At 49.0% G+C, this 57671-nt stretch carries 52 protein-coding genes, 1 tRNA gene, 1 pseudogene and 2 riboswitches (2 of these 56 cut by a window edge); of the genes and pseudogenes, 21 read left to right on the top strand and 33 right to left on the bottom strand.

What is annotated here, in order from left to right:
- The 4 genes in view from rsxD to nth are tightly spaced (at most 8 nt apart) and all read left to right on the top strand, a layout consistent with a single transcriptional unit that may run on beyond the window.
- Positions 1-846 carry the 3' portion of an electron transport complex subunit RsxD gene (rsxD, locus tag ACXAG2_RS09040; protein WP_474866124.1) on the top strand. Its footprint begins 228 nt before the window's first position, so the window shows 846 of its 1074 coding nt (coding positions 229-1074); its start codon lies beyond the left edge, outside the window; it ends in the stop codon at positions 844-846.
- On the top strand, positions 843-1493 hold the full coding sequence (gene rsxG / locus ACXAG2_RS09035) for an electron transport complex subunit RsxG (RefSeq protein ID WP_474866122.1): 651 nt from the start codon (positions 843-845) through the stop codon (positions 1491-1493). Before rsxD ends, rsxG begins: the two co-directional genes overlap by 4 nt.
- Positions 1490-2182, top strand: coding sequence for an electron transport complex subunit E (locus ACXAG2_RS09030; protein ID WP_474866118.1), 693 nt, complete (start codon positions 1490-1492; stop codon positions 2180-2182). The genes rsxG and ACXAG2_RS09030 overlap by 4 nt, the downstream gene beginning before the upstream one ends.
- Positions 2183-2190: 8 nt before the next feature.
- Positions 2191-2823 (top strand): endonuclease III, encoded by a 633-nt coding sequence (gene nth / locus ACXAG2_RS09025; protein WP_474844744.1) that lies wholly within the window; start codon positions 2191-2193, stop codon positions 2821-2823.
- Positions 2824-2825: 2 nt separating this feature from the next.
- On the opposite strand, the gene ACXAG2_RS09020 is transcribed toward nth, so the two are convergent.
- Both ACXAG2_RS09020 and ACXAG2_RS09015 read right to left on the bottom strand, forming a co-directional pair.
- Positions 2826-3629: an SDR family NAD(P)-dependent oxidoreductase gene (locus ACXAG2_RS09020; protein ID WP_474866116.1), complete on the bottom strand. Its 804-nt coding sequence runs from the start codon at positions 3627-3629 to the stop codon at positions 2826-2828.
- Between the two features lie 11 nt (positions 3630-3640).
- On the bottom strand, positions 3641-4627 hold the full coding sequence (locus ACXAG2_RS09015; protein ID WP_474866113.1) for a zinc-dependent alcohol dehydrogenase family protein: 987 nt from the start codon (positions 4625-4627) through the stop codon (positions 3641-3643).
- A 112-nt stretch (positions 4628-4739) separates the two neighbouring features.
- On the opposite strand from ACXAG2_RS09015, the gene ACXAG2_RS09010 reads away from it, so the two are divergent.
- Both ACXAG2_RS09010 and ACXAG2_RS09005 read left to right on the top strand, forming a co-directional pair.
- Positions 4740-5666: a LysR family transcriptional regulator gene (locus ACXAG2_RS09010; protein ID WP_474866110.1), complete on the top strand. Its 927-nt coding sequence runs from the start codon at positions 4740-4742 to the stop codon at positions 5664-5666.
- 19 nt (positions 5667-5685) lie between these two features.
- Positions 5686-5937 (top strand): annotated as a pseudogene (locus tag ACXAG2_RS09005) (endonuclease III); the annotation flags it as partial.
- A 4-nt stretch (positions 5938-5941) separates the two neighbouring features.
- Here the strand turns inward: ACXAG2_RS09005 and ACXAG2_RS09000 are convergent.
- Positions 5942-6382 (bottom strand): aspartyl protease family protein, encoded by a 441-nt coding sequence (locus ACXAG2_RS09000; protein WP_474866107.1) that lies wholly within the window; start codon positions 6380-6382, stop codon positions 5942-5944.
- 316 nt (positions 6383-6698) lie between these two features.
- Here ACXAG2_RS09000 and ACXAG2_RS08995 point away from each other — a divergent pair, with 316 nt between their 5' ends.
- Complete coding sequence (locus ACXAG2_RS08995; protein ID WP_474866105.1) at positions 6699-7058, top strand: hypothetical protein; 360 nt, start codon at positions 6699-6701, stop codon at positions 7056-7058.
- A 205-nt stretch (positions 7059-7263) separates the two neighbouring features.
- The gene (gene glpQ / locus ACXAG2_RS08990) at positions 7264-8277 is read left to right on the top strand and encodes a glycerophosphodiester phosphodiesterase (protein ID WP_474866234.1); all 1014 of its coding nucleotides are present in this window, start codon (positions 7264-7266) and stop codon (positions 8275-8277) included.
- Positions 8278-8285: 8 nt separating this feature from the next.
- On the opposite strand, the gene ACXAG2_RS08985 is transcribed toward glpQ, so the two are convergent.
- Positions 8286-9149 carry a flagellar protein MotY gene (locus ACXAG2_RS08985; protein ID WP_303575670.1) on the bottom strand — a complete coding sequence of 288 codons (864 nt, stop codon included), beginning with the start codon at positions 9147-9149 and terminating at the stop codon, positions 8286-8288.
- Positions 9150-9339: 190 nt separating this feature from the next.
- Here ACXAG2_RS08985 and rnt point away from each other — a divergent pair, with 190 nt between their 5' ends.
- On the top strand, positions 9340-9975 hold the full coding sequence (gene rnt / locus ACXAG2_RS08980; protein ID WP_474866102.1) for a ribonuclease T: 636 nt from the start codon (positions 9340-9342) through the stop codon (positions 9973-9975).
- 106 nt (positions 9976-10081) lie between these two features.
- Positions 10082-11404, top strand: coding sequence for a sugar porter family MFS transporter (locus tag ACXAG2_RS08975; protein ID WP_474866099.1), 1323 nt, complete (start codon positions 10082-10084; stop codon positions 11402-11404).
- Between the two features lie 80 nt (positions 11405-11484).
- Here the strand turns inward: ACXAG2_RS08975 and ACXAG2_RS08970 are convergent, their stop codons facing one another.
- Positions 11485-12090 (bottom strand): peroxiredoxin, encoded by a 606-nt coding sequence (locus ACXAG2_RS08970; protein WP_119500677.1) that lies wholly within the window; start codon positions 12088-12090, stop codon positions 11485-11487.
- 224 nt (positions 12091-12314) lie between these two features.
- On the opposite strand from ACXAG2_RS08970, the gene ACXAG2_RS08965 reads away from it, so the two are divergent.
- A complete protein-coding gene (locus tag ACXAG2_RS08965; protein ID WP_119500676.1) occupies positions 12315-12509 on the top strand; it encodes a (2Fe-2S)-binding protein in 195 nt (64 codons plus the stop codon).
- A 45-nt stretch (positions 12510-12554) separates the two neighbouring features.
- Here ACXAG2_RS08965 and ACXAG2_RS08960 read toward each other — a convergent pair whose 3' ends face one another.
- The 5 genes from ACXAG2_RS08960 to ACXAG2_RS08940 form a co-directional block, all read right to left on the bottom strand.
- Entirely contained in the window at positions 12555-15449 is a 2895-nt protein-coding gene (locus tag ACXAG2_RS08960; RefSeq protein ID WP_474866096.1) for a TonB-dependent receptor plug domain-containing protein, read from the bottom strand.
- 424 nt (positions 15450-15873) lie between these two features.
- Positions 15874-16941 carry a FecR family protein gene (locus ACXAG2_RS08955; protein WP_119500675.1) on the bottom strand — a complete coding sequence of 356 codons (1068 nt, stop codon included), beginning with the start codon at positions 16939-16941 and terminating at the stop codon, positions 15874-15876.
- A gap of 3 nt (positions 16942-16944) precedes the next feature.
- Entirely contained in the window at positions 16945-17502 is a 558-nt protein-coding gene (locus tag ACXAG2_RS08950; RefSeq protein WP_474844733.1) for an RNA polymerase sigma factor, read from the bottom strand.
- Positions 17503-17647: 145 nt separating this feature from the next.
- Positions 17648-20254, bottom strand: coding sequence for a TonB-dependent receptor plug domain-containing protein (locus ACXAG2_RS08945; protein ID WP_474866094.1), 2607 nt, complete (start codon positions 20252-20254; stop codon positions 17648-17650).
- A gap of 386 nt (positions 20255-20640) precedes the next feature.
- The gene (locus tag ACXAG2_RS08940; RefSeq protein WP_119500672.1) at positions 20641-20991 is read right to left on the bottom strand and encodes a Grx4 family monothiol glutaredoxin; all 351 of its coding nucleotides are present in this window, start codon (positions 20989-20991) and stop codon (positions 20641-20643) included.
- A gap of 341 nt (positions 20992-21332) precedes the next feature.
- Here ACXAG2_RS08940 and sodB point away from each other — a divergent pair, with 341 nt between their 5' ends.
- The 4 genes from sodB (at position 21333) to ACXAG2_RS08920 (ending at position 26945) form a co-directional block, all read left to right on the top strand.
- Positions 21333-21917, top strand: a complete 585-nt coding sequence (gene sodB / locus ACXAG2_RS08935) for a superoxide dismutase [Fe] (protein ID WP_119500671.1) — start codon at positions 21333-21335, stop codon at positions 21915-21917.
- 233 nt (positions 21918-22150) lie between these two features.
- The gene (locus ACXAG2_RS08930; protein WP_119500670.1) at positions 22151-24073 is read left to right on the top strand and encodes a PrkA family serine protein kinase; all 1923 of its coding nucleotides are present in this window, start codon (positions 22151-22153) and stop codon (positions 24071-24073) included.
- Positions 24074-24133: 60 nt separating this feature from the next.
- Positions 24134-25423 carry a YeaH/YhbH family protein gene (locus ACXAG2_RS08925; protein WP_474866091.1) on the top strand — a complete coding sequence of 430 codons (1290 nt, stop codon included), beginning with the start codon at positions 24134-24136 and terminating at the stop codon, positions 25421-25423.
- 1 nt (position 25424) lies between these two features.
- Entirely contained in the window at positions 25425-26945 is a 1521-nt protein-coding gene (locus ACXAG2_RS08920; protein ID WP_474866088.1) for a SpoVR family protein, read from the top strand.
- A gap of 66 nt (positions 26946-27011) precedes the next feature.
- Here ACXAG2_RS08920 and ACXAG2_RS08915 read toward each other — a convergent pair whose 3' ends face one another.
- The 4 genes from ACXAG2_RS08915 to prmB form a co-directional block, all read right to left on the bottom strand.
- Positions 27012-28346, bottom strand: a complete 1335-nt coding sequence (locus ACXAG2_RS08915; protein WP_474866085.1) for a serine hydrolase domain-containing protein — start codon at positions 28344-28346, stop codon at positions 27012-27014.
- A 171-nt stretch (positions 28347-28517) separates the two neighbouring features.
- Positions 28518-29693, bottom strand: coding sequence for an MFS transporter (locus ACXAG2_RS08910; protein ID WP_119500666.1), 1176 nt, complete (start codon positions 29691-29693; stop codon positions 28518-28520).
- A gap of 39 nt (positions 29694-29732) precedes the next feature.
- Positions 29733-30836 (bottom strand): chorismate synthase, encoded by a 1104-nt coding sequence (aroC, locus tag ACXAG2_RS08905; protein ID WP_474851090.1) that lies wholly within the window; start codon positions 30834-30836, stop codon positions 29733-29735.
- Positions 30837-30841: 5 nt separating this feature from the next.
- A complete protein-coding gene (gene prmB, locus ACXAG2_RS08900) occupies positions 30842-31780 on the bottom strand; it encodes a 50S ribosomal protein L3 N(5)-glutamine methyltransferase (protein WP_119500664.1) in 939 nt (312 codons plus the stop codon).
- Between the two features lie 124 nt (positions 31781-31904).
- Here prmB and smrB point away from each other — a divergent pair, with 124 nt between their 5' ends.
- Positions 31905-32471 (top strand): endonuclease SmrB, encoded by a 567-nt coding sequence (gene smrB, locus ACXAG2_RS08895; protein ID WP_232373506.1) that lies wholly within the window; start codon positions 31905-31907, stop codon positions 32469-32471.
- A 4-nt stretch (positions 32472-32475) separates the two neighbouring features.
- Here the strand turns inward: smrB and ACXAG2_RS08890 are convergent, their stop codons facing one another.
- The 4 genes from ACXAG2_RS08890 to ACXAG2_RS08875 form a co-directional block, all read right to left on the bottom strand.
- A complete protein-coding gene (locus tag ACXAG2_RS08890; RefSeq protein ID WP_442858453.1) occupies positions 32476-32589 on the bottom strand; it encodes a DUF3149 domain-containing protein in 114 nt (37 codons plus the stop codon).
- 395 nt (positions 32590-32984) lie between these two features.
- On the bottom strand, positions 32985-33578 hold the full coding sequence (locus ACXAG2_RS08885; RefSeq protein WP_474866232.1) for a transglycosylase SLT domain-containing protein: 594 nt from the start codon (positions 33576-33578) through the stop codon (positions 32985-32987).
- Positions 33579-33738: 160 nt separating this feature from the next.
- A complete protein-coding gene (gshA, locus tag ACXAG2_RS08880) occupies positions 33739-35337 on the bottom strand; it encodes a glutamate--cysteine ligase (protein ID WP_474844847.1) in 1599 nt (532 codons plus the stop codon).
- Between the two features lie 66 nt (positions 35338-35403).
- Complete coding sequence (locus ACXAG2_RS08875) at positions 35404-38235, bottom strand: M16 family metallopeptidase (protein ID WP_474866229.1); 2832 nt, start codon at positions 38233-38235, stop codon at positions 35404-35406.
- A gap of 200 nt (positions 38236-38435) precedes the next feature.
- Here ACXAG2_RS08875 and ACXAG2_RS08870 point away from each other — a divergent pair, with 200 nt between their 5' ends.
- From ACXAG2_RS08870 to ACXAG2_RS08860, 3 genes are read left to right on the top strand one after another with little or no spacing between them, the layout of a single operon-like run.
- Entirely contained in the window at positions 38436-39080 is a 645-nt protein-coding gene (locus ACXAG2_RS08870) for an Hpt domain-containing protein (protein WP_474866082.1), read from the top strand.
- Positions 39073-39783: a TIGR01621 family pseudouridine synthase gene (locus tag ACXAG2_RS08865; RefSeq protein WP_474866079.1), complete on the top strand. Its 711-nt coding sequence runs from the start codon at positions 39073-39075 to the stop codon at positions 39781-39783. Before ACXAG2_RS08870 ends, ACXAG2_RS08865 begins: the two co-directional genes overlap by 8 nt.
- Positions 39783-40703, top strand: coding sequence for a ketopantoate reductase family protein (locus ACXAG2_RS08860; RefSeq protein WP_474866076.1), 921 nt, complete (start codon positions 39783-39785; stop codon positions 40701-40703). The genes ACXAG2_RS08865 and ACXAG2_RS08860 overlap by 1 nt, the downstream gene beginning before the upstream one ends.
- Here the strand turns inward: ACXAG2_RS08860 and ACXAG2_RS08855 are convergent.
- The 4 genes from ACXAG2_RS08855 to ACXAG2_RS08840 all read right to left on the bottom strand — a co-directional run bounded on the left by ACXAG2_RS08855 (position 40700) and on the right by ACXAG2_RS08840 (position 45302).
- Complete coding sequence (locus ACXAG2_RS08855) at positions 40700-41542, bottom strand: formate/nitrite transporter family protein (RefSeq protein ID WP_303575305.1); 843 nt, start codon at positions 41540-41542, stop codon at positions 40700-40702. The genes ACXAG2_RS08860 and ACXAG2_RS08855 overlap by 4 nt on opposite strands.
- A gap of 140 nt (positions 41543-41682) precedes the next feature.
- Entirely contained in the window at positions 41683-43224 is a 1542-nt protein-coding gene (gene lysS / locus ACXAG2_RS08850; protein ID WP_474866074.1) for a lysine--tRNA ligase, read from the bottom strand.
- Positions 43225-43248: 24 nt separating this feature from the next.
- Positions 43249-44347, bottom strand: a protein-coding gene (gene prfB, locus ACXAG2_RS08845; RefSeq protein WP_303575307.1) for a peptide chain release factor 2 whose coding sequence is annotated in 2 segments (ribosomal slippage) — positions 43249-44271 and positions 44273-44347 — 1098 coding nt in all. Because the reading frame shifts where the segments join, the coding sequence is not laid out codon by codon here.
- 199 nt (positions 44348-44546) lie between these two features.
- Positions 44547-45302: an SDR family NAD(P)-dependent oxidoreductase gene (locus ACXAG2_RS08840; RefSeq protein WP_474866072.1), complete on the bottom strand. Its 756-nt coding sequence runs from the start codon at positions 45300-45302 to the stop codon at positions 44547-44549.
- A 134-nt stretch (positions 45303-45436) separates the two neighbouring features.
- Here ACXAG2_RS08840 and ACXAG2_RS08835 point away from each other — a divergent pair, with 134 nt between their 5' ends.
- Positions 45437-46324 carry a LysR family transcriptional regulator gene (locus ACXAG2_RS08835; RefSeq protein WP_474866070.1) on the top strand — a complete coding sequence of 296 codons (888 nt, stop codon included), beginning with the start codon at positions 45437-45439 and terminating at the stop codon, positions 46322-46324.
- A gap of 89 nt (positions 46325-46413) precedes the next feature.
- Here ACXAG2_RS08835 and argS read toward each other — a convergent pair whose 3' ends face one another.
- From argS to ACXAG2_RS08780, 11 genes are all read right to left on the bottom strand, one after another.
- Entirely contained in the window at positions 46414-48144 is a 1731-nt protein-coding gene (argS, locus tag ACXAG2_RS08830; RefSeq protein WP_474866068.1) for an arginine--tRNA ligase, read from the bottom strand.
- A gap of 24 nt (positions 48145-48168) precedes the next feature.
- Positions 48169-49752: a peptide chain release factor 3 gene (gene prfC / locus ACXAG2_RS08825; RefSeq protein WP_474844718.1), complete on the bottom strand. Its 1584-nt coding sequence runs from the start codon at positions 49750-49752 to the stop codon at positions 48169-48171.
- A 186-nt stretch (positions 49753-49938) separates the two neighbouring features.
- The gene (locus tag ACXAG2_RS08820; protein WP_474866066.1) at positions 49939-50115 is read right to left on the bottom strand and encodes a hypothetical protein; all 177 of its coding nucleotides are present in this window, start codon (positions 50113-50115) and stop codon (positions 49939-49941) included.
- A 140-nt stretch (positions 50116-50255) separates the two neighbouring features.
- On the bottom strand, positions 50256-50708 hold the full coding sequence (gene rimI, locus ACXAG2_RS08815) for a ribosomal protein S18-alanine N-acetyltransferase (protein WP_474866227.1): 453 nt from the start codon (positions 50706-50708) through the stop codon (positions 50256-50258).
- A 3-nt stretch (positions 50709-50711) separates the two neighbouring features.
- Complete coding sequence (locus ACXAG2_RS08810; protein ID WP_474851079.1) at positions 50712-51215, bottom strand: hypothetical protein; 504 nt, start codon at positions 51213-51215, stop codon at positions 50712-50714.
- 62 nt (positions 51216-51277) lie between these two features.
- Positions 51278-51354: transfer RNA gene (locus tag ACXAG2_RS08805), tRNA-Trp, on the bottom strand.
- Between the two features lie 124 nt (positions 51355-51478).
- Complete coding sequence (locus ACXAG2_RS08800) at positions 51479-52306, bottom strand: phosphotransferase (RefSeq protein WP_474866063.1); 828 nt, start codon at positions 52304-52306, stop codon at positions 51479-51481.
- Positions 52284-52904: a nicotinamide riboside transporter PnuC gene (gene pnuC / locus ACXAG2_RS08795; protein WP_303575320.1), complete on the bottom strand. Its 621-nt coding sequence runs from the start codon at positions 52902-52904 to the stop codon at positions 52284-52286. The genes ACXAG2_RS08800 and pnuC overlap by 23 nt, the downstream gene beginning before the upstream one ends.
- A complete protein-coding gene (locus ACXAG2_RS08790; RefSeq protein WP_119500648.1) occupies positions 52897-53166 on the bottom strand; it encodes a hypothetical protein in 270 nt (89 codons plus the stop codon). The genes pnuC and ACXAG2_RS08790 overlap by 8 nt, the downstream gene beginning before the upstream one ends.
- A gap of 9 nt (positions 53167-53175) precedes the next feature.
- Positions 53176-55230, bottom strand: coding sequence for a TonB-dependent receptor (locus ACXAG2_RS08785; protein ID WP_474866061.1), 2055 nt, complete (start codon positions 55228-55230; stop codon positions 53176-53178).
- A 57-nt stretch (positions 55231-55287) separates the two neighbouring features.
- Positions 55288-55390: riboswitch (TPP riboswitch) on the bottom strand.
- 123 nt (positions 55391-55513) lie between these two features.
- Positions 55514-56194, bottom strand: a complete 681-nt coding sequence (locus tag ACXAG2_RS08780; RefSeq protein WP_474844712.1) for a hypothetical protein — start codon at positions 56192-56194, stop codon at positions 55514-55516.
- 45 nt (positions 56195-56239) lie between these two features.
- Positions 56240-56321: riboswitch (cyclic di-GMP riboswitch) on the bottom strand.
- A 187-nt stretch (positions 56322-56508) separates the two neighbouring features.
- Between ACXAG2_RS08780 and ACXAG2_RS08775 the strand changes: the two genes are divergently transcribed.
- Positions 56509-57671, top strand: the 5' portion of a protein-coding gene (locus ACXAG2_RS08775; protein WP_474866058.1) for a helix-turn-helix domain-containing protein. The gene runs 622 nt beyond the window's last position; only the first 1163 of its 1785 coding nucleotides appear in the window; it begins with the start codon at positions 56509-56511; its stop codon lies off the right edge, out of view.

Below are 57671 nucleotides of genomic sequence, written 5' to 3'. Positions count from 1 at the left end.
AGTGCGGTACTCACAGCCTGCCTGCTGGCAGTCAGTATCCCCCCTACTCTGCCCTGGTGGATGACCGTTACCGGCACTTTTTTCGCCATAGCAATCGTGAAACAGCTTTACGGCGGATTGGGCTACAACCTGTTCAATCCGGCGATGGTGGCTTATGTCGTGCTGCTGGTATCTTTCCCGGCAGCAATGACTCAGTGGTTGCCGCCGGAAGGTGTAAGAGCGGCTGCGTTAACCTTTACAGATACATTGAGCCTGATTTTTACCGGTTATACGCACACCGGTCTGGATGTTACTCAAATCAGGGATGTGGCTGACGGCATGACATCCGCGACGCCCTTGGATCAGGTGAAAACAGGCCTGACCCGATCTTCAACTTACTCTGAATTACTGGCATCGCCAATTTATGATGGCGGCCTTTTTGCCAGTGGTGCCGCTGGCTGGTCCTGGTTAAGCGCAGCCTGGGCCCTTGGCGGGCTGGCGCTGTGGCGTCTGAAGGTTATCAGCTGGCACATTCCGGGCAGCATGATCGCCAGCGTTGCCCTGTGCGCTTTATTTCTTCATCTGCTCAATCAGGATATCTACGCGTCACCGGTGTTTCACCTTATTAACGGCAGCGTGTTATTCGGTGCGTTTTTCATTGCCACTGATCCGGTTTCTGCCTCCACCACAGCAAGAGGTCGGATAATATTTGGCGCGCTCATCGGATTCTGGATTGTGATTATCCGTACGTTTGGCGGGTATCCTGATGCGGTCGCCTTTGCGGTCATTATCATGAACATGGCTGTGCCGCTAATCGATTATTACACCCGTCCGCGCACCTACGGCCATCCGCGGGGTAAAGCATGATGAACAGTATTGTGAAAAATGGCGTCATGCTGGGCGCTTTTGCCATTGTGACCACCGGTTTAATTGCCACTACCTTTTTCGGCACTGAGTCACGCATTGCAGAGCAGGAACAGCAAAAATTGATGTCTTTGCTGAACGAAGTGGTACCCCAAACGCTTTACGATAATGAATTGTATGCAGATTGCACCGCCGTCGCTGATCCGCTGCTTGGTAAGCCGGGCACTTTACGCCACGTTTACCGTGCACGGTTAAACGGAGAGCCCGCCGCCCTTGCTATTGAAGCTGTGGCACCGGACGGTTACAGTGGTGATATTGCCATTGTTATCGGTGTCACTGATGACATGACGGTAACCGGCGTGCGAACTGTGAGACACCAGGAAACTCCCGGGCTGGGTGACAAAATCGAATTGTCAGTCAGTGACTGGATAACATCTTTCAGCGGTGAGTCCTTTGATGATTCGGCGCTGAACAAATGGCAGGTAAAAAAAGACGGTGGCAAATTTGACCAGTTTACCGGCGCAACGATTACTCCCCGTGCCGTTACAGGTGCAGTAAAACGGGCACTGTTGTATGTCGAAGCAAACCGTGAGTTTTTATTTGCCCTGCCAGATAATTGCATGACTAAGCAACCCGGAGGTTCAGAATGAGTGAGTGGAAAAATCTGACCATCGAAGGTTTATGGAAAAATAATCCTGCACTGGTTCAGCTTCTGGGTTTGTGCCCCCTTCTTGCGGTCACCGCAACAGTTATTAACGGGCTTGGCCTGGGGCTGGCAACCACACTGGTGCTGGTTGGTTCAAATATTACCGTGAGCCTGGTACGTAATATTGTCAGGAACGAAATCCGGATCCCGGTGTTCGTGATGGTTATTGCAGGTTTTGTAACCGTTGTTCAGCTACTGATGAACGCCTTTACTTACGAACTTTATTTAACACTGGGCATTTTTATTCCGTTAATTGTGACAAATTGCGCCATCATTGGCCGGGCTGAAGCTTTTGCCTCGAAGAATCCGGTCCTGCCAGCAGCCCTTGACGGCCTGATGATGGGTGCAGGGTTTACTGCTGTGCTGATGTTACTTGGCGCCATGCGCGAAGCCTTAGGTTCCGGTACCTTGCTAAGCGGAGCTGACCGTCTTTTTGGCAGCATAGCGACCAACTGGACCATTACTTTGTTTGATACAGACCAGCCTTTCCTGCTCGCTATTTTGCCGCCGGGCGCATTCATTGGCATGGGTCTGCTCATTGCTCTTAAAAATGCTATCGACGCGCGGATGGCTGCCAAAAAGGTTCCGGAAGCCAAAACCGTCACCCGAATCAGGGTAACTGCTGAAAGTTAAGTGTTGCTATGAATAATACGAAAAGAAAGGAAATTCTGACCCGGCTGAGAGATGCTAATCCTCATCCCACTACTGAATTGAACTTCACTACACCCTTTGAATTGCTGGTCGCAGTGACCTTATCAGCACAGGCCACCGATGTGGGTGTGAATAAGGCGACGGCCAAACTGTTTCCTGTGGCCAATACGCCGCAGGCTATCGCAGATTTGGGCGTAGATGGCTTGAAGGAATACATCAAGACTATTGGCCTTTACAATGCCAAAGCCGAAAACGTGCACAAGCTCAGCAAGATCATTGTTGAAAAGCACAATGGCGAGGTACCGGAAAGCCGGGAGGCGCTGGAAGCTTTGCCGGGCGTTGGTCGTAAAACGGCAAATGTAGTACTGAATACAGCATTCGGCTGGCCTACCATTGCTGTCGACACCCACATTTTCAGGGTATCAAACCGCACTAAGTTTGCCATGGGCAAGAACGTGGACAGAGTGGAAGAAAAGCTGTTAAAAGTCGTGCCAGCTGAATTTAAGGTCGACGTTCACCACTGGCTGATCCTGCACGGCCGTTACACCTGTATCGCCCGCAAACCCCGCTGCGGTTCCTGTATTATTGAAGACTTATGTGAGTTTAAGGATAAGACCGGGTAGTTTTATCCAAATTGGGTGTAGAAGCTTTCCAAAATTGTCATTAACGCTTTATTCTTCTCTGAATTTGCAGCATCAACGTGAGGCACTGAAAACGTTTTAGAATCGTTATCGAAATACCGGCCGGAGCTTTCTGCAAACTTATCAGAGAGCGATGCTTTAACTAATATTTCAGCACCGATCCCGATATCGTTTCCTGCCAAACCAAAACCTTCTTTAACCATTTTACTAGCCAATAATGAACCGGGGTTAACCGCTAATACAACCTGGTCTGTCTTTAGTTCTTGGGCTAACTCTTGTGACCATATAGTAATGGCCAATTTACTTTGAGCATAAGCCTGAAAGTAGTCTGCAATCGTCAAACTCCCGCGCATAGCTTCGAGGTTGACCGGCGCTTGTGCAGCAGATGACAAATTAATAATCCTCCCATTATCTTTTAGCACTGACAGTAACCTTTTGGTGATGATGAAAGGGCTAATCGTATTAACGACAAACCTTACATCCACCCCGACACCGCTAACAGGCTTATCCGTCTTGAATACGCCTGCATTGTTGATAATAATATCTAGCGATTGATGACATTTTTTTATATTGTCCACTAACTGCACCACTTGATAAAGGTCCGAGAGGTCAGCCTTATAAGTGTCTATTTCAATATTTGGAGCAATCTCTAACAGCAATTTGTGAGTCTTTTTCAGCTTGTCTGCATTTCGTCCGTGAATAACCAGGTTGTGTCCTAAACCAGCCAATATCTGCGCGGTTTCTAAACCAATGCCATCTGTCGCACCTGTGATTAATATGGTTTTCATTTCATCCCTCTTCACACGCTGATCACAACTTTGCCCATGGCTTTTCCACTAGATAATCGTTCATGTGCTTTTCCCGCTTCATTTAGTGAAAATGATTGACTGTCCAGAACAACTTCAAGCTCTCCCGCTTCAACAATTCGGGCTAGCTCCTTAAGTATGTCAGAGTGATCTTCCCGATTTACATTGTGGAGCATAGGTATCAGCATAAATACCACATGCAAAGACAAACCTTTGAAATGAGCCCACGATAAATCTAAGTCAAGCATTGCAACAGTTGTGGCAATGTGTCCGTTTAAAGCAGTCGCCTCAAACGAGTTCAGCATGTTTTCACCACCAACCGAGTCGAATACAACATCATAGCCAATTCCTTTAGTATATTTTTCTACATATTCGGCTACGTCTTCTGTTTTATAATTTATAGCGGTGGCACCTAACTTACTGATAAGAGCTAGCTGCGCATCTCCCCCTCCTGTTGAATAAACCTCAGCGCCAAAGTATTTTGCAAGTTGAAGCGCTACGTGACCAACACCTCCTGAGCCACCATGCACCAGCACTTTTTGGCCTTGCTTAACACCCGCACGGGTTAGCCCTTCATAAGCAGTAATACCCACTAATGGCAGTGCGGCAGCTTGTTCCATGGATAAATTCCCTGGCTTCTTAGCTATAAGTCGAAAATCCGCAGCGATATATTCTGCTAATGTCCCGGGCAGATCAGCAAGCCCACCAGCACACCCATACACTTCATCTCCTATTTTGAAATCTGTCACGCCATCGCCCACTTCTTCTACTATTCCGGCGAAATCCATTCCCAAAATAGCAGGCGCTGAAGGGGACAAGGGTAACTCGCTGCCCATTTGACGGATCATTGTGTCTACGGTATTCACACTCGTGGCTTTTATGTTCACCAACACATGCATCGGTTTCACTTCTGGTTTGCCGACATGTTTAAGTTCAAATACCTCTGGTCCACCAAATTTGTTAACTACCATTGCTCTCATTTTGACTCTCCGGTTACGCTCTGTTCATGTTTAAGCTAAAACGAGTATAATCTTCAAAGATGATGTTGATAATTAGCCAAAATAAATAATCACTTTCAACAAAAAGTTCATAATGAATATTGAGTATCTAAAGTTATTTGTTAGAGTAGCCACTACAAACAACATAAGCTCTGCAGGCGCTGAACTTGGCTTATCTGCCGCTGTGGCGAGTAGCCATATTAGAAAGCTTGAAGAAAGTTTGGGCGTAAGGCTTTTTCATAGAACAACAAGAAAGATATCTTTAACTGAAGATGGCGTCGCATTTCTTCACCATGCTGAAGACGTAATTGCTAGCGTGGAAGCGGCTGAAGCATCGGTGGGAGTTGGGAACTTAAAGCCAAGTGGAACGTTGCGTGTTGCTGCTCCAGCCTCATTTGGTCGCATGCATATATTGCCTGCGATGAAAGGCTTTATGAATGAATACCCTAATCTAAAAATAGATTTAAAACTGTCCGATACCATAGTTGATTTAGTAGAAGGCGGTTTTGATATTGCCATCCGAAATTCGCAATTAAAAGACTCAACACTAATAGCCAAAAAACTAGTAAACGATAGACGGATTTTATGTGCGTCCCCTGAGTACATATCTAAATATGGTTCTCCTGCCTCACCCATGGAACTGAGAGATCATAACTGTATAACCCTCTTAAATTTAGATCATTGGGCATTTAAGGGTGGCAATGAAACGCTAAATATTAAAGTCACCGGCAACTTTAGTACCGACAACGGGGAAGCAATACGGGACGCTTGCTCATATGGCATAGGTATAACTGTCAATTCAACCTGGAGTGCCTATCAACAATTAATTAATGGTGAGTTAGTAGAAGTATTATCCGAATACCCATTGATTTCTGAAACCGCTATTTGGGCGGTTTACCCAAGCTCCAGACAATTAGCACCTAAAGTCAGAGCGTTTATTGATTACTTTTCGAGTTACTTTAATAATGAACCGTATTGGGATGAAAAGCTTAAACAGCCCCCCCAGCCACACTCGGTTTAATCAATACCTACTTTAATTATCCTTTGGCTGGCCCACTATCGCTGTAGACACTCACATATTTCGGGTATCAAACCGCACTAAATATGCCATGGGCAAGAACGTGGACAGAGTGGAAGAAAAGCAGTTAAAAGTCGTGCCTGCTGAATTTAAGGTCGATGTTCACCACTGGCTCATTCTTCACGGCCGCTATACCTGCATTGCCCGCAAGCCACGTTGTGGCTCCTGTATTATTGAAGACTTGTGTGAGTTTAAGGAAAAAACAGAAATCTGATTGATCAGCGGCAACCGGAAAGGGTGACAGACTCAGCCGTGATGGTCATCGGTGCCGCTTTGAGCAGTGTGTTGATACCCAGAATATTGTTTCCTCCCGGCATCACGGCAACTTCTACCGGACCCAGTTCGCAAGCCTGTCCGATACGGATTGAACTGAGCTGATACTGCGACACAGTGAGAATTTTACCGTTCGCCAGTCTGGCTGCCGATTTACCCGATTGTTTCAGCTTCCGGCCTTTGGTTAACGCCTCAAAAGTTGCTTTATTTAAGGTCAGCAAGCCGGAGCCGGTGTCGAGGAGAAATGAAGCTGTGACTGCCGATTCAAGCGTCGCTTCAAGGTACAGGGTACCACCGGCACTCTGGTCAAGTGGCACCGCCTGTTCACTGGCAACTACCGCAGTTGTAAGCAGCATTGCTGCTACCCATAAAATGATGTACTTCATAACTGTTCCGGCCCTGCTGACGATACCTGTACAGTTACAGCAACTTAAACGCCATTCCGGTAAGTAACTGATTTATCACTAACCCGTTCCTCTCAGCGCCGATTCAACAAACCAAAAAAGTGCATAACCAGCTAAATTGCACCACTAGACAGCAAAAAAATAAAAATGCAGAGAAATCGCCCATATTTGATAGCCAACCATAGCTCAAGCTTCGGAGCTGATAGGTTTAAACTATCTCCAGATAGTATTGTTTCATTTTTATTCAGCCATACAATGGAATAAAGCACCATTTTGATGCAAACAAAAGGACACTGTTATGAAAAGAACCCTCTCTCTGCTGAGCTTATGTGTTTTACCGGCCCTGTTTACCGGAGCGGCTGCCGGCGAAACACGAAATAATGAAATGGTTGATATCCAGGTTGTGGATTATGCCGGTAAACCACCGTTTAAACGCAAAATAGTCAGCCTGCCGGTACATGACGTGGCTCAACTTGAGTTGGCAGCTGGCGAACCTAAAGAGTATGTGGAAGTGAAAGAGGTCATCATGCGGGGTAAACCTCCCTACCGCCGCATCACAACAACGATGCCTGTATACGATGTCGCTCAGTTTGAAATGCTGGAAACGGAACAACAAAGCGGAAAACAGGGCACTCGTCCCCCGTTTAAGCGCTTCTGAACATAATGTCAGGGCGGCGTAGAATTGACTGAGCCGTCCTGTTCTGGTTCCTTGCAGACCATTTTTTCAGTACCTTCCGCCTTTACAGATCTACGTCACACGAATGTCTTCTTTCCCCGCCAGAATAGAGGTTTTGGTTCCGGCAAAAACATCCTGTATGCTTTTCTTTTGCTGTCGTTACCTGTGTCGTTCACCAATAAAGGATCTGTTTGTGTTAAAAAACACTTTGCTCTCTTTCACCTTTTCTACACTGTGTTTGAGTACCAGTGCTGCTGCATTCGATATCATTGCTCACCGCGGTGCATCTGGTTATCTTCCCGAGCATACACTGGAAGCCGCAACACTGGCGTTTGCCCAGCAACCGGACTACATCGAACAGGACGTGGTAGCCACTAAAGATGGTGAACTGGTTGTACTTCATGATATTCATCTGGATACGGTGACTAATGTGGCCGCGAAGTTTCCTGACCGCGCCCGTGACGATGGCCGTTGGTATGCACTGGACTTTACGTTAGCGGAATTGCGCACTCTTCAAGTAAAAGAACGGGCGGATACCGCTGGAAAACAAGTGTTTGCCAATCGCTATCATGGCAGTAAAGCGCTGTTTACCATTGCTACGTTAGATGAACATATAGAACTCATCAGTGAGTTAAACCGCGAATTTAACAGCAATATTGGCTTTTATACTGAAATCAAGTCGCCCGCCTGGCATAAAAAAGAAGGCACAGATATCAGCCAACTTCTGCTTGATGCACTGGCGGGCTATGACCTCAATAGCGGGAATGCCAATATTTATGTGCAGTGTTTTGATTTTGCTGAAGTTAAGCGTCTGCGCGACGAGCTGGGTTTTAAAGGCAAGATAGTTTTGTTGCTGGCTGACAACAGCTGGGGTGAGTCCCCCACTGATTACCAGGCACTTCTGACTGAACAGGGCATGCATGATATTGCAAAATATGCTGATGGCATTGGTCCCTGGTTACCACAGTTACTGGACATGAAGGCAATGCAGCAAGGTAAGGTTGTCCCTGCTTCCTGGCTGGCAACGGCGAAAAAAGAAGGGCTGATTATTCACCCTTACACATTCAGAATTGATGCACTGCCAACAGGTATGACAGCAGAGAAGATCCTCGGACTGCTAACCGGACCGTTGGCGGTTGATGGTGTTTTTACCGATCAGGTCCCGCCGGTAAAAAGCTTTTTACAACACAGCGGAAAATAGCCAGACGTCTACCCCCTGGATAACCGCACTACAACGCGGCGGTTAAGCGCACGGGCGTCACTGTTGTCATTTGGCGAGATGTGACGCTTCTCGCCGTGGCCAGTGACTTCGATACGGGAGGCATCCACACCCATGGCTGTAAAATACTCTTTCACCTGATTAGCACGGCGGACAGATAACTGCTCGTTGCTCCAGCGTCCGCCATAGCTGTCGGTATAACCGTCCAGTAACACCAATTCCAGTCCGCTGTCTTCTTTCAGGTATTCTCCGATCATACTGAGACGCTTCTCTGAGTATTTCGTTAAGTCTACGCTGTTTTTCTCGTACGACAGCACGGTGTAGGCAATATCATCAAAACTGTAGGGCAGCAGTTGTGACACGCACTTTACGAAGTTGCGGTATACCGGTGTGAAGTTGCTGGCATTCAGGGCAACTGCCACTTTGTCGTATTCGTTATACCAGTCCTGATAGTAAATAGTCGGCCAGTAACCCTTTTCAAGTTCACTGAGCATTGTCCAGGCAGCCTGTTCCGGCAGATCACCGTTATATTGGGTTCGCAGGGTCATATCAGCGATATTTTTAGGTGCTGCGCCGGGCATCCATGAAGGAGGGACGGAATAAACGGCGGCAACGCCAAATTTCTTCGGCAGCAGTTGCATGTCCAGCTCGAATTCCATATTCAGTTGCTTCGACGCTACGCTCGAGAACGCGGCATCGCCGTAACCGGGCACTGCGTGAGATAAAGTGCACTGCAAACGGCTTTCATCTTTCAACTGCCAGTCAGAGGATTCTACAGTCGCAGAATACTGGCGCATTGCGCCGTAACCCGGCGCACTTATCAGCAAAAAACACAATAAAGCCTGTCGAAACATAATATGCCCTGAAACTAAGAAAAAAGAGGTGGCTCTTTCTTTATCGCCGCCCTGCGAAAAAAGTTTAGCACAATGGTCAGTATAATCCCCTTCCCTCACAGGTAACAAAGGTAGATACATACGGCGTATCTTGCGATAATCCGTTTTTCCTTTGCCCATGCACTTGTTTATTCAGAGGCTTCTTCGTTCTATGTCTGAAAACGCGAATTTGTTAAAGCACCGTTTCCGTGGTTATTTTCCTGTCATCATTGATGTGGAAACTGCCGGTTTTAATGCTACAACTGATGCACTGCTGGAAATCGCTGCTGTCACTTTGCGTATGGATGAACAAGGTGATTTGCACCCCGACAAAACCGTGCATCATCATGTCAATCCCTTCGAAGGCGCGAACCTGGAGCCGGCTGCACTGGAGTTTAATGGTATCGATCCACATTGTCCGTTAAGGGGCGCACTGGATGAAATCGATGTCATGAAAGACGTATGTAAGCAAATCCGCAAACTGCAGAAAGATGCAGACTGTCAGCGCTCAGTGATTGTGGCCCATAATGCCACCTTTGATCAGAGTTTTGTGAATGCCGCGATTGCCCGCAGTAACATTAAGCGCACTCCGTTTCACCCGTTTGTGTCTTTCGATACAACGACACTGGCAGGGTTAGCCGTTGGTCAGACAGTGCTGGTTAAGGCATGCCGGGAAGCCGGGATTGCGTTTGACCAGAGTGAAGCACACAGTGCCCTTTACGATGCAGAGCGGACAGCTGAACTGTTTTGCTACATTGTGAACCGCTACAAACATTTAGGTGGCTGGCCAGTCGAGCCTGCTGAATGACCGGTCACAGGGACAGTTATCCTGTTTCTATTTGATGTCGCCCCTTTCTTGTTAACAACTTGTAACGTACACTGAGAATAACTGAATCGTTTAAGTCGTGTACGTTATGAAACATCCCGTTGTCCTCTGGACCCTGACCGTCGCCTTCGCCGGTTTTCTTTTCGGATTTGATACCGCTGTTATTTCCGGCGCTGATCAGCCTATTCAGGCTTTATGGCAAACCTCAGATCTGACTCACGGATTGCTGGTCATGTCTTCTGCCCTGTGGGGTACCGTTGCCGGCGCCCTTACCGCCAATATTCCCTGCGATAAATTTGGACGCAAACCAGTACTTGTTGGCATTGGTATTTTGTATGTGGTGTCAGCCATTGGCTCCGCACTGGCAACCGATCCTGTGTTTTTCAGCATTATGCGCTTTATTGGCGGGTTTGGGGTCGGCGTGTCTTCCATTGCGGTGCCCGCCTACATTGCTGAAATTGCACCGGCGCAGAAACGGGGCCGCATGGTAGCCGCCTATCAGTTCCAGATTGTGTTTGGTATTCTCATCGCCTTTCTTTCAAATTTTATACTCTCCGCCTGGTTCAGCCTTGACTGGCGATGGATGCTGGGTATAGAAGCCATTCCGGCAATGATTTATCTGTTACTAGTACTTAATGTACCGGAAAGCCCGCGCTGGCTGCTCCTGCACCGGAATGATGAAAAACAGAGCAGGGATATTTTGCTCCGCGCCGGTGAAACTGACCCGGATGCTGTGCTGGCTGCGGTAAAGCGGGACGTTCAGAATCATCGCAGCCCGTCACTGTTCAATGCTGCCTACCGTTTACCGGTGTTGCTGGCTTTTCTGGTAGCGATGTTTAATCAGTTGTCAGGCATTAATTTTGTTATCTACTTTGCACCCAGAATATTCTCACTGGCCGGCCTGGATGCTTCTTCGGCTCTGTTGTCCAGCGCCGGTATAGGTCTTGTTAATCTCATATTCACGCTCGCCGGACTGGCACTGATAGATAAAATGGGCAGACGACAATTGCTTTTTGCCGGCTCACTGGGCTATCTGGTGTCTCTGAGTCTGCTCACCTGCGCGTTCTGGTTGCAATGGCAGGGAATACTCGTGGTGGGTCTGATATTTTTATTCATTGCTTCTCATGCCATGGGCCAGGGTGCTGTGATTTGGGTGTTTATTTCGGAGATCTTTCCTAACAGTGTCCGCGCCAAAGGTCAGGCCCTGGGCAGCAGCACTCACTGGGTGTTTGCAGCGCTGATTGCCCTGCTGATGCCCTGGTTGCTGAGCCAGTTTTCAGCATCTGCTCTGTTTGCGTTCTTTACCGTTATGATGGCCTGCCAGCTTATTTGTGTGATTACCTTTTTCCCCGAAACACGGGGAGAGACGCTGGAAGATTTGGGAGATGCGCTTTCCCGCTCACAGCGTTAAATCATAACGCCACTACAGAAATAAAAAAACGCCGCAGGAGCAGTGCTCCGTGCGGCGTTTTCCGGTATTTCAGGCTTTGCTTACAGCTTGTCTGCTTCTTCAGACAGGTATTTAGCAACACCGGCAGGAGATGCATCCATACCCGCTTTACCTTCAGTCCAGCCAGCAGGACATACTTCACCGTGCTCTTCATTGAACGTCAGCGCGTCAACCATACGCAGCATCTCATCGATGTTACGGCCCAGAGGCAGATCGTTAACGACCTGGTGACGTACGTTACCTTCAGCATCAATCAGGAATGAACCACGGAAAGCAACACCCGCTTCAGGATGTTCCACATCGTAGGCCTGACAAATTTCGTGCTTAACGTCAGCAACCAGAGTGTACTTAACCGGACCAATACCGCCCTGATTTACCGGTGTGTTTCTCCACGCATTGTGTGAGAACTGAGAATCGATAGAAACACCGATCACTTCCACGCCGCGCTTCTGGAATTCTTCATAACGCTTATCAAATGCGATCAGCTCAGAAGGACATACGAAAGTGAAGTCCAGAGGGTAAAAGAACACAACGGCTTTCTTACCTTTGATAGCTTCACTTAACGTGAAAGAATCTACAATTTCACCACTTCCTAAAACAGCTGCTGCAGTAAAGTCAGGGGCCGGACGGCCTACCAGTACGCTCATTGTTCGCTCCATTAATCTTTTAAATATTATCTGTTTGCCCGCAGGCATAACCAATATAGGTGCAGTTATCTGAAAGCCAAGGTTTTTCAGGCCTAAATCAAAAATAAATCCCTTTGTTTTCTTAATGTAGACTAAAGATTAATCGAAAGATTGTTGCAGAAGTATTGCTAATTATACAAATAACAACTATTATCATTCACGTTGAAGTTAATAAGGTTTGTTGTATGTTCGTTTGTATGTGTTACGGCGTGACGGATAAAGACATCATGAATGCAGTGGAACAGGACGGTGTGGGTAACATCCGTGAACTGCGTCAGCATTTGGAACTGGGAAACCAGTGCGGAAAATGCATTCAGATGGCCCAGCAAATTATCGATTCGACCATTGTCGATGAATCTCTTTTCAAAGAAGTGTGCTGATCCTCATAGACACACTTCTCTGACGTTTATTCTTCCCTTTCTTTCTTAAAAGTCGTATCGCGACTGCAGATAATAAAAACCACCATTGATACCGGACGGCGCTGTAGGCGGATATAACGCGCCGACGACCTCACTGTACGGATTCCGGTCCGGATATGTATTAAACAGATTAGATGCGCCTAACGCGAAGGTCAGATTTTCTGAATAATGCCAGCTGAGTTCTGTATCCAGCGTAATCATACTGCCACTGTTAATGTCCATGTCTGCTGCGGCGTCTACATGATCCTCATAAAATCCACCATAATATTTCAGGCGCCACAACAGTGACCAGGCCTGCCAGTGCTGTTTTAACGTGCTGGTTACCCGGACAGCTGGCAGGTTATCTTCCAGCATTCTGACCCGCTGTGGGGTAAGACTGGGTACCAGCACCACTTCACCGTCACGGTTTCGTTGCGGGAATGCCGATAACCGCTTCACTTTGGTGTCAGTCCAGTTCATCGAGGTAGTAAGCGCATGGGTGATGCCGGCGACATCAAAACGGTAATTCACTACTACATCTATACCCTGTGTTTCGGTATCGAAATCATTGGCAAAAAACTTTATCGCATTAAAATTATCCGCTTCACGGTTGCCCTGACTTAACAGCAGGTCGATATCACTGTCAGTGAGAGGGATGGCAGATGTTGTGCTAATTCTGTCCTGCAGGCGGATATTGAAATAGTCCATCGTGAGGTAAAAATCTTCATCCCAAAAAGCAACAAAGCCCACACTGCCGTTCACAGACTCTTCCGGCGTCAGTGGTTCTGCTCCCAGCTGCACGGAAATAGGATGGGTAGGCGGCAGGGTTGCCTGATCTTCCAGACCGGAAGAGGCATAGGCAGTGGTAATATTAATGACGTTGCTCTGCCCCACCGTAGGCGCTTTAAAACCGGTACTCAGCGAGCTGCGAAAAGAAATCACATCGTTGAGGACATACCGGAGGTTAATCTTGCCATCCAGTGTTGAGCCGAAATCTGAAAAATGTTCTCCGCGCAGCGCCGTTGCTACCTGCAAATCTTCAGTCAGGTGTAACTCCAGATCGGCATACATGGCCCAGTTATGACGACTCCAGTGGCCCGCAGACATAGGCTGATAGCCGGGAAAGCCATTGGAACCCACACTGAAGCCGGCGGTATCGTTGCGGGAAGCGTCGTTGGCAAAGGGCCCTTCCACCCACGATGCTTCATCGCCGGCTATTTGTCCGTAGGTTTCCCGACGCCATTCGAACCCGACAGCCACGCTGGCCGGTTTGGATGTCCAGCCATCATAGAAGCGGGAAAAATCTAGATTTACCGTCCGCTCGACCTGGCTTACTGCGCCGGGGGAAAAGGATAAAGGAGACGCATCGCCCAGGGACGGGTTAACGGTGTTTTCCAGACGAAAACGCACATTGGAGTATCCGACACTGCCACTGAGGTCAAATAGCCAGTGCTTGTTCAGTTCGCCCCGAATCCCTGCGAATAAAGAGCCGTCTTTGATCACACCGCCGAAGCGGGGAGTAAAACCACCGGGGAACCACTCATTGAATGCAAAACAGTTTGCCCCTGTTGGCGTAGTGTTATCTGCAATAAGCTGATAAGCAGGATTGTCCAGCACATTTGCGCCGGAAATGAAGATATCCGGACAGGCTATCCCCTGTCCTATGCCGTCTTTATCGGCAACTAACAGTTTATCCTCTGACGACTCCGGATCACTGAACACACCCAGCCGGGTATGCGGATGACGGTAATAAAAGCCGCCATCTACCGCACGCCGTGCCGCGGTGCCGAAAAAATACAATTCAGTGTGATCATCCAAAGGCAAACCGGCATTAAAAGCCAGTTTCATATCACTGCCTACATCCAGCGCGCCCCAGATTTGCGAGGGGTCAGTAACATAGGGATTACCGGCTTCGGTCAGTGCCAGTGCATCAGAGCGCTGCACAGACCGGCTGGTCGCATTCTGCTGCTGATATTCTGCCGTAATATTAAAAAAACCGTCACCCAGTGCCAGACCGGTATTCGCCTGCAACTGCACGCTTTCTCCGTCACCTTCGTAATACTGCCCGGTTTTGCCGGCGATATACCCGCCCTCACGGCGGTTATCCAGTACAAAGTTGATAACACCGGCGATCGCATCAGAGCCATATTGCGCAGCAGCGCCGTCGCGCAGTACTTCCACCTGACGCATGGCGCCTGCCGGCAGCACTGAAATATCCGGTCCCTGAGCGCCGTCTGACAGTCCGCCACCTAAAAATGTGATTACTGCAGAACGGTGTCTGCGTTTGCCATTCAACAATACCAGCGTGTGATCAGCCGCCATTCCCCGCAGGTTTGCCGGGCGAACCAGACTGGCGGCATCGTTAATGGGCTGGTCGTTAACATTCAGCGACGGCACTACGCCGGCCAGCATGGTTAATACATCTGTGCTGCCCTGCGCCTTCAGTGCATCTCCGGCAATAATGTCTAAAGGTACCGGTGACTCCACAACTGAACGGGGTGCGCTGCGGGTGCCCACAATAGCAATCCGTTCAATAGAAAAACCAATATCGTCATTGACTCTGGGGCGTGGCGGACGCGGTGGCGGTGTTTTCAGCTCGTTGACCGCTTTCACCGTTAACATGCCGGTTGCGTCAATCTGTACGGCAAGCGCAGTGCCGCGAAGCAGCTGCAATAACCCTTCCTGCAAAGTAAACGAGCCGGTAAGACCATTGGCGCGGACTTTCTCTGCCAGTTCGTAGGGAAAAAGTAATGTGGTATTTGCCTGTTTGGCAAATTCAGTGAGAGCAGCGTCAGCACTTTGAGGAGAAATATCGAAGTCGATTTTTTGCTGCGCAACCACAGGCGCGGTATAACTGGCTGCGCAAAAGCTTGCAGCAGTCAACACGCGGATTAGCGATAAGCGAAGAAGTGTTTTGCGCATGAAAATCTGACAGTCGACAATATCTTTGTTGTAAAAAGAAAACCGCCACCCATACCGGGAAGTCCGTTTTCAGCCCGTTTTATTGTTATTTTTGTGAGTAAACAGGACGTTTAGCAACACAACTACTTTTCTTTTATTCGTTAATAATAGTAAAACCAGAACCCTGTACAATAATAACCGCAAAAACATCAAACCGCTCAGTTAAATATTTTCCCGCCTTACCGGATCACTTCCTTTATACGCAACGCTACAGAATTCTGTGCTTTTACACAATATGGAAACAGCAGGAAAAGTGGGAATAAAGAGTATAAAGCGGAAATATAGGGTTAAACGGCGGACCCGGTATTATTTCTCCGGAATATTCATATGACAGTCAAAGCGTTAACTACAACACTGCCCGTCTTAGCGGGCAGTATACATTGTGTTATCCCTGTTGTTCAGACAACTGAATGGTCATCGCGTCAACACGTTTATGTTCAATGTGGAAGCTGTTCTTTAACGCCGACAACAAGCCACTGATGTCGCCCACTTTGAAATATCCTGCAACCCGCTTCTGCTTCAGCGCTTCACCTTCAATGGTAAAATCAACAGCGGTGTAGCGTTCAATTTCACGTAAAGCATCTTCCAGCGCCTCGCCTTTAAACACGATCATACCCTGTTGCCAGGCCAGGTCCTGTTCCATTGCATCGGTATCCAGATTTTTAAGGTCGCTAAGTTCGCCGTCGACGTTCGCTTTTTCGCCGGCAGTAAGCAGTTTCAGATTGCCAAATGCATTGCCTTTCTGAATCATTTCAGCAATTTCTTCCCGGCTCACAGAATTTTGTTTGTCCTGCACCAGCACTTTACCTTCTGTCACCACCAGCTCAAATGCTTCGTTGTTTGTGTACTGCATATTAAAAGCGGTACCAATGGCTGTGACCGTATTTATGCCGGCTGTTACGGTAAATGGTCTGGAAGCGTCGTGAGCCACCGTGAAGTGTGCTTCGCCCTTAATTAAATCAATAAGGCGGCGCTCGCCGTCAAAGTTAATCTGAATGGCCGAATTAGTGTTCATGTGCACCACTGAGCCATCATTTAAGGTCAGTGTTTTCTGTTCGCCAATGGCCGTTCCGATGCGTTGCGCCAGATGATAGCCGGTGTCATTCTGACCCAGCCAGTAAGAATCAACCATCATGGCAGCTGCTGCTGCCATAAGCAGAAAACCGGCCGCTACGCTCCAGCGTGCCTGGCGAAGTACTTTTCTGGCTTTGCCCGTTTCCCCTTTAATCTGCGGTCGCAGGGGGAACATGCCTTTTAATTCATTCAGTACACTTAAATCATCCCAGACACGCGCCACGTCAAATAAAATACGGCGGTGGCTCTGACTGGCATTCAGCCAGTCCCTGAGCGTGTCTGTTTCTTCGCTGGTTAAGCCACGATCGATACGGCTTACCCAAAGGCAAGCTTCCTCGTGTATGTCATCCTTACTGGTGAATTTGCTCACATTACTCATGGCTTAACTACTTGTTTGTCCTGATCTTGTCTGCCCTGTTGTACCTTTACCACCGGTACCGGCACTGGCTGCCAGAAAACGTGAACATTGCAACAGCCCTTTGGCTACATGTTTTTCGACGGTACTTTCACTCAGGCCCGTCAGATCTGCAATATCCCGCTGGCTCATGCCATAGACTTTCTTTAATAAAAACACCCGCTTCACTTCAGGCGACAAGGACTCTGTTGCTCTGCAAAAATGAATAAAGCGCTCTTTACTTTCGACATGCTTCTCAAGGCTGTAACCCACTAAATCGTGAGGAAGCATATCCATATCATCTACCGGCTGGTTTAACTGGCTCGCCGCACTGTTCACGTGATTAAGCGCGAGATTTCTGGCCGTTTTCAGCATGTAGGTCCGCTCATAGCGGATTTCCTGTTTTAATTCAGCCTCATAACTTTTAATAAAGGCTTCCTGCACGATGTCTTCAATATCATCCGAACTGACAATAGCACTCACCGCCCGCATCATCTTTGTGCGGTATTTTATAAAAGTGGCGGCGATAGTCGATTTGTTGGACATAATCTCTTTACAGGCAGTGTAGCTAAACCGTTACAAGTCGCTCTATGATGCCAGTTTTTTGCTCATGAAGTCATGCATTATTTTTTATACTTAAGTTGGGTACAAAGGGGGCAGCTGCCCCCTTTTTTGTAACCCTTTGCTACGCTTAGAAGGTATAAATACCGCGAACGTAGTAGAAGCCACCGTTGATACCCAGCGGAGAGGTAACCGGATAAGCTGCACCGGCAATCTCATTGTCATACTGCGTATTGCGGTCCGGATATTCATCCAGCGCATTCTTCGCACCGACAACCAGTTGCAGGTTTTCGCTTACGCTGTAACCCACTTCAACATCCAGAGACAGCTCAGAACCGATGTTATCGATTGGTAAGCCTGAATCCAGGTGATCTTCAAAGATGCTACCGTAGTAGTTCACACGACCCAGCACGCGCCAGTCACCATTGGTGTGGTTAGCAGTGAAGCTCCAGCGGGTTGCCGGCAGGTTGTCTTCAAGCATACGCACACGCTCTGGTGTGATGTTCTCAGACGCCTGGTCTACAGTAGTTGAAGTCCAGTTGTATGCCAGAGAGTACTTAGTCTCGCCGCCGAACATGTCCTGGCTGTAGTTAGCGACAACGTCAAGACCTTCAGTAGTGGTATCGAAGTCGTTGGTGAAGAACTTAACCGCGGAGAAGCTTGATGCGTCAGAAACGCCTTGCGCCAGCAGCGCAGCAATGTCTTCTTCTGTCAGTGCGATAGCAGATGTTGTACTGATACGGTCAGTCACTTCAATGTTGTAGTAGTCAGCAGTCAGGAACAGACCGTTATCAAATTCAGCAACGACACCGAAGCTCATAGATACAGACTCTTCAGGCGTCAGCGGCGTACCGCCTTTCTGAACAGAGATAGGATCGGTAGGAGGCAATGTAGCCTGATCTTCCAGCTGGCCGCTTGAACCGAATGCTGTGGTTACGTTACGTACGGTGCTCTGACCAATCGTTGGTGCTTTAAAGCCTGTTGAGTACGCACCACGGAATGCAATGCTGTCAGTCACCTGATAACGGGCAGACAGTTTACCTTTCGTGGTATTACCGAAGTCAGAGAAGTCTTCGTAACGTACTGCTGCTGCAACCAGGAAGTCGTCAGTCAGATATAATTCTGCATCCAGGTAGAATGCGATGTTGTTACGTGACGCTTCACCCTGACTCTTGTTAGACAGACCCGGGAAACCGTTTGAACCGATACCGAAGCCCTGAGAAGCCAGCGGGCCGATAGTGTAAGACGCAATGTCACCGGCTTTCGCTTCGTAGCTTTCATGACGGTACTGGAAACCACCGGCAAGGTACAGCGGCTCATTCAGACCCACTTCGATTGGCTTAGTCAGGTCAATATCCAGAGTCTGTTCAGACTGTACATAGGTACCCGGCTTGAAAGAAGTAGGTGTTTCCGGCCCCATAGACGGGTTGATGGTATTTGAAATGGCAAAATCAATTTCATTCTGACCCAGGTTTAAGCTGACGTCATAACCGATTTCGTTAGCCAGTTCACCACGGGTACCGAATACCAGTGACATATCCTGAACGGTACCACCGAAGCGCGGCGTGAAACCGCCCGGGAACATTTCGTTAAACGCAAAACAATCAGGATTGTTAGCCACTTCATTGATATAACGTGGATTTTCAAGAACGTTAGCACCAACGCGGATATCAGTTGGGCAATTGCCTGACATATCGTCAGTCAGATCACCAACCAATAACAGTTGATAGCCTTCACCATCATCAATAACTCCATCACCATTCAGGTCTGCGGCTTCTGTACCACCGTCGTTAACACCACTACGGTTATGCGGGTTACGGTAGTAGAAACCCCCTTCTACTTCACGCTCTGCGTAGTTACCGAACATATAGGCTTCGGCATTATCGCTCAGTTCCAGACCTAAGTTTGCGAAAACTTTGATGTCGTCTTTGATTTCAGGGCTACCCCAGATTTGAGCAGGGTCAGCAACAAAGGTATTTCCGGCAGCAATCAGTGCAGCCGCATCATCACGCTGTACACTGCGTGACGTTGGATCAGAAGTACGGTATTCAGCAGACAGGTTAATAAAACCCTTCTCGCTTAACGGTAAACCGATATTACCGGAAACCTGCATCATGTCACCGTCACCTTCATAGTATGAACCGTAACGGGCTTCGAACATGCCGCCTTCATCAGCGTCTTTGAGTACGAAGTTAACAACACCGGCAATCGCATCAGAACCGTACTGTGCAGCAGCACCGTCACGCAGAACTTCTACCTGTTTCAGAGCAGATGAAGGAATAACTGAAATGTCAGGACCCTGTGCACCGTCAGACAAACCACCACCCAGGAAGGTGATAACTGCAGAGCGGTGACGACGCTTGCCGTTTACCAGCACCAGAGTGTGGTCTGAAGCCATACCACGCAGGTTAGCCGGACGAACCAGTGTTGACGCATCGTTGATAGGCTGGTCATTTACGTTGAAAGAAGGTACGACGGTTTGCATCATCGACACCATGTCCGTTGCGCCCTGGTTCTGGAACTCATCACTGGAGATGATATCTACCGGAACAGGAGAGTCGCCGACTGAACGGGGAGCGGCACGGGTACCGACAACAGCGATTTTTTCAACATCTTTCGCTTCAGCTTCTTCACTTTCCTGCGCATAAGCATTCACAGAGGCCAGCATACTTACAGCAGCAGAAGCTGCCAGTGCAGCACGCACATTTTTTGTCAGTTTTGACATTGACGTTTTCATAGTGGTTTCCTGGATTTTGCGATTTTTCCCCCGGCTGAATCAGCACTGAAAATGACGTGTCAATTTAGCCGGAATTTTTATATTTTTAATAATACACACACTAACTTTTACCGCGTTAGTTGGGGAACTTATAGACCGCAAACCCATAGAAAACAAACCTTTTTAGCCAAAATAAAAATATTTTTTAAAGTGATGGAGGATTTTGATTTCTGACCTGTCTATTACAATATTGGCGGGGTTTAAGCGCAGTGAAAATCAGTCCGATCCGGCTAATTTATATACAACTCTTGGTTATCTCCCTTTCGACCGTATTGTGTTTTTCTGACACAAAAAACCCGGCAAAAGCCGGGTATTTTTTTAACTTTTTTCGGACTCTGAAAACCGGATTATTCTTCTTCAGTTTTATACTTTGCAGCAGTGTCTTTGATCAAAGGTTGCAATTCATTTTGCTGGAACATTTCGATAATGATGTCACAACCGCCAACCAGTTCGCCATCTACCCATAATTGTGGGAAAGTTGGCCAGTTAGCGTATTTAGGTAATTCCGCACGGATATCCGGATTTTGCAGAATATCCACATATGCAAATGGTTCACCACATGACATCAGCGCCTGTACGGCTTGTGCAGAAAAACCACAACTAGGCAGTTTAGGAGAACCCTTCATGTATAAAAGAATTGGGTTTTCGCCAATTTGCTGCTTAATTCTGTCTACGGTTGATTCGGTACTGTTTTCCATCCGATCCTCTCTGGTGGTGGGAGATACGTTCAGTGCATTATGGGTATCTTAACGCCGGATTCAAGGGCTGAAAGCGGTTTTTCTGTCATAGCATGACTATCTTTTCATTAATGTGATCTGAAATCTCCTGTTAACCTTAACAGTGAGTATCACTATTTGTGGCAAATCAGATGATGATTTTTTTGCATTGCACCACTAAAAATGCATAAATTTGTCATTGAGTTATCAAAATCTACCCTTATATCTGTATACAGCTTTGACCGTTGTCGTTTTCCCGCGCCCATGTTGTGAACAAAGTGGGAATATCGACGTTAATACATTGAAAAGAATGGAGAATTCAAATGGCGTTTGAACTACCACCACTGCCGTACGAAAAAAATGCACTTGAACCGCACATTTCAGCAGAGACGCTGGAATACCACTACGGTAAGCACCACGCCACCTACGTAACTAAACTGAACGGTTTAGTGGAAGGCACAGACCTGGAAAGCAAAGATTTAGAAGAAATCATCAAAACTTCAGAAGGCGGTGTTTTCAACAACGCAGCTCAAATCTGGAACCACACGTTCTACTGGCACTGCCTGAGCCCAAATGGTGGCGGCGAAGCCACTGGTTCCGTTGCTGAAGCGATTAAAGCAAAATGGGGCTCATTTGAAGACTTCCAGGCTGCATTCGACGATAAAGCAGTAAATAACTTCGGTTCAAGCTGGACCTGGTTAGTGAAAACTGCTGATGGCTCTCTGGACATCGTAAACACCAGCAACGCAGGTACGCCAATTACTGAAGAAGGTGTTACACCTCTTCTGACAGTTGACCTGTGGGAACACGCTTACTACATCGACTACCGCAATGCCCGTCCTAAGTATCTGGAAAACTTCTGGAAACTGGTTAACTGGGAATTCGCGAACGAAAACTTCGCGAAGTAATTGCTGAGCGAAAGCTGAATCCAAAGAAAAAACCCGCAATCGACTGCGGGTTTTTTGTTACACAAATTTAACGTCAACTGACTGGCATTAAAGACAAAATCTATTCGAAAAGGTTCATTCTTTTATTAGACTAATAATTGAGCGTTTATTACCAAATATCCTGAAAATTTCCTTTTAAAGTTGCCAAAGAGGACTAAGCTGTAAAGACGGGAATCCGTTTTTTGGGGAAATCTATGGGTATTTTCGAGCATTACCAGCAACGTTACGAAGAGCGCCAACAAGAAGAATTCACCATCCAGGAATTTCTGGATATCTGTAAAAGCGACCCGACAGCCTATGCGAACTCTGCAGAAAGGTTGTTACAGGCAATAGGCGAGCCTGAAATGGTCGACACCTCTACTGACCCGGCACTCAGCCGCATATTTTCGAACAGGGTCATTGCGCGCTATCCGGCCTTCCATGAGTTTTACGGTATGGAAGAAGCGATAGAGCAAATTGTCTCTTATCTGAAGCATGCTGCTCAGGGCCTGGAAGAAAAGAAACAAATCTTATATCTGCTTGGTCCGGTCGGGGGCGGTAAATCCTCTCTTGCAGAACGGCTCAAAGAGCTGATGCAAAAAGTACCGATTTACATGCTCAAAGGCTCACCGACCAACGACCATCCATTTTCACTGTTCGACCTTGCCGAGGATGGCAATATTCTGGAAAAAGAATACGGCATTCCAAAACGCTATCTCAAAACCATTATGTCACCCTGGGCCCGTAAGCGGCTGCATGAATTCGGTGGCGATATTTCTAAATTCAAAGTAGTACGGGTTTATCCGTCTGTGCTCGACCAGGTGGGTATTGCTAAAACAGAACCCGGTGACGAAAACAATCAGGATATCTCATCACTGGTGGGCAAAGTGGATATCCGCCGTCTGGAACAATTCGCACAGAACGACCCGGATGCTTACAGCTATTCCGGTTCACTGTGTAAAGCCAATCAGGGCTTGATGGAATTCGTGGAAATGTTCAAAGCGCCAATTAAGGTGCTGCACCCGCTACTGACGGCCACACAAGAAGGCAACTATAACCCGACTGAAGGGTTTTCTGCCCTGCCCTTTGATGGCCTGATCCTGGCTCACTCCAACGAATCGGAGTGGCAGTCTTTCCGGAATAACAAGAACAACGAGGCATTTCTCGACCGCGTATACATTGTAAAAGTGCCCTACTGTTTACGGGTATCAGAAGAGATGCGGATATACCGCAAGCTGCTCGACAGCAGTGAGCTCAGCGGCGCGCCCTGTGCTCCGGACACGCTGGAGTGTCTGGCACAGTTCACAGTATTGTCCCGTCTTAAAGAGCCTGAAAACTCCAGTGTCTACTCTAAAATGCGGGTTTATGATGGTGAAAGCCTGAAAGATACCGATCCGAAAGCCAAGTCTTATCAGGAATACCGTGATTACGCCGGCGTTGATGAAGGTATGGAAGGGCTCTCTACCCGTTTCGCCTTTAAGATTTTATCCCGTGTGTTCAATTTCGACCATCAGGAAGTAGCAGCAAACCCGGTACACCTGTTCTACGTGCTTGAGCGGCAAATTGAGCGTGAGCAGTTCCCTCAGGATACGGCGGACAGATACCGCGAATATCTGAAGGGCTATCTTATTCCCCGCTATGTGGAATTCATTGGCAAAGAGATTCAGACAGCCTATCTGGAGTCCTATTCTGAATACGGCCAGAACCTGTTTGACCGTTATGTCACTTATGCTGACTTCTGGATTCAGGATCAGGAATACCGCGATCCGGAAACCGGTCAACTGTTTGACCGAAGCTCACTGAATGCCGAACTGGAGAAAACAGAAAAGCCGGCGGGTATCAGTAACCCTAAGGATTTCCGCAACGAAATCGTCAACTTTGTGCTGCGGGCCCGTGCTAATAACGGGGGCAAAAATCCTGCCTGGACGAGCTATGAAAAACTACGCACTGTGATTGAGAAGAAAATGTTCTCCAACACAGAGGATTTATTGCCAGTGATTTCTTTCAACACTAAAGGCTCCACTGAAGATAAGAAAAAACATGATGACTTCGTTAACCGTATGGTGGAGAAAGGCTATACCTCCAAACAAGTCAGATTGCTATGCGAATGGTATCTGCGGGTACGCAAAGCGTCCTGATTTGTCGCTTCAGGCAAACCAGACTCACGCATTGTTGTTGCAACCAAATAGTAGGTATCTATGGCGCATTTTATCGACCGAAGGTTAAACAGTAAGGGAAAGAGCACGGTAAACCGTCAACGCTTTTTACGCCGCTACAAGCAGCAGATAAAGCGGGCGGTATCCGATGCGGTCGGCCAGCGTTCAGTCACCGATTTGGAGACCGGCGAGCAGATCAGTATTCCCGCACGTGACATCAAAGAGCCGGTATTTCATACCGGCCAGGGCGGCCAGCGCACCATCGTTCACCCCGGCAATGATCAGTTCACGGCCGGGGACAAAATTGAACGTCCTCCCGGCGGGGGCGGCGGACAAGGACAGGGCGAAGGTGATGCCAGTGACAGTGGCGAAGGCCAGGACGAATTTGTATTCTCAATTTCCAAAGATGAATACCTTGATTTATTATTTGACGATCTCGCCCTTCCCAATCTTAAAAAGAATCAGTTTGATAAGGTGGTGCAGTACGAAACCTATCGTGCCGGCTATCAGACTGATGGTGTCCCCAGTAACCTGGACATCGTCCGTTCGCTGAAAGGTTCAGTTGCAAGACGAATCGCGCTGACCGGCAGTGACCGGAAAAAACTCCGCGAGAAAGAAGCACAACTTAAAGCCCTGAAAGCTGACAAGCATGACAATGCGCTGGCCATCATGGAGCTTGAAAAAGAAATATCAGCGTTGAAACAAAAAATTGCCAGAGTGCCATTTATTGATACGTTTGATTTACGCTTCAAAAACTATGACCGGCGCCCGGTGCCCACCAGCAAGGCGGTGATGTTTTGCCTGATGGATGTATCCGGCTCAATGGATCAGGCAACCAAGGACATGGCAAAACGGTTTTACATTTTGCTGTACCTGTTTCTTACCCGCGCCTACGAGAACGTTGAAGTGGTGTATATCCGTCACCACACTCAGGCCAAAGAAGTTGACGAACAGGAGTTTTTCTACTCACAGGAAACCGGCGGTACCATTGTGTCCAGCGCGCTGAAGCTTATGGATGAAATCATCAAAGAGCGGTATACAGAGAGCGACTGGAATATCTATGCTGCACAGGCATCGGATGGTGATAACTGGGCCGATGATTCGCCGCAATGCAAACAAATACTCATGAAGGAGTTGCTACCGGCAACCCGCTATTTTGCTTATATCGAAATAACAGAACGGCAACATCAGAGCCTGTGGCGGGAATACCAGCAGGTCGAGAACAGTTGCGATAACTTTGTCTGCAAACACATTCAGAGTGTCAGCGATATTTTCCCTGTATTCCGCGAACTCTTTAAAAAGTCGGAACAGGAAGCAGCCCCGGGAGGATAGTATGGCAAAAACGACGAAGCGGGCTAAGACCCCTTTGAGTGACGGTCCGGACTGGACTTTCGATATGCTTGAGCAGTACGAAAGCCATATCGATCGTATCGCCAAAAATTTCAAACTGGATACTTACCCGAATCAAATTGAGGTCATTACTGCTGAGCAAATGATGGATGCCTATGCCAGCATTGGTATGCCCATTAATTATGCGCACTGGTCTTTTGGCAAAAAATTCATTCAAACCGAGCAAAATTATCGTCGCGGCCAGATGGGACTGGCCTATGAAATTGTTATCAATTCCGACCCTTGCATTGCGTATTTGATGGAAGAAAATACCATCACCATGCAGGCACTGGTCATGGCCCATGCCTGTTACGGTCATAATTCCTTTTTTAAAGGCAACTATCTGTTTCAGACGTGGACGGATGCCAGCTCTATTATCGATTACCTGGTGTTTGCCAAAAACTACATCGCCAAATGCGAGCAACGCTATGGCACCGATGAAGTAGAGAGTATTCTGGACTCCTGCCACGCCCTGATGAATTACGGTGTAGACAGGTACAAACGCCCGCAAAAAATATCTATGCAGGAAGAACAGGCCAGACAGGAGCAGCGGGAGAAATATCTGCAATCTCAGGTAAATGAACTGTGGCGTACCCTGCCCGACGCCCACGCCAGTGAAAAACCGAAACAACAGCGTTTTCCGTCAGAACCTCAGGAAAACCTGCTTTATTTTATAGAGAAAAATGCCCCCCTGCTTGAGCCCTGGCAGCGGGAACTGGTGAGAATTGTGCGTAAAGTCTCCCAGTATTTTTATCCGCAAAAACAAACTCAGGTAATGAACGAAGGCTGGGCTTGCTTCTGGCACTATCATATTCTGAATCAGATGTACGATGAAGGACTGGTCACTGACCGCTTTATGATGGAATTTCTGCACAGCCACAGCGGCGTGGTAATGCAGCCTGAATATAACAGCCCTTACTATTCCGGCATTAACCCTTATGCCCTGGGTTTCAATATGTTCATGGACATCAAACGAGTGTGCCAGAACCCCACGGCGGAGGATAAATACTACTTACCGGATGTTGCCGGAAAAGACTGGCTTGAAACGGTGCATTTTGCCATGCATAACTTTAAAGATGAAAGTTTCATCAGCCAGTTTTTGTCTCCCAAGCTCATACGGGACTTTAAGCTGTTCGCCATTGAAGATGATGCACGCGATAATTTTGTCAGTGTCAGTGCCATTCATGATGAACAGGGATATTTGAAGATCCGCGAGAAATTGTCTGCTCAGTACAACCTGAGTAACCTGGAACCCAATATTCAGGTATACAACGTAGATGTCCGGGGCGACCGCTCCCTGACGCTGCGGTACATTCCGCAACGGGGCATTCCGCTGGCAGAATCGAAAGAAGAAGTCATGCGGCATTTATTCCGCCTGTGGAAATTTGATGTGTTTTTAGAACAGGATGGAGTAGAAGGCGCAGAAGTAATTGCAAGCTGCACCCGCCCCGCTAACGCCGCCTGATATGCGCCTGCAGCAGGCTGATGAAAGTCTGTCTGCTGCGCTTAATCTACTGACACCCGGCGAACCTTATTCTCTGACGAATGGATATTTCCCGCCGCCCTGCAATAAGTCAAAGGCGGGCTTCTCATTTTCTTTACCGGATGATTTGAACATCATCACAATACCGGCAGGCTCAAACTGAAACTCCGTTGGCGAAAACGCTGTCAGCGGAAAGGCATTCTGGCCTGTGGCTTGCGCCATTAATATCCCGTCTTTGACCGTCAGCGTGATTTTAAGAGGAATAGCATCCGATCTGTATGTCCCCTCGTAAGTGGACAGTTGCGACTCACTTAACGTCACAGGTTCTTTTGAAAAATCCGGTAACTCATAAGGCAGTCCGAAGTAAATACTCAGCACCGCAACACTGATTTCATTCAGGGTGTAATTCACACCGTTTGCAGTTAATGCAAACCCTACGTTCCCCATCTCAAAATAGCCGGATTGGGAAGCAAAACCGTCAATACTGCCGTTGTGGCCCCACAAAGTTCTTTCGTAGAAAGGAAACGGAAACAACCCGTGGCCCAACCCTTTCTGCACCCTCTTCATCATATCCAGTGATGACGATGATACTAATTTGCCTTCAAACAATGCCGTCAGGAATGTCGCTACGTCTGTGGGCGTGGAAATAACTGCACCGGCACCATGAGGCACACTCATGTTTGTTTCTGTAGCCGGCTGCCAGCCACCGTCATAGTAATACGAATTAGCCTGCCCCTGCTCAACGTCAATGGCATCACCGTAAGCCGTACGCTTTAATCCCGCCTTTTTGACAATACGCCTTTGCAGCTGGCTGGCATAACTGTCGTTCCCCAGCTCTTCAATGATATACCCCAGCAAAACATAACCAGTATTGGAATAACGGGTGTCTGTACCTGGCGGGAAATCAGCGTCCAGCGCTTCAAACACAGACAGCATCTCAGCCTTACTCCGGGGAGATGTCATGTATGAGCGGTATGCCGGTAAATTTGTGAAATTGTGCAGGCCGCTGCGATGACTCAGCAACATGCCGATAGTGATAACACCGGCATTTTTAATATCTGGGAAGAACGTGGAGAGGGGTGTATCAAGGCTCAGTTTTTCTTCTTCAATTAATTGAAAAATCATCACTGCGGTAAACACTTTGGTGATCGAGCCCACGCGATACTGCGTATCCGCTCCGGCTTTACGGCCAGAGGCGACATCAGCAAAGCCAATGGAGCGTTGATAAACGGGCTCACCGCCATCAACAATCGCTACACTCAGCATCGCCTTGTCTTCTTTTTCCAGTAACGCGAAGTATTTGTCCAGTTTTGCACTGTCAAAACCCTGTGCACAGACGCCCCACGCAGCGAAAGCCAGCAGTAAAACAAAAACCCTTTTCATATGCACTCCCTTGCCAGAAATTACGGCGATGATCAGAGTCAGAATGACACAAATTTCACCGCCAGGTGCAATCTACACTGAGGGATTTACAGACGTATTTCAACCTTTATGGCTATTTTAAATGCAACAAATTGTCATCAACGGGGATAGTGGCAAAAAAGCACAGGGACGCTAGGATGCGCCCTGTGTATTAATTGTCGGACGATGGCAAAACAGCAGACAAACAGCGCCCAGGAATGCCGCACCGGCAGCAAAGGCAAAGGTTTCATAAGCATGAACACCCTGGTCCCACAACTGACCTGCCACATAGTTGCCCAGCGCTCCGCCCATACCGAAAGCAATACTGACGTACAGGGCCTGACCGCGACTCTGGAAACGGGACGGGAAAAAGTGAGTGATGAAGTGCATAGCAGTAACATGCGCCAGGCCAAAGCTCAACGCATGAATAAGCTGACTGATCACCACAACCACGCCATGCTCTGCCCACGCCGCCAGCGCGTACCATCTGCCTGCTGTTAACACCATACACCACAATAACAATTGCCACACACCCACTCTGGCAATCAGTCTGCGGGCGATCAGGAAAATACCGATTTCAGCCACAACGCCAATGGCGATGAGCATACCGGTTTGCTGACCGCTGTAATCGAGATCACGCATGTACAGAGCAAAGAATCCGTAATAAGCCCCAAAACTTACCTGCAATAAAGCGGCGGAGGCCAGAAATAACAAAAAGGTTCTGTTGCGGGCAATTTGCCACAGCGTACCGGTTTCTTCATCCTTAGACGGCACTTTGTCCGGCTGACGAATAAACAGAGAAGCCAGAAACAACCCGGTCAGCACAAATAAACTGGCATACACCGGCGCCTCTGAGGAAAAGATATCCAGCGCTTTTCCTGTGGACACAGTAAGTACTATAAAACCGATACTGCCCCACAGACGAACCTGGCCATAACTTATCCGGGTGGGTTTTACTGACTGAATGGTGATCACCTCAAGTTGAGGCAACACCGCCGTCCAGAACATCATCATTAACCCGAAAGCCAGCGTGAGTCCCCAGAAACTGCTAAACCAGAATACAGATGTAAAACACACCACAGACAACAGGCAACCCAGGCGGACAACATTTACCGCTTTACCGGTTTTGTCCGCCACACTGGCCCACAGAGACGGACCGACAATACGGGATAAGGTAATCACTGCCCACAATTCACCGATGTCTGACGAGGTAAACCCGCGGCCATCAAGAAAAATGCCTAAATAAGGCGTGAGTACACCAAGCTGACCAAAATACAACCAGTAGGTAACCGCAAGCAGAATGATATTGGTGCGCGAATGAGCATTCATAACACGCACCACAGATTAGAATTGTTCAAAGAGAGGCGCTTATTTCGCAGAGTTGCCCGGAATGACAGGGGTGCCGGACGTGATACCGGCATTCTGTGCGCGGTGGCGCAGCACGTGATCCATTAACACAATCGCCAGCATTGCTTCAGCAATGGGCACAGCACGGATACCTACGCACGGGTCATGGCGACCTTTCGTCACGATATCGATTTCGTTGCCGTCCACATCAATGGTTTTACCGGGCACTGAAATACTGGACGTTGGCTTAAGCGCCATGTGCACAACCAGATCCTGGCCACTGGAAATGCCACCCAGCACACCACCGGCGTGGTTGCTGCTGAAGCCATCCGGTGTCAGCGTATCGCGGTGCTCACTGCCCTTTTGTTCTATCACACCGAAACCATCGCCAATCTCAACGCCTTTCACCGCGTTAATGCCCATCATGGCACTGGCAATGTCAGCATCGAGACGGTCGAAAACCGGCTCGCCTAACCCTACAGGCATTCCCGTCGCCACTACCGAGACTTTCGCACCGATAGAGTCGCCTGATTTTTTCAGGTCACGCATGTACTGGTCTAATTCGTCCAGCTTACTTTCGTCAGGACAGAAAAACGGATTGGTGTTTGTCACGCTGTGATCAACGGTCTCCACTTTTACCGGTCCAAGCTGGGAAAGATAGCCATGAATTTCGATGCCGCAGCTCTCTTTCAGGAATTTCTTGGCAATACCGCCTGCCGCAACACGAATAGCTGTTTCACGGGCAGAAGAGCGGCCACCACCACGGTAGTCCCGCGTGCCGTATTTTTGATGATAGGTGTAATCCGCATGACCGGGACGGAAACGGTCTTTGATATTGGAATAGTCACCACTGCGCTGATCGGTATTCTGGATCAACAGGCCAATGCTGGTACCGGTGGTTTTACCTTCAAACACACCCGATAAAATTTGTACCTCATCACCTTCCCGGCGGGCGGTGGTGTAACGGGAAGTGCCGGGTTTTCTGCGATCTAAATCAATCTGCAGATCGGCTTCTGAGATTTCCAGTCCCGGAGGACAGCCATCAACCACGCCACCTATTGCAATCCCGTGGCTTTCACCGAATGTGGTGACAGTGAATAATTTTCCAAAGCTATTACCAGACATCTGTATTAACTTTCCTTCCCGTTAAGATATGAAACCAAAGACGCACGGGAGACGGCAAAAATACCGTGTCCGCCGTGTTGAAGTGCTACCCATTCCACGTTTAACCCGGCAAAACGTTCAGCCATATGCACCTGACTGTTGCCGACTTCCACCAGCATCCAGCCATTTTCTTTTAAATACACCGGTGCCTGCTTCAGCATCTGCTCAACCAGATCCAGACCATCTTCTCCTGCCGCAAGGGCTAATTCAGGCTCATGCTGATATTCGTCCGGCAAATCATTCATGTCTTCTTCATCGACATAAGGCGGGTTCGACACGATTAAGTCGTACCGCTGCCCTTCCAGACTGGTAAATAAGTCTGAATGAATGGGGAAAACACGGTCGCCCAACTGATGTTCCTGAATATTGAAATCTGCCACTTCCAGGGCGTCGTGGGAAATATCCACAGCATCCACCTGAGCTTCAGGAAATGTATGGGCCAGCGCAATAGCAATACAACCCCCACCTGTGCACATGTCCAGAATACTGGCCGGCTCAGATGACAGATAAGCGGAAAAGCGGTCTTTGATCAATTCGGCAAACGGTGAACGGGGGATCAACACTCTTTCGTCAACGTAAAAAGGCATGTCGCAGAACCATGCCTCACGGGTAATATACGGCAACGGCATGCGTGTTTGTACCCGCTTTAAGACTAAATCTGCAACTTTCTCTTTTTCTGAAGTGGTAAGACGGGCTGAAAATAAGCCGTCACCGGTTTGCGATGTAATATCCTGTGGCAAATGCAGAGCATGCATTACCAGGCAAACAGCTTCATCCCAGCTGTTATCAGTGCCATGCCCGTAGTACAGGTGTGCATCGTTAAAACGGCTCACAGACCATCTCACCATGTCCAGCATGGTGTGCAGTTCACGGATGGCTTCGTCTAAATAAATCTTATCGGTCATGGAGTGTGGTACATCGCCAGAAATAAAGCTGGTATCATACCGAAACTCGCAATGACACCCAACACAAATTGCGCGATAACAGACGTGCAGATGAACACAGGTTAAAACAGACAGGAGAAAATGGTTGGCTGATCAGTGGAAACCGGAAGACGACGACAATGACATGTCATTATTCCGGGAAGCGGTAAGTGGTATAAAGCCGCTGTCACAGGACAAAATTGTGCATAAACGCCGTCATGTGCCGGCGAAGCGACTACATTCCGCCACCCGCCCGGACAGCCGTCAGCAAAAGCTGCTGGATGCCAGTTTTGCCTTTTCAGATGTCTATCAGGCCAGCCTGCCCCATCAGGGCCCCATGCGGTATTGCCGCGAAAATGAACCGACACATAGTTTGAAGCGATTACGACGGGGAGATTTCTATCCTGAGCTTGTACTGGATTTACACGGTCTGAACCGCGAAAACGTAAAGCTGGAATTATCCGCACTCATTTATACCGCGCGCAAAGAGCTTATTGACTGTGTTGCCATTGTCCATGGCATCGGTTCCGGCGTACTAAAAAACGCCTTGCCTCACTACCTGGTTCAACACCCCCATGTCAAAGCGTTTCACCAGGCTCCCCTGGAGTATGGCGGGCAAGGCGCGTTACTGGTGCTTATCGAAACCCTTGATCCGGGCCTCAGTAAACAATAACAAACTATTTATCCGGTCCCGCGCTGTTGTGCATAAACAGCCATGTGTAATAACACATCATCAAAACAACGATAAAAATACCCAGAAGTGAACCCCATACTACAGGGTCTTTAAGCATGGTTAGCCACATCAGATTACTCCCTAACATTGATAACTTTTTACAGTGCTAGTGTGCATGGCTGCGACAGGTAAATCTGTGATCTGAATCAATGGGAACAGTCGATGCAAATAAGACCCGTGATGCAGATCAAAAAGGTTTTTTTAAAAAAATAGGAATTAATTCACAAAACGATATTGCAAATCATTATCATTTACACTATATTGTTCCTGCCTGTTCGACGTTGGGTGATTAACGGTCTTGGCTTAGCGTCGATTGTAGGCAGGTGTGTGGTGCGCCTGCCTACTTCTTTTCTCTCCCGGTAACCTTCGTATTGAGTCCTTCGTATTGAAAACACTGCCGCGTCCGGTATTTTTTCACCAAGAATGCCAGCCCCTTACGCAGTCACATCATCATTATGTGAACAGTTTCCAAAACCAGCTTTTCTGCAAGTCTTCTTCGCAGGTTTTTAACTGGGTAGCATAACGCAATGAGCGTGCTTTAACCGTTCCGGCCACCTTTTTCAGCCAGGGCTTACTGTTGTAGGTACGGCGTTTATACCCGCGCCACCCTTCATGGTAATTCAGGTACTGGGCATAGCCGTCCCACTTTGATACACCATTAATTTTATATGATTTGGAAATAAACCAGCCCATGAAATCCATGGCGTCATCAAAATCATCCCGGTCCGCCCAGCTGTTGCCGGTTTCGTTGACATAGTCAGACCAGGTAACCGTTTTAGCCTGAGAATATCCGTAAGCGGAACTGACCCGCCCCCATGGAATAAGACCAAAAAATACATAATGTTTTGGTGGCAGTGCATCATGCCGGAATGAGCTTTCCTGATACATGATTGCCATAGGAACATGGATTGGCACGCCCCATTTATCGCGGGCATCAGCGGCCGCATCATACCAGTCTTCTTTTTCGTAAAAGATTTCGCAAATGTTACTGGTGTCCTGAGGAGGCGACGTGGCACAACCGGTGATACCACTTAAAAGCAGTACAATTCCGGCACCTGCAAAAAATCGTTGTGAATTGTTGAACTTTCTCACTGCCCGCTGTCTTAATAAGTGTTCTGGTAATAAATGTGTGTGTTTCCCTGGAACATTCTTATGCCTGGCTCCCTTGCCAGGCATTTTTTTATCCCCGGCAAGGTCAATTCAGGCTTCAGCTGTCCCGTGTAGCCATCGGTTCTGCGAAATAACCGGCAATAAAATCTGCAAAAGGTACTTCATCCGTCGCCTCAACAGCGTGCTGCGCAGCCAGTGAATCAGCGGCCATTTTTTCAAATGCTTTCAAATCATAGTGCAGATATTCATAGCCTTTAAAGGCTTCCGCGTACTGCTTAGCCAGATTAAGCCCCAGTACGCCGTTATCCATATCATTTTCAAGCAACGTTGCCAGAATTTTACCGGATGGCGTTTCATCAGCATTAAGTACTTTTTGCCACTCAGCTTTGACAGCATCGCTGTAAGCCGATGTTCCGTTGGCGTTATCAAGCACTTTTGCCGTTTGCTCAAATACAGCAAACAGCCCTTCACACCATTCGCGGAAGGCAACACTGCCGTCTTTGTTTTCCAGCATCAGGTCAGGATTACGTCCTTCCAGAACCACTTTATCCATATTCTCCCTGCAAACGGTGAGCTCCTCTGCCGTCATTTCAGGGCTGTCTGTCAGCAGGCAAGAAAGCATGAAGACATCGAGGAAATCCATCTGGCCTTTGTCAATGCCCACAGGCGAGAAAGGATTCACATCCAGTACCCGCACTTCCACATAGTTAACACCGCGGCGCACAAGGGCATCGGTAGGTTTTTCCATGGAACGCGTGGGCTGCTTGGGACGAATGGGAGAATACAGTTCATTTTCAATCTGCAGAATATTCTTAGATAACTGCTGAAAATGCCCGCCCTCACCGGCGGCAAACTGGCCGAACCGTGAAGACGGCGTGTACATGGCACTACGAAGCTTTTCCACATAGGTATCGATGTGGTTATAGCAAATTTGCAAAGCTGACTGCTCTGAGTTGGTGTAACCCAGATCGCTCATACGCAAAGAGGTCGCATAAGGCAGATAAACCGTGCCTTTACCGACTTTTTCAAAATTCAGCGTCGTCGGCTTCCCTTTCAGGAAGGACTGACACAGCGCCGGCGATGCCCCGTACAGATACGGCAACAACCAGCAGAAACGACGGTAATTACGGATCAGCGAGAAATAATCAGCAGAAACCTGATCCTGAGAATATTCTACACCGTTGAGTTCTGCCCACGCCTGCCAGAATGTATCCGGCAATGAAAAGTTAAAATGCACACCGGAAATCGCCTGCATCATACTGCCGTAGCGATTTTTAAGTCCCATACGGTACACGCGCTTCATTTGTGCAACGTTAGATTCACCGTAATAAGCCAACTGAATTTTATTTTCATCATCAATGAAACACGGCATGCTCATGGGCCACAACATTTCGCCGTTCATATTTTCGCTGGCGAATTTGTGTATGTCCCTTAACTGGGTTTCTGTTACCTGACTGTCTGCCACCGGCGGTGTAATAAATTCCAGCAAGGCTTCAGAAAAGTCGGTAGTGATACACTCGTGGGTCAGTGCCGAACCCAGAGCCTGAGGATGGGCTGTTTCCGCCAGCCGGCCATTGGACTGTATACGGAGGCCTTCACGTTCGACGCCATGTTTAATGTCTTTTAGTGCACTTGAAAACGCAGTCGCGTTCATCGCCGCAAGGCGACGGGAGAAAGTTGGCTCTGATGAGGTCAATGTATTCATCCATAGAGGAGGGTCAGCACCACGATGTGGGGCGTAACCCTCAAATTTCAATAAAAATTAATTCAGTGACAGCGGGACAACGGGCAAATCCAGTGTAGCAAGCTGTGGCGCCAGTGTCTCAGCATCCCCTACCACAATAATTTGCATCTCGTCCAAATTCAATTCCCGCTGCGCCACAGCATTCAACCTGTCCGTTGTCATATTCCTGATAAGGCTGGTCTGGGTTTCACGGTAATCATCTGCCAGATCGTAGGCCAGCAGTTGACGCAGAAATGCTACCTTGCTGTTCGGCGTTTCGTATTCCAGCGCATCACTGAGCGTAAAGGCGTTCTGCATGAAGCGGAGTTCTTCTTCCGTCATGCCCTGCTCTCTGTACAGCTTAATTTCTTTCATCATTTCTTTGATGGAGTCAGCGGTATTTGCCGCCGTCACATTTGCATGGGCTTCAAACCAGCCCAAGGTTTTACCGCCAATGAAAGACGTGGACGCACCGTAGGTATATCCCTTATCTTCCCGCAAATTTAGATTAATGCGGCTGTTAAATGCTCCGCCCAGCGGGAAATTCATCAGTCGGGCCAGAAAGTAATCGCCGGTTGCATCGAAGGTCAGCGCCCGTTTCACCAGATATACCACCGACTGTACGGCCTGAGGATTATCTACAACGAAGATCTGTGTTTTATCATACTCAGGAAAATCACTGAACACAGGAATGGTGTAGTCCGCAGGCTGCCACGTTGACAGGAAAGATAAAGCAGAAGCCATCTGGATCTGCGTTAAATCACTGACTGCCACAATAGTGGCATGGGACGGCGTGTAGTACTTGCTGTAGAAGTCTTTAATGTCAGCCAGTTCGATATTAGCCAGCGTTTCAAGGGTACCGGAGGCAGGCAGGCTTACCCGGTTTTCTTCTCCGTACAGCACTTTTTCTTTTGCACGGTTTGCCAGGTAATCCGGATTACGCATACTTTGCTGCAGACTTTGCGCCATGCGTGCTTTCAGCCGGTTGAAATCCTCTTCATTGAATGCAGGATGAAACAGCTTTTCCTGCACCAAAGCCATGGTTTCATCCAGATTCTTTGTCAGCGACGATACCGACACCTGGGTGTAACGGCCGGACGCGCTGAAGCTTACCGAGCTGCCCAGTTTCGCCAGTTCATTTGATAACGCTTCGTTGGAGTAATTTTCCGTTGATTCGTTCATCATCGCAGCCGTGAGATAAGCCAGACCTGCCTTATCCTGCGGATCGAGTAGCATGCCGCCTTCCAGATTCAGCGTCAGTGTCACCGTTGGCGTTTCTGCGCTGGTTACACCAAGCATATCGATACCCGGCGCAAGTTTGGTTTTCCAGAACTCAGGCACATGCACCGTCGGCGCAGGACCCGCTTCCGGTACCACAGTCCGGTCAAACGAATCTTTAATTTCCGCCGTCACAACGTCACCGGCGGACTCATCAGCTCCGGGAATATCACGGGGCGGAAGCGTGAAGTTTTGCGGGGCAGCCGCCATTTCCGGATGTCCTTTAGGTACCACAGACACCGTCACAGCATGCTTGCCTTTAATATACTGACGGTAAACCCGCATAACGTCTTCTGCTGTCACATTACGGTAACGATCAAGATCAGCCTGAACCAGGTCAGGTTGGCCGTAAAAGGTTTCTCCGCCGGACAGGGCACTGACTTTACCCGATACACTTTGCAGACCGAAAATGGTTGATGCTTCAATCCCGCCTTTGGTGCGCTGAAGATCATCTTCATTAACGCCGCGGGTTTCAAACTCTGTCAGTGTTTCATCAACCAGCGTGTTCAGCGTAGCAAGCTTTTCTACCTTCTGCGGGTTCGCCAGTGCCAGTAACTGAAACTCGCAGGCCAGTTCACGACAGGGGTGAGAAACACCCGCCTGAACCGCGACGCCTTCTTTCACCAGGTTTTTATAGAACAGCGATGTTTTACCGCCGCCGAGAATGTCAGCGAGTACATCAAGGGGCGCTTCATCAGGGTGTCTGGCGTAAACCGTTGGAAACGTAATTTGCAGTAAAGGCAGATGCACTTTGTCTTCTAGCGTCACGTACCTGTCTTCCGTCAGGGTTACCGGCTGAGGTTCGGGATCTGCCACCTCAGGACCACGGGGCACCGAGCCAAAATATTTTTCCACCCACGCTCTGGTCTGCGCGACATCTATGTCGCCACCAATGGTCAGCACGGCATTGTTAGGACCATACCAGCGCTTAAAGAAGGCTTTCAGATCGTTTACATCAACCCGGTCGAGATCTTCCACATAGCCGATGGTAGACCAGGAATAAGGATGGCCTGCCGGATACAGGGCTTCACCATTTTTCTCAGACCGCAATCCGTAGGGTTGATTATCCACCCGCTGCGCCCGCTCATTTTTCACAGTATCGCGCTGGTTCTCAAACTTGGTCTGATTTACCGCCGGCAGCAAAAAGCCCATGCGGTCTGCTTCAAGCCACAGTACTTTTTCAAGCTGATTAGCCGGTACACTTTCAAAGTAGTTGGTCCGGTCTGTATTGGTGGTCCCGTTAAGAGTACCTCCGGCTTCAGTGATGATCCTGAAGTGTTCTTCATCAGCAACATGCTCTGAGCCCTGGAACATCATATGTTCGAAGAAGTGGGCAAAGCCGGACTTACCGACATCTTCCCGCGCACTGCCTACGTGATACGTCACATCCACGTGTACCAGTGGATCGGAATGGTCCTCATGCAAAATAACGGTAAGACCGTTATCCAGCGTATATTTTTCGTAAGGGATATGGACTTGCTGCTCCTGCACCGCAACGGTTGTCTGCTCAGCAGGCTTCTGAGACTGACATCCGCTTAATGACACTGCAACGCTCGCACACACTAAAACTTTTGTGGCCAGAGATAACGCCATCAGGCTTCCTTTTTTCATTGTAAGTTCGTCACTGTTAAGACAATCCGTCTTAAACAGGTCTGCCCCGTTGTGCCGGAACAGAATACAGATTGTTACTGAGACTACCAGAATTTGGCACAGAAAGCCCAGGTCTCCTTAACCCCTTTGTATCAATTTATTTATTAATGAAATACACTGGTGTAAACACCTGGAGAGACTGTATGGATTCTGCCGAAAAGATAATCAATCTCGAATTTGGCCTTTCTCAGTTAAGTGGGAATAAAACGCTGTTTCTGCGACTTTTGCAAAAGTTTGCCGACGAATACCAGCACGCCTCAGATAAACTTCAAACTTTACTCGATAACTGTGACTGGCAGGAAGCCAGAGTGTATATTCATACCATCAAAGGGGTATCGAGTAATCTGGGGATTAACCAGCTTCACCTGACCTGTAAAGAAGCAGAAAACGAGCTTAAAGCTCAGGAAACGGTGCCGGCTTCCCTCCCTGCCCTCAAGCAAACAGTGGTTGTTACCCTGGACGCTATCGCAACATTACAGGCTAATCCGGCCTTGCTTGACGACCTGCAAGCCGCAGAAGCCGCTATGAATGCGCCGGCAGCCGGTCATCAGGACAGCGAGCCTGCTGTAGCCACCGCCGGTACCGCTAGATCTCCGGCTTCTGCTCCGCAAACCGGTCAGGCGCCTGCAGCCTTTATTCAGGCGCTGGAACAAAGTGAATTTATTGCACAGGACCAACTGGACAGCTGGCTGGCCGCCACCACGCCGGATCCGGCATTACAACAAACCCTGCGCGATGCCATTGACGAACTTGATTACGATACCGCACTGAACCTGATCCGTGGATAGCCCCGCAACCTCTGTCGGGATGTGTTTTGAACATCCCGACTTCTATGTCATTCATAAACCTGTCGGCATGCCTATGCACGATGACGCGCTGGGCGTGATACATGCTGTCCGGGCACTCACCGGTGAACAGCAGCTTTACTTATGTCACCGTCTCGATACTGTGACTTCGGGCTGTCTGTTGATCGCCCGTAATGCTTCTGCAGCCGCACAGTTAAGCGGACTGTTTGCCGGTCGTGACATACAGAAATATTATCTGGCCATCCTTTCGGGAAAACCGGCGAAGAAACAGGGCACCATAGCCGGTGATATGAAAAACCGGCGCCGTGGACAGCATGTGCTGATGAAAACCCGTGACAACCCTGCTGTCACCCAGTTCTTCAGTTATCACCGGGCTGAAACCGGACGCATTGCGCTGGTTAAACCGCTTACCGGGAAAACCCATCAGATTCGTGTTGCCATGAAAAGTCTGGGTGCGCCTATTCTGGGTGACACGTTATATGGCGGCAAAGAAGCTGACCGGGTATATCTGCACGCGTGGCAATTACACTTTTGCTATAACGGCGAGGATTTCAGCATCACCTGTACGCCTGAGGAAGGCTCACACTTTGTCTCTGAGGCATTTTCCGGCTGGCTTGCGGAACAACCGGACAACCGGTCACTGCCCTGGCCATCTTTCACCCTGCCGGAAATAAAGAGCCGGTAATGTCAGTCAGGCTCTGTGTTATAGGCAGCGGCGCTGTAGGTTCACTCTTTGCTGCAAAGGCACTGGAAGCCGGCTTTGATGTCACCCGTGCAGTGAGACAGCCCCGCTCTGGTGCACAACAGACCACCGTAAAAACGGTGACATTGCAAAATGACAGCACGGTTTCCTTGCCTGACGCCATTATTACTCCTGACAGTCCGGTGGATATCCTGTTCGATCTGATTGTTATTCCTGTGAAGGTTTATCAACTGAAAGAAGCGTTGACACAGTGGTCTCACCTTTTCACGAATAATACGCCGGCCTTGCTGCTGCAAAACGGTATGGGAGGAGATGAAATCTTTCGTTCTGTTTTGCCTTCTGTGAGACTTTATCAGGCAACCACCAGCCACGGCGCTCTGCGTCAGCAGAACGCTGTGCGCCATACCGGTTCTGGTGAAACGCTGGCAGGCCCGGCAACAGGACTAAACAGGAATGACAGTACGGATGAAAAAGTGTTTCGTTTCCTTGAGCAGGCATTTCCGCCGGTAACACGCTGCGACAATATTGCCCTGGCTCTCTGGCAGAAGTTGTCTGTCAATCTGGTGATTAATCCGCTCACGGCACTGCATAACATCCGCAACGGGCAACTTCTGGAGCCGGCATATGACGCAGTGATTTCATCGTTATGTCGCGAAACCAGCCTGGTCATGCAGGCTTGCGGTTACAAGGAAAGTGCAGACGTTCTGAAAAACCGTGTATTACGGGTTGCCGGGGCCACAGCGGCTAACTACTCCAGTATGCATCAGGACGCTGCTCACGGTCGCCCGCTGGAAACCGGCGCGATTACCGGATACCTGTTAAAGAAAGCTGCAGCGCATCACATTCCGGTTCCCGCTCATCAGTCTTTGTTTGATGCACTGACAGACCGCTTTCCGCCTTAATCGATTTCGTGGGCGACCTGCCCGTGAGCCAGCATGGCAAATAACCCTGTCCCGCCGGCAATATTCCCCAGCAGCGTGGCAAAAATCAGCGAGCAGAGTTGGTACAGTGTGACTTCCCCCTGCATCGCAAGCAGGAACAATTCCGTAGACCCGGCAATCACGTGGGTGAAATTCCCCATAGCAATGAGATAAGTAAACATAACGATGACGAAGAAAGCCGCACTCTGCACCGACGGTTTCATCCAGACAATACCGGCAATAATGAAACCTGAAATGACCCCGTAGGAAAAGGCCTGCCCGAATTCCAGCTCCACATAATGTCTTGAAATAGCGTTCATCCCCTCGATGTATTCCGCCGGCACGGTATGTAACTGATACATTAACGTCGCGGCCAGTAATGTACCCGCCATGTTGGCGGCAAACACGATAGCCCACAACCTTGCGGTGCAGCCAAGCATGGCAAGAGAGCGGTGGTTAAGCAGCGGTAAAATGACAGTGAGAGTATTTTCAGTAAACAGTTGCAGACGGCCCATGATCACAAGAACAAAACCGACGGTATACCCGAAGTTCTCCAGCGCAAACTGGTAGTCTGAACCTTCAAACACCGTATGCAGAATGCCCTCTGCAAGTACTGAGGTTGATATGCCAATGCCGGCGGCCACACCGGACCACCACAGCGACATACCCGGCCGCTCAAGCTCTTCAAGCCCCTCCCGGTGAATTACCGCATACAGAGAAACTGAACTCAGACTCTGGTGATCACGCACATCCTGTTCTTCTTCCTTAGTAAGCGGCGAGTCAACATGACGCTCGTCTTCGTGTTTCTCTTTCCCTGTCATATCCGGTTCCTGCAAAAGTGTTCTTAAATACGTCTTGTTACGAGTGATACGACGGGCCGGAGTAAAGCGATTGAATCAAAGACATAAAAAACGGTATGGGCTTTCGCGCATACCGTTTTTTTAGCAAACAGCAGAGAAATTTATTCCTGTACTTCCGGCTTCATGTGCGGGAACAGGATAACGTCTTTGATTGTCGGGCTGTCAGTGAACAGCATCGCCAGACGGTCGATACCGATCCCCTGACCCGCTGTTGGCGGCAAACCATATTCCAGCGCACGGATGTAATCTTCATCGAAGTGCATGGCTTCATCATCGCCGGCATCTTTTTCTTCAACCTGCTTACGGAAACGGGCTTCCTGATCTTCAGGATCGTTAAGCTCGCTGAAACCGTTCGCCAGTTCACGGCCGCCTACGAAGAACTCGAAGCGGTCAGTGATGAACGGGTTATCGTCGTTACGACGAGCCAGCGGAGACACTTCCCACGGATACTCAGTGATGAAGGTAGGCTGGATGAGTTTCTCTTCAGCTGTCGCTTCAAAGATTTCACAAAGGTACTTACCTGCACCCCAGATTCCGTCTACTTCAGGCTCTTTAATGTGCAGCTGTTTCGCCATGGCTTTCATTTCATCAAAGTGCGCTTCCGGGTCGCGGATAGCCGCCTCGTTGGCTTCTGGCCAATATTTCAGGATAGCCTCGCCCATGCTCAGACGATCGAAAGGCTTACCAAAATCATAGCGGGTTTCAGACGTCACTTCGCCTTCGCTGTCACGGGTAGTATTAACCAGTTCTGTCGTGCCAAGAATGTCCTGAGCCAGCTTGCGCAGCATGTCTTCAGTCAGGTTCATCAGGTCATTGTAATCAGAGTACGCCATGTAGAACTCCAGCATGGTGAACTCAGGATTGTGACGGGTCGACAAACCTTCATTACGGAAGTTACGGTTGATTTCGAATACCCGCTCGAAGCCACCCACAACCAGACGCTTCAGGTACAGCTCCGGTGCGATACGCAGGTACATGTCGATGTCCAGCGCATTGTGGTGAGTCACGAAAGGCTTGGCCGTTGCACCGCCCGGAATGACCTGCAGCATAGGCGTTTCCACTTCCATAAAATCACGCTCGGTCAGGTACTGACGGATGCCGTTAATCAGGGCACTGCGGATTTTGAAGTTGCGGCGGGTATGTTCACTGGTGATCAGATCCACATAACGCTGACGGTATTTGGTTTCCTGATCGCTCAGACCATGGAATTTCTCTGGCAGCGGACGCAGTGATTTGGTCAGCAGTTGCCAGTTTTCCATGTTCACGTACAGGTCACCTTTACCTGACTTGTGCAGGTCGCCGGCTACACCGATGATGTCACCGATATCCAGACTACCGAATTTCGCTTTAATTTCTTTTTGTGTTTCTTTGTCGGCGTAAGCCTGAATACGACCGGTCATATCCTGCAGCAGCAGAAACGGACCGCGCTTGGCCATAATACGGCCGGCAACGGAAACCTTATTGCCCTGTTCCGCCAGTGCTTCTTTTTCCACTTCACCGAACTGCACCTGCAGTTCTTCAGCGTAGTTTTCGCGGCGGAAGTCATTAGGGAAACCATTTGCACGGCAGTTTTCCCGAATCGCGCTCAATTTAGCCCGGCGCTCGGCAATGAGTTTATTTTCGTCGAGTTGTTGGTCGGTCATAACCTGTTCACTTTTAAGTGTAATTTACAGGCCAGATTTCAAACTGGCTTGCAGGAATTTATCTAAATCACCGTCGAGGACGGCTTGCGTATTACGGGTTTCTACACCTGTACGTAAATCTTTAATACGGGAATCGTCCAGCACATAAGAGCGGATCTGGCTGCCCCAGCCGATATCAGACTTGTTATCTTCCAACGCCTGCTTCTCAGCATTCTGCTTCTGCAGCTCAAACTCATAAAGTTTGGCTTTCAGTTGCTTCATTGCCTGATCTTTATTCTTGTGCTGTGAGCGGTCATTCTGACACTGCACTACGATGCCCGTGGGTTCGTGGGTAATACGAACCGCAGAGTCCGTTCTGTTAACGTGCTGACCACCTGCACCGGAGGCGCGGTAAGTATCAATACGTAAATCAGACGGATCGATATCGATTTCAATATTGTCATCAATTTCAGGATAAACGAACGCAGAAGAGAACGACGTGTGACGGCGGTTTCCGGAGTCAAACGGTGACTTACGTACCAGGCGGTGTACGCCGGTTTCCGTTCTCAGCCAGCCAAACGCATACTCGCCTTCAAAGCGGATTGTGGCACTCTTAATACCCGCCACTTCGCCTTCTGACAGTTCGATAATTTCTGTTTTGAAGCCGTGTGCTTCACCCCAGCGCAAATACATACGCAGAAGCATATTGGCCCAGTCCTGAGCTTCCGTACCACCGGAGCCCGCCTGCAAATCGATATACGCATCGCAGGCATCGTTAGGGCCTGCGAACATACGGCGGAATTCGAGGACTTCCAACACTTCAACAAGGGAATCCAGTTCAGATTTCGCTTCTTCGAAGGTTTCTTCATCTTCCGCTTCGATGGCCAGTTCCAGAAGGCCTTCAACGTCTTCAGCACCCTGTTCGAGCTTCTGAATGGTTTCAACCACCTGCTCCAGGGCTACTTTTTCTTTCCCTAAGGCTTGTGCGCGCTCAGGCTCATTCCAGACGTCCGGGCTTTCAAGCTCACGGTTAACTTCTTCTAAACGTTCAGACTTCGTATCGAAGTCAAAGATACCCCCTAAGTGCTTCAGAGCGCACCCGGATATCTGCTATGGCATTTTTGACAGGATTTACTTCAAACATGATTTCGCCAGGAGATAAATTAAAAAACAGGACGGCGGATAGTACCGAATCTGGCGGGATTTTGATAGTAGGCGTACCGGGAATCAGGCGAATTTCACCAGATTTTCAGTGGTTATGACCGGTTACGGCGAAGGGATGTGTCCGGCAACTGCTATGTAGCCTTTACCGGACGGTATAAAAACAAACAAATCTGATGATTTTACAAAAACATGCCGCCGGAAATTTCCACGCGCTGACCGGTCATCCATGCGCAATCATCACTGAGTATTTTGGCGATTGCCGGGCCGATATCGGAAGCTTCCCCTACTCTGCCCTTAGCCGTTACACTGCTGACAAACTGGTTCACGTCCGGGTTGTCTCTTACCGTACCGCCAGCGAAATCTGTGGCAATGGCACCCGGTGCGATGGTGTTTACGCTGATCCCCCGGCTGCCCAACTCTTTTGCCAGGTACCGCGTCAGTACTTCCACACCACCTTTCATCACTGCATAAGAACTTGAGCCGGGCAAGCTGAACTGGGCCAGACCCGATGAGATATTCAGAATATGTCCGTTATCTTCAATATCACTGAGCAGTGCCTGCGTCAGAAAGTACGGTGCTTTCAAATGCAAATCTGACAGGGCATCGAACTCTTCCATACTGGTTTCGCTGAATGCTTTATGCAGTCCTGTGCCGGCGTTATTTACCAGATACTTCAGCTTGCCGCCCCCGAAGTGTTGCTGCAGGCAAGTACGCACGGTACTGATAAATAAAGAATAATCGCTGAATTTCGTTGCATCAAACTGCAGCGCCACGGCCTTTACGCCCCGCTTTTCTGCTTCAGCAACCACATCCTTTGCAGCGTTCTCGTCGTGAACAAACGTGAAAATGCTGTTCACCCCTTTGTTTGCCAGAGCCAGTACTGTGCTGCGACCAAGGCCACGACTGCCACCGGTGATCAGTGCGGTATCACTCATAGTTATTTCCTTACTGTGTCCGCCTGATTTAAGGCGGAAATTAATGACAGGTTCAGAGTATCGTTCCGCACTATATTGATAAACAGGGCAAATAAAGACACACTGTTCACATAAAATGAACAATGAGAAGTGTGATGGACACTGTAGAATGTATGCGCCGTTTTCTTGCCGTGGCTGAAACCGGTAGTTTTTCTCAGGCAGCCAGCCAGATGGATGTGCCTAAATCCGCGGTGTCATCCTCAGTGACAAAACTGGAAACCCGTTTGCAAACCCGCCTGTTTCACCGCAGTACCCGCCAGGTCACGCTGACAGAATCCGGCAGACAATACCTTCCTGAGTGTCAGCGTATTCTGGCCGATCTCGATGCAGTAGAGAGCCAGTTACAGGACGATGCCGGCCAGCTGACCGGAGACATTGTGGTAGATATGCCGGGCCGGTTATATGCCTCCGTTGTCGCACCGAAACTGGCTGAGTGGTTCCGCCTGCACCCGAAAACCCGCATCCGCCTGCTCGGCGCGGACTATCGCATCGATCCGGTGAAGGAAAGCGTGGATTGTGTGATCAGGGCAGGAACGCTTAAAGACAGCGAACTCATCGCCCGCCCGCTGGGTAATTTTGTGATGGTGAACTGTGTCAGCCCCGCTTACCTGAAAGCATATGGACACCCTGCTTCACCGGCTGATCTGAGCAATCATTTCGTAGTGGGCTACTCACCGGATATGCGCCCCGCTGCAGATTCCTTTGATTATTTTCACAACGGGCATAACTATCAGGTAGCGATGACAAGCCGGGTATCTGTGGCCACTACAGACGCCTACCTGACCTCTTGTCTGGCGGGACTGGGAATCATTCAGGTGCCTCATCACGGGGTTAAGCATTACCTGGCCAGTGGCGAGCTTGTAACAATTCTGGATGATTTTACCTGCCCGCCCCTGCCACTTTCCGTGGTTTACACATCGAGACGTCACATGCCTAAACGAATCAGCACTTTCATAAACTGGCTCACAGAGCAGTTTGCCTGATGCGGCGTACAAATTTGACCGGAAACAAAAAACCGGCAGACGCCACAAGCGACTGCCGGTTTCTCTGATATCAGCGGAGCCTGATAGACTTACATTTTTTCCAGTGTTTCGATTCCCAGCAGGCTCAGACCCTGTTCCAGTGTATTGGCCACCAGAGCAGCGAGTTCAAGCCGGCTGTTACGCACTGCTTCATCAATACCGTCTTTCAGGATCGGGCAGGCTTCGTAGAAACTCATGAATGCGCTTGCCACATCGTACAGGTAAGTACACAACACGTGAGGCGTTGCTTCACGGGATACCAGACCAATCACTTCTTCAAATTGCAGTAAAAGAACAGCAAGTGCATGCTCCTGCTTTTCAGTAAAGGTCATTGCACCTTTCAGATCTGCCATCGCAATACCGGATTTACGGAAAATACTCTTAACGCGGGTAAAGGCATATTGCAAATAAGGCGCTGTATTGCCTTCAAAGCTCAGCATGGTGTCCCAGTTAAACACGTAATCCGTGGTACGGTTTTTACTTAAGTCAGCGTACTTAACAGCACCAATACCCACTTTACGGGCCACTTCAGCCAGCTCAGCTTCTGACAGGTCATTGTCCCGCTCGCTGATGAGTTTGCCGGCGCGCTCTACCGCTTCGTCAAGTAACTCAACCAGTTTCACCGTACCACCGGTACGGGTTTTAAATGGCTTGCCGTCACTGCCAAGCATCATACCGAAAGGACAATGCTCGTAAGTCTGTTCTGCTTTCATGAAACCGGCCTTACGGCCCACAATTTCAGTTTGCTTAAAGTGCAGCGCCTGGCGGGCGTCGGTAAGAATAAGGGTACGGTCAGCGTTCAGTTTGCCGCTGCGGTAGCGCATAGCTGCAAGGTCGGTAGTGGAATACAGGTAGCCGCCACCGGATTTTTGCACAATGTACACTGCCGGATTCCCTTCTTTGTCCGCCAGTTCAGGAATAAACACAACCTGCGCGCCCTGATCTTCTACCGCAATGCCTCTTTCTTTCAGGTCACGGATGACATTCGCCAGATCATCATTATAGGCAGACTCACCCATAATATCGTCACGGGTCAGACTGACATTCAGTTTGTCATACACTTCTTCGCTGTGCTGAACGGATACATCAATGAACTGTTTCCACAGCGTAAGGCACTGCTCGTCGCCCCCCTGTAATTTCACCACGTATTCACGGGCACGGTCTGCAAAGCCCTCTTCTTCGTCGAAGCGTACTTTCGCTTCACGGTAAAAGTCTTCCAGATCAGACAGTGCGGTTTCCGCAACCTCACTTTCCAGCTTGTCTGACAGGTGTGCCAGCAACATGCCGAACTGTGTCCCCCAGTCGCCCATGTGGTTCTGGCGGATAACCTTATGACCAAGGAACTCCAGCACTTTTACAACAGCGTCACCGATGATAGTGGTACGCAGGTGGCCCACGTGCATTTCTTTAGCAAGGTTCGGGGAAGAGTAATCCACCACAATGGTCTGCTGGCTGTCTTTTGCCACGCCCATGCGGGGATCATGCAGTGCCAGTTCACACTGATTCGCAAGCCACGAATCGCTGAGATGCACATTAATAAAACCGGGGCCTGCCACTTCCAGCTTGCTGGCAACGTCATCCAGGTTAACAAGCTCAACAATTTTCTCCGCAATGTCACGGGGCTTTTGTCTTAATTGTTTCGCCAGTGCCATCGCACCGTTGAACTGATATTCACCAAATTCAGGCCGCGAACTGCGTGCCACTGGCACCAGCGCATTTTCAGCACCTAATTTTTCCAGTGCTTCGCTAAAACGGCTGACTAATAAAGCATGTATGTTCATCGTTTCTTCGTCTTCTGTCTGTTCTTAATGTTCGCGGGTTTCTTTGAATTCGATATCCGGGTAACGCTCTTTAGCCAGTTGCAGATTCACCATAGTGGGTGCAATGTAGGCCAGGTTGTCACCGCCATCCAGCGCCAGGTTTTGTTCTGCTTTACGGCGGAACTCATCCAGCTTCTTCGCATCTTTGCTGTATACCCAGCGGGCTGTACTCACACTGATATGTTCGTAGATTGCATCTACGTTATATTCCGCTTTTAAGCGGGCCACAACCACATCAAACTGCAGTACACCTACCGCACCGACGATCAGGTCATTGTTGATCAGAGGACGGAAAACCTGCACAGCACCTTCTTCAGATAACTGGATCAGTCCCTTAAGCAATTGTTTTTGCTTCAGAGGGTCTTTCAGGCGGATACGCTTAAACAGTTCCGGCGCAAAGTTAGGAATACCGGTAAAGCGGAAATTATTGCCGGACGTGAACGTATCACCGATGCGGATAGTCCCGTGATTGTGCAAACCGATAATATCGCCGGCATAGGCTTCTTCCAGAAGTTCCCGGTCACCGGCCAGGAAGGTCAGCGCGTCAGAAATACGGACGTCTTTATTAATACGTGAATGACGCATTTTCATGCCCTTCTCGTATTTTCCGGAAACAATGCGGCAGAAGGCAATACGGTCGCGGTGTTTAGGATCCATATTTGCCTGGATCTTAAATACGAAACCACTGAACTCAGGCGCATCAGCACTGATTTCACCGTCTTCTGTCTGGCGTCCCTGCGGCGCAGGTGCCCACTCAACCAGACCATCCAGCATATGGTCAACACCAAAGTTACCCAGTGCAGTACCAAAAAATACCGGTGTCAGTTCCCCTTCAAGGAACAGTTCCTGATCAAACTCGTTAGACGCCCCCTGAACCAGCTCCAGTTCGTCTTTCAATGTTTCCAGCAAACCGCTGCCAATAGCTGTTTCAAGTTCCGGATTATCCAGACCTTTGATAATGCGTACATCCTGAATCATGTGACCCAGACCGGATTTATACAAAATCACTTCATCACGGTGCAGGTGATAAACACCTTTGAATTCTTTACCACAGCCGATTGGCCAGGTCACCGGCGCGCACAGGATTTTCAGCTCGTTTTCAACTTCATCAAGCAACTCCAACGGGTCGCGGATATCGCGGTCAAGCTTGTTCATGAAGGTAATAATAGGCGTATCGCGCAGACGGGTAACTTCCATCAGCTTACGGGTACGATCCTCAACACCTTTTGCCGCATCGATAACCATCAGACAGGAGTCAACGGCAGTCAGTGTGCGGTAGGTATCTTCAGAGAAGTCTTCGTGTCCCGGCGTATCCAGCAGGTTCACCAGATTTTCACGGTAAGGGAACTGCATGACCGAGGTCGTGACCGAGATCCCCCGCTCTTTTTCCATTTCCATCCAGTCAGATTTGGCATGCTGACCGGACTTCTTCCCTTTCACGGTACCAGCTTTTTGCAAAGCTTGTCCGAACAAAAGGACCTTTTCAGTAATGGTGGTTTTACCCGCATCGGGGTGACTGATAATCGCAAACGTACGGCGTTTGCTGATTTCGCTGGTTAGGTTACTCATGGATATTCTGATCTGTCACTGTGTGAGGGTAGACGCGGGTTCAGAGCTTGCGGGCGGCGCCACCTTGAATTTCAAAAATTGGCGCGCATGATACCAGAATTGAGAAAAATTGCCGCCCTTTTCTCTACGGGAGAAATCCGCGGGCGCATTTGCACCAGCGTATTAAAAATTTGTACGCCGGAGGTCTTACTTTTTCTTCTCCGGTGTGGATTTATCGTATTCCACCAACTCTTCTAATGCAGCCCCGGGCTCCTCTTCCCCGGCGACAGAATCGAATTCTTCTTCATCATGACGAAAGTCTTCTTCCGCCAGCGTGATTTCCCGTTCATGTTCACGGGCTTTTTTATTGCTGTCAGCCATCATATTCACCTGCTAATTGAATAAAACACATTCTTGTTAATTATACGTGAAGAGAGGAATTTGGATGAGATTTAAGATTATTTTTCTGACCGGTAGATGGTTTACTCTGTAGGATACAACTGCCGGGTATAATCGCTGACGCCCTAAGCAAGCAACATACGCATTATCCGCGCGTCTTCTTTACCGCCATCACAAGGGTAGTAATTTTTACGCACTTCAATGTCTTCAAAACCGACTTTTTCGTACAGTGAAATGGCTTTGTGGTTTCCGGCTCTTACCTCGAGCCACAGTGACTCAGCCTGTTGTTGCCGGCACCATGCAATCACACCGTCTAATAACTGTTTTCCGGCACCCTGCCCCCGGTCAGAAACAGCAACTGCAATGTCCATTAACGTGGCTTCGCCGGCAACCAGTAATATCACTGCGTAACCGGAGAGCTTAAGCTCACTGTTCAGTGCTGCCAAACCCGCATAGGGCGGTGTAAGACAGTCCGCAAAGGTAGATAAGGACCAGGGATTATAAGTGGCCTGCTGATGAATAGCATGGGCGTCGTTGATCAGGGCGTCAGAAAGTGGCTGGAGTGTGAACGACGGCATCACTTACTGACCGGCACAAATGATCTGCCACAGACGGCGCTTTTCCGCAGCGTCTGATGGCGCAGTTTTATAAGGTAATGAAAGAATATTATTTTTCAGGGACAACTCTGAACCATATTGCCAGCGAACAGACTTTGCATCGTGAAACAGAGACAACGCCTGCAAGATGTCTTGTCCGGCAGTTCCGAAGCTGCGGGGATCAATGGTTTCAACCACCGGTGATGCCGGTTTTGCTTCATTGTCCTGCACTTTTTCCGGGGCAGATGGTTTTTTATCCGGTTTATTTCCCAGCATGGAACGAAGTTGCGCAATGCGGGCCTGACCATTTGCGGCGGGTTGACCAGAAGACTGAGATGGAACGGCAGCGCCGGAAGGCGTTAGTTCAGCAGTGTGACTGTTACCGGCAGCAGATGTTGCCTGAGTCTGTGATACAGCCTGAGATTGCCATACACAGATACCCATTTCCTGAAGAACAGCAATTTGATATGGATTTAAACCGGACGTCATGAAAATGGATTTACTTTTGAGTGGAAAAAAGTAGGAACACTATAACTTACTCAGAGGAAAAGTGGCAGGGGTGGAGGGACTCGAACCCCCAACCATCGGTTTTGGAGACCGCTGTTCTACCAATTCGAACTACACCCCTAGCGCGCTGTGCATTATACGTATGCGTTAACAAAGGTAAAGCCTTTTTATGGCAAAAAAACAGCAAAACCAGTGCCTTTGCCTGGCATTCGCACAATACGCACAAAAAGCGCACAGCATGGCTGTTACTCCGGCTCACTCCCCTTCTGCCGGTTAGTGTTTTCCAGTGCTGCCTGCCAGAGGGCAGCAGTGACATTTACCACCCGGCGTTGCTGTTCACAGGCAAAGATGACCTTCTCTTCAGCGGCCCCGCTTAAAGCGGCGTAGTGTTTATACAAGCGCAAAGCGGCTTCGTCATTTAACTGATTAATCGCAGCACAGGATGCCACATCAAAATAACGATTGCCGCTGGCAGCATATTCCCAGTCTACGATAACGGGTTTAGCGCCACCGGCTCCGGTTCTCACAATGTGCGGCAAAGACAGATCGTTGTGACAAAGCACCGCCTGTTCAGCAGGCGGTTGCTGTGCATCACCGGAATCAATCACGTTTCTCAATGCTTCAGCCAGGGGATGACTGTCCTCAAGATCTGCACTTTCAAAATAGCGCATCAGTCTGGGCTCTAGACACAGAGGTGGCGCGTCAATGGCTGTGCAGTGAATGGTGTGTAACGCGACGGCGAGCAAAATGATACTATCTTCACTGTTTGCGTTGTTCGCCGGTTTCGCATCCGTGGTGACCCAGCGTTCTGCCCACAGCGTGCAGTCAGGACTCAGCCACACAGGTTCAGGCGCAATGCCCTGACGGAACAGGCTATGCTGGAGTGTAAACTGAGCATGCTTGTTTACGCCGGTAAAATTATCACCGGCAGACCACTTAACAGCGAACTCACGCTCGCCGTCAGTGATATTGAACAGGCGGTTCACATCCCCGCCCTGCCGTGATTCGCAGGTGGCATTACCGCTAAGCTTCAACGGCTCTGCTAACGCTTTAACGATAAGCGCGGGCGTCATGTTCCTGCATCTTCCATTGTTTCAGCCATTGTGCATAACCAAATACGGCAAATCCGACATATCCCAGAAACAGACACGCCGACAACATCAGGCCGCTTTGTGCGTAAAGATAAGCTGAAGCCAGATTGATTACTATCCAGTACAACCAGTTCTGTAAAACCTTATGGGCCACCATCACGGTAGTCACCACACTGACCACCTGAATGCTTGCATCAAGCAGCAGATGTTCGCTGTTGAACTGCCCCTGTGCCCAGAGGGATAAGCCCCAGGCAATCAGGAGTAGTCCCGGCACCAGCATGGCATGGGTATACCATGGCCAGGAATGCACCCGGTCGTCGCCGGCAGCCTGACGATTCCACTGATAATACCCGTATCCTGCCATCACCATGTAATACAGATTCAGGATGGCCTGAAACGGCAGTGTGACCTGCCAGAAGAGCCAGGTATAAATAGCCGTGCTGATAAATGCACAAAGCCAGCACCAGCGGTTTTGCCTGGCAGCCAGCCAGACATAGGCCAGTGCCAGCACCACAGCAACCCACTCAGCCAGTGATGTCGCGGCTATCTGTTCAAAGAAATGCGGGATGAAATCAGTCATCCTGATCCTTACGGGCCTGCATCACATCGAAGTTCAGAAACTTTGCCACAAAAATGGCCTGCCCGACTTCTTCATGGGTGCGCTGCATTTCTTTCCCCAGTACCGCCATAACGTCGGCATACTCGCCGGTGACCTGTGTACTGGTAGAACAGGTCGTCACATCAAGGGTGTCGTAACTGTTCAGTCTGTCAATGAACGACTTTATGGGTGGAATGTACTCATTCACCAGAGGATACAGAGATAACTCAACCATGACCTGCATAGAGATTCCTTAGAATTGAAAACGGGCTGTGACGCCGAACTGTCTGCCATCACCTAACTGATAATAAGGTTCAGCAAACTCATAGTAATCACGGGGATCGTTACTGAATCCCCCGAAACCGCGGGTGTACCAGGTTTTATCAAACACGTTCTTCACCCACAGTGTGGTGCGCAACATGCCTTTTACCCAGGTGATATCTGTGTTGTACAACGTTGTGGCCGGTGCTGTTTCATCATGGCCATCAGAGAAGCGGTATTCGTCTTTAAAGTCCATATCAGCGCGCCATACCAGAGAATCAGTCAGCCACAACTCACTGAACAGGTTCGCTGTATATCTGGGTGCCTGAGCCTGATGCTGCTTACTGACATATTCACCGTCGGCAGTCTCGTAACCTTCAAAGGTGGCACTGAGGTAACCCGCGCTGGCCTGCACTGTCCAGGATGACGTTGCCTGCCAGGAAAGCTCCAGTTCTGCACCTTTATTTGTGCCCACATCGGCATTCGCTGTAATGTCGATAAAGGCGGCAGAACCATCTTCACGTTCCTGAACATCAAAATCGCTGATTTGGGTATCTTCCCTTTCCATAAAGAACAGTGCTGCGCGGGCTGTCAATTCAGGAACAAACAATTTGCCTTTGTAGCCTGCTTCATAGTTCCAGTTGTATTCCGCATCAAAGAAGCGGCGCTCGCGGCTAACCTGTTCATCATAGTTAATGCCGGCACCTTTGTAGCCTCTGGATACGCTGGCATACAGGTAGTCCCCTCCCATATCCCAGGTCAGTGCCAGTTTGCCGCCGGTCATGGTCGTGTCATCGTCGTACACCACCTGCGCATTATCTGCATAATCATAGGCGTAATTTTCAACACGCAGCGCGGACGTCAGCAATAAAGACGGAGTCAGCTGAGTATCAAGCTGACCGTAAACCGCTGTTGTCTGCGGTTCGAAAGTACTGATAAAGTCGCCGTCAGCATAAGTATACTGACGCAGTAAATCCTGTTCACTCTGATTGATGCGGCCGCCGATAACCCAGGTCGTAGTGTCATTGAAGATTTTTTTATCTTCTGCAGAAGTAAAACGCACCTCGGCAGATTGTTGGGAAACATCCCGGTAATATGCATCAAAGGACGTATAGCCCCAAGGGTGGAAACCGGTGTAGGTCCAGTCTTCGTCGTAGCCGTAAGCGATATCATGACCGGCCATAGTCGCAATGATTTCCAGCAAACCTCCGGCAGTTTCATGATTGATATGTGCGCTGACCGCTTTAGTTTCCTGCTCATCAAAGCCGGGTTCATCCGACAAGGTGTGACGGTTGTTATCCAGTGAGAAAGCATCATAACCGTTATTGATATCGTACCAGCGTAAATCCACCGCAACGGATGTTTTGTCAGTCACATCCCACAGTGTGCCCAGCCTTACTGCATTCTCATGAATCCCATTGGTATCGTCGGCACCCAAAAAGTCATTTTCAATAAAACCGTCACTGCTGTTGTGCACAAACGCAGCACGCCAGGCCAGAGAATCAGACGCTTGTCCGCCATGGGCACCTTCAGCGCGGAAGAAAGATGTGTTTCCCACAGACAATTCAAAATGACTGTCACTCTCTTCTGAGGGGGCATTGCTGACAATCTTAACCGCACCAGCCAGGGCACCGGTTCCGAAGACTGTCGCCTGCGGTCCCCGGTAAACTTCTACCTGCTGTGTATCAAAAAGTACACCTGCTGCAGCAAGACCGGAGAAATCAAAATCGTCGACCAGGAAGCTGACTGAAGGATTAATCGGTTCAGCAAACTGGCTGCGCTCACCAATCCCCCGGATCTGAATAAAACGTCCGCGGGATGCTCCGGCCGCAAAATTAACATTCGGCGCAATACTTAATACATTGTCGATATAGGTAGCCTGACGGCTGTCCAGGCGGTTGCCTGATAACACAGAAGCGCTGGCACTGAGTTGATCGAGAGTCGCTGTGCGGAAATCACCGCTGACGGTAATACGTTCGATGTCTGCTGTGTCATCAGCAAAAGCAGGCAGTGCAAGTAGTGCGAGAAGAATTGCGTTTTTTTTCATTAGGATCTCTTTAGTCATCAAAAAGATCCGGCTTTACGGCAGGTATTGAGGTTTTCAGATTGCTTTTATCACCATCCCTACGCCGGTATTATCCGGATCAGGTTTAAGGGTTCCCATGGAATGGATCTCAGCCGTAAAGACGGCACCCCTTGGCCTAATGCTTATTACGGAGTCCGCAAATTAAGCGAGGGCAGTCTAACAACTTCAGTGACTTAGTCAAGTTGCCGGCAGCCCCGAAAAAGCAATAAAAAAGCCCGCGATGTGACGTGGCGGGCAATGAAGGTCAGGCGACCTTCTGATTCTGGCGTCTTGTGCGCCATCCCATAAACCCTATTCCCAGAAGGATCAGTGACATGGCGGTTGGCTCACTGACTTCTGTAATAGAGGCATTCCGGAAGCGAACCTTCATATCTCCGCAACCACTGGCTGCATCACAATCGTTAATGAATACGATGTCGGTAATAAGTCCTGACATGTAATCATCCAGAGTAATAGAGAAGGTCTCCCAGGCTGGTTCGCTGGTATAAGTAAAGTCATCCAGACCGAAATTCTGTGTGCCACCCAGAGCAAACGTGCGGCTGGCATCGTTATTCTGTTCACCGGCAGAGAAATCTGCCAGCCAGATCCCGCCAATCTCAGAGTAAGGGTTTGCATTAGTATTGTTGTTGCCCGGCGTCATACGAAATTCAAATGACAACAAAATATCTGAAGCAGAATTGTCTAAATCCAGGCTCTGGATCCCGAAAGCATCATCCAGGTTTAGTGTGAACCAGCTGTTTTCACGCAGGTTCAGTACGCTGCCATTATTTGTCCAGGTTCCGTAGTTAGACGTGCCACTTTGTTGGTGTGCAGTCAAAGTCTGGGCAGCGAAGTCGATATCGTAGCTGCTGATAATGTTGGCGTTAGCCGTGAATGCCGCACAGAAGCCGGTTAGCAGGGCTGCAGTTTTGATGCTAAATTTCATTTATGTTCCTTGAGCAGTGTGTGCCTGAAAATAGTTAAACAACTTCACTGCAACCCGGCTGTCTTATGGCGGTATAAGACCCGTGGCTTTCCGTCCCTGCCTCACGACAGGTTTGGCGAATCTACTCTGTGGAAGTGACGTTTCCACCAATGAGTCGACGGTTGTAATGATAGGGAGAGGCCCGCAAGTAAAACAGGACACTTCTGAACGAAATCCGGTACAAATTTGTACCAACACAAAATTCACCCTTTTTCTGTCAAGGCACAGGTAATTCTTATATCCTTGACTGAAGGGATCCGGTATTGGGAGCAAACGTGCAGTATCACGGTTTTTTCTGGTCGGCAGTCATCCGCGCTTTATTGAGTCTGAGAAGGGATAACGGACTTGATAACGAATATGACACAACGATGCTCGAAAGCATCACACAAATAGAAAATGAGAAAATGGACGATGACGGACTGGCGTCTATTCTTCACTCTCTTTGTCCTGCCAGTGAAAATGAGACAATTGGCCGCTCCCTGATTGGCTATCTTGATTTCAACAAAATGAGTAATCTGGTGGTGTATCTCACGGCCAGTAAGCATATTGATGACGCACTCCATGTACTGGGGAAACACTACCACTATATTCTGGGCAACAGTGCAGCATTGACCGTAAAAACTGACGGAAATGAAACCTGTCTCCGGTTTCAGCCATCATCACATCCTGTTCTTACCGAATTCCGCTGTTATTTCCTCCTCGCTTTGTGCCGTCACCTCGCCGGCAGAAAATTCGACTTCACCACGGTCACCTTACCGCCATCAGGCGAACAACCGGTCAGCTTATTAAGGCCGGTCAGCAGCGGTGATATCAGACATGAGGGAGTCGTTGTAAGCCTGTTTTTTGATAATAAGTGGTGTACACAGGCGTCGTTTTACTATTCTCAGTCGATTAAAAAAATGCTGGCGGGAAACCTCGACACCAGCAATGATTTGCCGTTAAAACAGCAGGTTAAAGAAGCATTTCTCAAAGCCCCGAGCCCGGCACGGATCCGTTCGGAATGGGTAGCGACGCAACTCGGTCAGACGGAGTCCGCTTTTCGTCGCCAGTTAAGGCAAGAGTCAATTTCCTTCAGCGCATTACTCAAAGAGTACATTCATGACCAGTCATGTCACCGGTTACTCAGTGGCGAAAAAACGGAAGACACCGCCGCCCGCCTTGGCTTCTCTGACCGCCGATCCTTTGAGCGCAGTTTTAAGGAACATGCCGGGATCAGTGCAGGACAGCTACGCCAGCTTGGCAACCGCCTGCGTTTTCAAAAAGGTAACGGTAATCTCATTAATGTGGTGGAGAACCTGCCTCCCCTGCCCAATTCAATTCAGTCTCTGTTGAATATGGACTGCGAAACAATGACGCTGGCGGATGTGGTCTCACTGATTGAAAAAGATCCGATTTTTCAGGCCCACGTTATGAGCAAGGCCAGCAGAGCGGTTTATGG

The sequence above is a fragment of the Alteromonas sp. ABH4_456 genome (assembly GCF_056160645.1).
The sequence above is the reverse complement of the archived record's forward strand: the minus strand, read 5'-3'. Positions and strand labels throughout refer to the sequence as shown.

Excerpts from the sequence above, each read along its gene's own strand:
- ACXAG2_RS08955 (WP_119500675.1), bottom strand. The coding sequence starts at position 16,941 with ATGAGTAATGTGAGCAAATTCACCAGTAAGGATGACATACACGAGGAA.
- ACXAG2_RS08790 (WP_119500648.1), bottom strand. The coding sequence starts at position 53,166 with ATGCAGGTCATGGTTGAGTTATCTCTGTATCCTCTGGTGAATGAGTAC.
- prfC (WP_474844718.1), bottom strand. The coding sequence starts at position 49,752 with ATGAGTAACCTAACCAGCGAAATCAGCAAACGCCGTACGTTTGCGATT.
- ACXAG2_RS08800 (WP_474866063.1), bottom strand. The coding sequence starts at position 52,306 with ATGACGCCCGCGCTTATCGTTAAAGCGTTAGCAGAGCCGTTGAAGCTT.
- nth (WP_474844744.1), top strand. The coding sequence starts at position 2,191 with ATGAATAATACGAAAAGAAAGGAAATTCTGACCCGGCTGAGAGATGCT.
- ACXAG2_RS08950 (WP_474844733.1), bottom strand. The coding sequence starts at position 17,502 with ATGTCCAACAAATCGACTATCGCCGCCACTTTTATAAAATACCGCACA.
- ACXAG2_RS08840 (WP_474866072.1), bottom strand. The coding sequence starts at position 45,302 with ATGAGTGATACCGCACTGATCACCGGTGGCAGTCGTGGCCTTGGTCGC.
- ACXAG2_RS08930 (WP_119500670.1), top strand. The coding sequence starts at position 22,151 with ATGGGTATTTTCGAGCATTACCAGCAACGTTACGAAGAGCGCCAACAA.
- ACXAG2_RS09015 (WP_474866113.1), bottom strand. The coding sequence starts at position 4,627 with ATGAGAGCAATGGTAGTTAACAAATTTGGTGGACCAGAGGTATTTGAA.
- ACXAG2_RS08960 (WP_474866096.1), bottom strand. The coding sequence starts at position 15,449 with ATGCGCAAAACACTTCTTCGCTTATCGCTAATCCGCGTGTTGACTGCT.
- ACXAG2_RS08995 (WP_474866105.1), top strand. The coding sequence starts at position 6,699 with ATGAAAAGAACCCTCTCTCTGCTGAGCTTATGTGTTTTACCGGCCCTG.
- pnuC (WP_303575320.1), bottom strand. The coding sequence starts at position 52,904 with ATGACTGATTTCATCCCGCATTTCTTTGAACAGATAGCCGCGACATCA.
- ACXAG2_RS08920 (WP_474866088.1), top strand. The coding sequence starts at position 25,425 with ATGGCAAAAACGACGAAGCGGGCTAAGACCCCTTTGAGTGACGGTCCG.
- ACXAG2_RS08970 (WP_119500677.1), bottom strand. The coding sequence starts at position 12,090 with ATGAGCGTACTGGTAGGCCGTCCGGCCCCTGACTTTACTGCAGCAGCT.
- ACXAG2_RS08820 (WP_474866066.1), bottom strand. The coding sequence starts at position 50,115 with ATGATGGCTGACAGCAATAAAAAAGCCCGTGAACATGAACGGGAAATC.
- ACXAG2_RS08910 (WP_119500666.1), bottom strand. The coding sequence starts at position 29,693 with ATGAATGCTCATTCGCGCACCAATATCATTCTGCTTGCGGTTACCTAC.
- ACXAG2_RS08860 (WP_474866076.1), top strand. The coding sequence starts at position 39,783 with ATGTCAGTCAGGCTCTGTGTTATAGGCAGCGGCGCTGTAGGTTCACTC.
- aroC (WP_474851090.1), bottom strand. The coding sequence starts at position 30,836 with ATGTCTGGTAATAGCTTTGGAAAATTATTCACTGTCACCACATTCGGT.
- rsxG (WP_474866122.1), top strand. The coding sequence starts at position 843 with ATGATGAACAGTATTGTGAAAAATGGCGTCATGCTGGGCGCTTTTGCC.
- ACXAG2_RS09010 (WP_474866110.1), top strand. The coding sequence starts at position 4,740 with ATGAATATTGAGTATCTAAAGTTATTTGTTAGAGTAGCCACTACAAAC.
- ACXAG2_RS09030 (WP_474866118.1), top strand. The coding sequence starts at position 1,490 with ATGAGTGAGTGGAAAAATCTGACCATCGAAGGTTTATGGAAAAATAAT.
- ACXAG2_RS08785 (WP_474866061.1), bottom strand. The coding sequence starts at position 55,230 with ATGAAAAAAAACGCAATTCTTCTCGCACTACTTGCACTGCCTGCTTTT.
- ACXAG2_RS09020 (WP_474866116.1), bottom strand. The coding sequence starts at position 3,629 with ATGAAAACCATATTAATCACAGGTGCGACAGATGGCATTGGTTTAGAA.
- rimI (WP_474866227.1), bottom strand. The coding sequence starts at position 50,708 with ATGCCGTCGTTCACACTCCAGCCACTTTCTGACGCCCTGATCAACGAC.
- ACXAG2_RS08915 (WP_474866085.1), bottom strand. The coding sequence starts at position 28,346 with ATGAAAAGGGTTTTTGTTTTACTGCTGGCTTTCGCTGCGTGGGGCGTC.
- ACXAG2_RS08810 (WP_474851079.1), bottom strand. The coding sequence starts at position 51,215 with ATGACGTCCGGTTTAAATCCATATCAAATTGCTGTTCTTCAGGAAATG.
- sodB (WP_119500671.1), top strand. The coding sequence starts at position 21,333 with ATGGCGTTTGAACTACCACCACTGCCGTACGAAAAAAATGCACTTGAA.
- ACXAG2_RS08855 (WP_303575305.1), bottom strand. The coding sequence starts at position 41,542 with ATGACAGGGAAAGAGAAACACGAAGACGAGCGTCATGTTGACTCGCCG.
- ACXAG2_RS08945 (WP_474866094.1), bottom strand. The coding sequence starts at position 20,254 with ATGAAAACGTCAATGTCAAAACTGACAAAAAATGTGCGTGCTGCACTG.
- ACXAG2_RS08875 (WP_474866229.1), bottom strand. The coding sequence starts at position 38,235 with ATGGCGTTATCTCTGGCCACAAAAGTTTTAGTGTGTGCGAGCGTTGCA.
- argS (WP_474866068.1), bottom strand. The coding sequence starts at position 48,144 with ATGAACATACATGCTTTATTAGTCAGCCGTTTTAGCGAAGCACTGGAA.
- rnt (WP_474866102.1), top strand. The coding sequence starts at position 9,340 with ATGTCTGAAAACGCGAATTTGTTAAAGCACCGTTTCCGTGGTTATTTT.
- ACXAG2_RS09000 (WP_474866107.1), bottom strand. The coding sequence starts at position 6,382 with ATGAAGTACATCATTTTATGGGTAGCAGCAATGCTGCTTACAACTGCG.
- ACXAG2_RS08985 (WP_303575670.1), bottom strand. The coding sequence starts at position 9,149 with ATGTTTCGACAGGCTTTATTGTGTTTTTTGCTGATAAGTGCGCCGGGT.
- ACXAG2_RS08965 (WP_119500676.1), top strand. The coding sequence starts at position 12,315 with ATGTTCGTTTGTATGTGTTACGGCGTGACGGATAAAGACATCATGAAT.
- ACXAG2_RS08890 (WP_442858453.1), bottom strand. The coding sequence starts at position 32,589 with ATGCTTAAAGACCCTGTAGTATGGGGTTCACTTCTGGGTATTTTTATC.
- ACXAG2_RS08835 (WP_474866070.1), top strand. The coding sequence starts at position 45,437 with ATGGACACTGTAGAATGTATGCGCCGTTTTCTTGCCGTGGCTGAAACC.
- ACXAG2_RS08870 (WP_474866082.1), top strand. The coding sequence starts at position 38,436 with ATGGATTCTGCCGAAAAGATAATCAATCTCGAATTTGGCCTTTCTCAG.
- ACXAG2_RS08975 (WP_474866099.1), top strand. The coding sequence starts at position 10,082 with ATGAAACATCCCGTTGTCCTCTGGACCCTGACCGTCGCCTTCGCCGGT.
- ACXAG2_RS08940 (WP_119500672.1), bottom strand. The coding sequence starts at position 20,991 with ATGGAAAACAGTACCGAATCAACCGTAGACAGAATTAAGCAGCAAATT.
- ACXAG2_RS08780 (WP_474844712.1), bottom strand. The coding sequence starts at position 56,194 with ATGAAATTTAGCATCAAAACTGCAGCCCTGCTAACCGGCTTCTGTGCG.
- lysS (WP_474866074.1), bottom strand. The coding sequence starts at position 43,224 with ATGACCGACCAACAACTCGACGAAAATAAACTCATTGCCGAGCGCCGG.
- prmB (WP_119500664.1), bottom strand. The coding sequence starts at position 31,780 with ATGACCGATAAGATTTATTTAGACGAAGCCATCCGTGAACTGCACACC.
- ACXAG2_RS08925 (WP_474866091.1), top strand. The coding sequence starts at position 24,134 with ATGGCGCATTTTATCGACCGAAGGTTAAACAGTAAGGGAAAGAGCACG.